This is a genomic window from Enterobacter sp. PP-008-ECC_S150 (assembly GCF_045257065.1).
In the GTDB taxonomy this organism is placed as follows: Bacteria; Pseudomonadota; Gammaproteobacteria; order Enterobacterales; family Enterobacteriaceae; genus Enterobacter; species Enterobacter chengduensis.
Map to the genome: position 1 here is coordinate 1 of NZ_JBJHHG010000030.1, position 44311 is coordinate 44311.

The 44311-nt window shown below is 53.6% G+C and carries 39 protein-coding genes, 1 other RNA gene, 2 pseudogenes and 1 other annotated feature; of the genes and pseudogenes, 19 read left to right on the forward strand and 23 right to left on the reverse strand.

Annotated features, from left to right (window positions below):
• Positions 1-478: 478 nt before the first annotated feature.
• The 3 genes from clpB to rluD all read right to left on the reverse strand — a co-directional run bounded on the left by clpB (position 479) and on the right by rluD (position 4890).
• Positions 479-3052, reverse strand: a complete 2574-nt coding sequence (gene clpB / locus ACJBF3_RS23350; protein WP_045331416.1) for an ATP-dependent chaperone ClpB — start codon at positions 3050-3052, stop codon at positions 479-481.
• Positions 3053-3181: 129 nt separating this feature from the next.
• Entirely contained in the window at positions 3182-3913 is a 732-nt protein-coding gene (yfiH, locus tag ACJBF3_RS23355; RefSeq protein ID WP_045331413.1) for a purine nucleoside phosphorylase YfiH, read from the reverse strand.
• Positions 3910-4890 (reverse strand): 23S rRNA pseudouridine(1911/1915/1917) synthase RluD, encoded by a 981-nt coding sequence (gene rluD, locus ACJBF3_RS23360; protein ID WP_045331411.1) that lies wholly within the window; start codon positions 4888-4890, stop codon positions 3910-3912. Before rluD ends, yfiH begins: the two co-directional genes overlap by 4 nt.
• A 131-nt stretch (positions 4891-5021) precedes the next feature.
• Between rluD and bamD the strand changes: the two genes are divergently transcribed.
• The 4 genes from bamD (at position 5022) to pheA (ending at position 7796) form a co-directional block, all read left to right on the forward strand.
• On the forward strand, positions 5022-5759 hold the full coding sequence (bamD, locus tag ACJBF3_RS23365) for an outer membrane protein assembly factor BamD (protein ID WP_023308867.1): 738 nt from the start codon (positions 5022-5024) through the stop codon (positions 5757-5759).
• Between the two features lie 268 nt (positions 5760-6027).
• Positions 6028-6369: a ribosome-associated translation inhibitor RaiA gene (gene raiA / locus ACJBF3_RS23370; protein ID WP_003863162.1), complete on the forward strand. Its 342-nt coding sequence runs from the start codon at positions 6028-6030 to the stop codon at positions 6367-6369.
• A 110-nt stretch (positions 6370-6479) separates the two neighbouring features.
• Positions 6480-6605, forward strand: a sequence feature (Phe leader region).
• Positions 6481-6528 carry a pheA operon leader peptide PheL gene (pheL, locus tag ACJBF3_RS23375; RefSeq protein WP_001386991.1) on the forward strand — a complete coding sequence of 16 codons (48 nt, stop codon included), beginning with the start codon at positions 6481-6483 and terminating at the stop codon, positions 6526-6528. (Overlaps the previous feature by 48 nt.)
• Before the next feature lie 30 nt (positions 6606-6635).
• A complete protein-coding gene (pheA, locus tag ACJBF3_RS23380; protein ID WP_045331408.1) occupies positions 6636-7796 on the forward strand; it encodes a bifunctional chorismate mutase/prephenate dehydratase in 1161 nt (386 codons plus the stop codon).
• Here pheA and ACJBF3_RS23385 read toward each other — a convergent pair.
• From ACJBF3_RS23385 to aroF, 3 genes are read right to left on the reverse strand one after another with little or no spacing between them, the layout of a single operon-like run.
• Positions 7793-8665 carry an SMP-30/gluconolactonase/LRE family protein gene (locus ACJBF3_RS23385; protein ID WP_045331405.1) on the reverse strand — a complete coding sequence of 291 codons (873 nt, stop codon included), beginning with the start codon at positions 8663-8665 and terminating at the stop codon, positions 7793-7795. The two genes, pheA and ACJBF3_RS23385, sit on opposite strands and share 4 nt — an antisense overlap.
• A gap of 60 nt (positions 8666-8725) precedes the next feature.
• The gene (gene tyrA, locus ACJBF3_RS23390; protein ID WP_045331402.1) at positions 8726-9847 is read right to left on the reverse strand and encodes a bifunctional chorismate mutase/prephenate dehydrogenase; all 1122 of its coding nucleotides are present in this window, start codon (positions 9845-9847) and stop codon (positions 8726-8728) included.
• Between the two features lie 10 nt (positions 9848-9857).
• On the reverse strand, positions 9858-10928 hold the full coding sequence (gene aroF, locus ACJBF3_RS23395; RefSeq protein ID WP_045331399.1) for a 3-deoxy-7-phosphoheptulonate synthase AroF: 1071 nt from the start codon (positions 10926-10928) through the stop codon (positions 9858-9860).
• Positions 10929-11142: 214 nt separating this feature from the next.
• On the opposite strand from aroF, the gene ACJBF3_RS23400 reads away from it, so the two are divergent.
• The 4 genes from ACJBF3_RS23400 to ACJBF3_RS23415 all read left to right on the forward strand — a co-directional run bounded on the left by ACJBF3_RS23400 (position 11143) and on the right by ACJBF3_RS23415 (position 13918).
• Positions 11143-11517, forward strand: coding sequence for a DUF2799 domain-containing protein (locus ACJBF3_RS23400; RefSeq protein ID WP_045331396.1), 375 nt, complete (start codon positions 11143-11145; stop codon positions 11515-11517).
• 138 nt (positions 11518-11655) lie between these two features.
• Entirely contained in the window at positions 11656-12207 is a 552-nt protein-coding gene (locus tag ACJBF3_RS23405) for a YfiR family protein (RefSeq protein WP_223239913.1), read from the forward strand.
• Positions 12200-13420, forward strand: coding sequence for a diguanylate cyclase DgcN (gene dgcN / locus ACJBF3_RS23410; RefSeq protein WP_045331390.1), 1221 nt, complete (start codon positions 12200-12202; stop codon positions 13418-13420). The genes ACJBF3_RS23405 and dgcN overlap by 8 nt, the downstream gene beginning before the upstream one ends.
• Positions 13421-13432: 12 nt before the next feature.
• Complete coding sequence (locus tag ACJBF3_RS23415) at positions 13433-13918, forward strand: OmpA family protein (RefSeq protein ID WP_045331388.1); 486 nt, start codon at positions 13433-13435, stop codon at positions 13916-13918.
• Between the two features lie 2 nt (positions 13919-13920).
• Here the strand turns inward: ACJBF3_RS23415 and ACJBF3_RS23420 are convergent, their stop codons facing one another.
• From ACJBF3_RS23420 to ffh, 7 genes are all read right to left on the reverse strand, one after another.
• Positions 13921-15291 carry a PepSY domain-containing protein gene (locus tag ACJBF3_RS23420; RefSeq protein WP_047717632.1) on the reverse strand — a complete coding sequence of 457 codons (1371 nt, stop codon included), beginning with the start codon at positions 15289-15291 and terminating at the stop codon, positions 13921-13923.
• A 37-nt stretch (positions 15292-15328) separates the two neighbouring features.
• A complete protein-coding gene (locus tag ACJBF3_RS23425; RefSeq protein ID WP_045331382.1) occupies positions 15329-15736 on the reverse strand; it encodes a DUF2946 domain-containing protein in 408 nt (135 codons plus the stop codon).
• Positions 15737-15868: 132 nt separating this feature from the next.
• A complete protein-coding gene (gene rplS / locus ACJBF3_RS23430; protein WP_002914145.1) occupies positions 15869-16216 on the reverse strand; it encodes a 50S ribosomal protein L19 in 348 nt (115 codons plus the stop codon).
• Between the two features lie 43 nt (positions 16217-16259).
• Entirely contained in the window at positions 16260-17027 is a 768-nt protein-coding gene (gene trmD, locus ACJBF3_RS23435; RefSeq protein WP_045331379.1) for a tRNA (guanosine(37)-N1)-methyltransferase TrmD, read from the reverse strand.
• Positions 17028-17058: 31 nt separating this feature from the next.
• The gene (gene rimM / locus ACJBF3_RS23440; protein WP_045331376.1) at positions 17059-17598 is read right to left on the reverse strand and encodes a ribosome maturation factor RimM; all 540 of its coding nucleotides are present in this window, start codon (positions 17596-17598) and stop codon (positions 17059-17061) included.
• 15 nt (positions 17599-17613) lie between these two features.
• Complete coding sequence (gene rpsP / locus ACJBF3_RS23445; protein ID WP_003863133.1) at positions 17614-17862, reverse strand: 30S ribosomal protein S16; 249 nt, start codon at positions 17860-17862, stop codon at positions 17614-17616.
• Between the two features lie 249 nt (positions 17863-18111).
• Positions 18112-19473: a signal recognition particle protein gene (ffh, locus tag ACJBF3_RS23450; protein ID WP_032642862.1), complete on the reverse strand. Its 1362-nt coding sequence runs from the start codon at positions 19471-19473 to the stop codon at positions 18112-18114.
• A 166-nt stretch (positions 19474-19639) separates the two neighbouring features.
• On the opposite strand from ffh, the gene ACJBF3_RS23455 reads away from it, so the two are divergent.
• Complete coding sequence (locus ACJBF3_RS23455) at positions 19640-20431, forward strand: inner membrane protein YpjD (protein WP_014884879.1); 792 nt, start codon at positions 19640-19642, stop codon at positions 20429-20431.
• Between the two features lie 18 nt (positions 20432-20449).
• On the forward strand, positions 20450-21736 hold the full coding sequence (locus tag ACJBF3_RS23460; RefSeq protein WP_045331372.1) for an HlyC/CorC family transporter: 1287 nt from the start codon (positions 20450-20452) through the stop codon (positions 21734-21736).
• Positions 21737-21788: 52 nt separating this feature from the next.
• On the opposite strand, the gene grpE is transcribed toward ACJBF3_RS23460, so the two are convergent.
• The gene (grpE, locus tag ACJBF3_RS23465; RefSeq protein WP_045331369.1) at positions 21789-22382 is read right to left on the reverse strand and encodes a nucleotide exchange factor GrpE; all 594 of its coding nucleotides are present in this window, start codon (positions 22380-22382) and stop codon (positions 21789-21791) included.
• Between the two features lie 122 nt (positions 22383-22504).
• Between grpE and nadK the strand changes: the two genes are divergently transcribed.
• The 3 genes from nadK to bamE all read left to right on the forward strand — a co-directional run bounded on the left by nadK (position 22505) and on the right by bamE (position 25607).
• Positions 22505-23383: an NAD(+) kinase gene (nadK, locus tag ACJBF3_RS23470; protein WP_008502500.1), complete on the forward strand. Its 879-nt coding sequence runs from the start codon at positions 22505-22507 to the stop codon at positions 23381-23383.
• 85 nt (positions 23384-23468) lie between these two features.
• A complete protein-coding gene (gene recN, locus ACJBF3_RS23475) occupies positions 23469-25130 on the forward strand; it encodes a DNA repair protein RecN (protein WP_045331364.1) in 1662 nt (553 codons plus the stop codon).
• 138 nt (positions 25131-25268) lie between these two features.
• Positions 25269-25607, forward strand: coding sequence for an outer membrane protein assembly factor BamE (bamE, locus tag ACJBF3_RS23480; RefSeq protein ID WP_008502502.1), 339 nt, complete (start codon positions 25269-25271; stop codon positions 25605-25607).
• A 108-nt stretch (positions 25608-25715) separates the two neighbouring features.
• Here bamE and ACJBF3_RS23485 read toward each other — a convergent pair whose 3' ends face one another.
• On the reverse strand, positions 25716-26003 hold the full coding sequence (locus ACJBF3_RS23485) for an RnfH family protein (RefSeq protein ID WP_023333124.1): 288 nt from the start codon (positions 26001-26003) through the stop codon (positions 25716-25718).
• Positions 25993-26430, reverse strand: a complete 438-nt coding sequence (locus ACJBF3_RS23490; RefSeq protein ID WP_195757742.1) for a type II toxin-antitoxin system RatA family toxin — start codon at positions 26428-26430, stop codon at positions 25993-25995. The genes ACJBF3_RS23485 and ACJBF3_RS23490 overlap by 11 nt, the downstream gene beginning before the upstream one ends.
• 156 nt (positions 26431-26586) lie before the next feature.
• On the opposite strand from ACJBF3_RS23490, the gene smpB reads away from it, so the two are divergent.
• The 3 genes and pseudogenes from smpB to ACJBF3_RS23505 form a co-directional block, all read left to right on the forward strand.
• A complete protein-coding gene (gene smpB / locus ACJBF3_RS23495) occupies positions 26587-27069 on the forward strand; it encodes an SsrA-binding protein SmpB (protein ID WP_008502505.1) in 483 nt (160 codons plus the stop codon).
• An 89-nt stretch (positions 27070-27158) separates the two neighbouring features.
• Positions 27159-27522: a transfer-messenger RNA gene (gene ssrA / locus ACJBF3_RS23500) on the forward strand.
• A 297-nt stretch (positions 27523-27819) separates the two neighbouring features.
• Positions 27820-28166: pseudogene (locus ACJBF3_RS23505) on the forward strand (tyrosine-type recombinase/integrase); the annotation flags it as partial.
• A gap of 51 nt (positions 28167-28217) precedes the next feature.
• Here ACJBF3_RS23505 and ACJBF3_RS23510 read toward each other — a convergent pair.
• Both ACJBF3_RS23510 and ACJBF3_RS23515 read right to left on the reverse strand, forming a co-directional pair.
• Complete coding sequence (locus tag ACJBF3_RS23510) at positions 28218-30347, reverse strand: DEAD/DEAH box helicase (RefSeq protein WP_047723553.1); 2130 nt, start codon at positions 30345-30347, stop codon at positions 28218-28220.
• A complete protein-coding gene (locus tag ACJBF3_RS23515) occupies positions 30344-31984 on the reverse strand; it encodes a dsDNA nuclease domain-containing protein (protein ID WP_047723555.1) in 1641 nt (546 codons plus the stop codon). The genes ACJBF3_RS23510 and ACJBF3_RS23515 overlap by 4 nt, the downstream gene beginning before the upstream one ends.
• 827 nt (positions 31985-32811) lie before the next feature.
• Between ACJBF3_RS23515 and ACJBF3_RS23520 the strand changes: the two genes are divergently transcribed.
• The gene (locus ACJBF3_RS23520; RefSeq protein WP_045331127.1) at positions 32812-33168 is read left to right on the forward strand and encodes a hypothetical protein; all 357 of its coding nucleotides are present in this window, start codon (positions 32812-32814) and stop codon (positions 33166-33168) included.
• A 105-nt stretch (positions 33169-33273) separates the two neighbouring features.
• The gene (locus tag ACJBF3_RS23525) at positions 33274-33834 is read left to right on the forward strand and encodes a YceI family protein (protein ID WP_045331124.1); all 561 of its coding nucleotides are present in this window, start codon (positions 33274-33276) and stop codon (positions 33832-33834) included.
• Here ACJBF3_RS23525 and ACJBF3_RS23530 read toward each other — a convergent pair.
• Genes ACJBF3_RS23530 through ACJBF3_RS23540 form a run of 3 tightly spaced genes read right to left on the reverse strand, consistent with a single transcriptional unit; the run spans position 33826 to position 35679 of the window.
• Complete coding sequence (locus ACJBF3_RS23530; RefSeq protein WP_045331122.1) at positions 33826-34617, reverse strand: anti-sigma factor; 792 nt, start codon at positions 34615-34617, stop codon at positions 33826-33828. The two genes, ACJBF3_RS23525 and ACJBF3_RS23530, sit on opposite strands and share 9 nt — an antisense overlap.
• Positions 34614-35144, reverse strand: coding sequence for a sigma-70 family RNA polymerase sigma factor (locus tag ACJBF3_RS23535; protein ID WP_045331120.1), 531 nt, complete (start codon positions 35142-35144; stop codon positions 34614-34616). The genes ACJBF3_RS23530 and ACJBF3_RS23535 overlap by 4 nt, the downstream gene beginning before the upstream one ends.
• 7 nt (positions 35145-35151) lie before the next feature.
• Positions 35152-35679, reverse strand: coding sequence for a tetratricopeptide repeat protein (locus ACJBF3_RS23540; protein ID WP_023294382.1), 528 nt, complete (start codon positions 35677-35679; stop codon positions 35152-35154).
• Between the two features lie 759 nt (positions 35680-36438).
• Here ACJBF3_RS23540 and ACJBF3_RS23545 point away from each other — a divergent pair.
• Positions 36439-43431: pseudogene (locus ACJBF3_RS23545) on the forward strand (Ig-like domain-containing protein); the annotation flags it as partial.
• 91 nt (positions 43432-43522) lie between these two features.
• Here the strand turns inward: ACJBF3_RS23545 and ACJBF3_RS23550 are convergent.
• Both ACJBF3_RS23550 and ACJBF3_RS23555 read right to left on the reverse strand, forming a co-directional pair.
• Complete coding sequence (locus ACJBF3_RS23550) at positions 43523-44083, reverse strand: recombinase family protein (protein WP_016236592.1); 561 nt, start codon at positions 44081-44083, stop codon at positions 43523-43525.
• 110 nt (positions 44084-44193) lie between these two features.
• Positions 44194-44298 carry a tail fiber assembly protein gene (locus tag ACJBF3_RS23555; RefSeq protein WP_406545230.1) on the reverse strand — a complete coding sequence of 35 codons (105 nt, stop codon included), beginning with the start codon at positions 44296-44298 and terminating at the stop codon, positions 44194-44196.
• Positions 44299-44311: the final 13 nt, after the last annotated feature.

A 44311-nucleotide genomic window follows, 5' to 3' on the forward strand; every position in this document is an offset into this window, starting at 1 on the left:
GGCCTGCCGCCAGCGTTCAATCTGAGCCATGATCAAACTCTTCAATTTAAGTTTGATGCTCGTGAATTAAACTTCGTAATGAATTACGTATGTTCACTCAGAGACTTGGTATTCATTTTTCATCTTGCGACGTTAAGAATCCATGTCACTTTGAGTGCCCACACAGATTGTCTGATAAATTGTTAAAGAGCAGTGCAACGCGGCTTTCGCTCACCGTTGCGAGGTGGCGTATATTACGCTTTCCTCTTTCAGAGTCAAGCGTTTGTTTTCGCTTTTCTCTGCTGACACGGCGGCTTGCGTGCCGTTGTTCCGTGTCAGTGGAGGCGCATTATAGGGAGTAATTCCGAACCTGCAAGGATAAAGTGAAAATTATTTACTAACTGCTCACTTTCCAGGCAAATGATACTCCAGACCTCTATTCTTGCCTGGTTTTTAAACAAAAACGAGCCGCGAACGGCTCGTTTTTGCATTTTGTGACTTACTGCACTGCCACAATGCGATCGTCGTTGGCTTCCAGACGGATAACTTTGCCCGGAACCAGCTCCCCGGAGAGGATCTGCTGCGCCAGCGGGTTTTCGATCTGCTGCTGGATAGCGCGTTTCAATGGCCGCGCACCGTACACCGGATCGTAACCGTTCTCACTCAGCAGCTTCAGCGCCTCATCGGAGATGTGAATTTCATATCCACGTTCTTCCAGACGTTTGTACAGACGCTGCAGCTGGATCTGCGCAATCGACGCAATGTGTTTCTCACCCAGAGGGTGGAAGACCACCACTTCATCAATACGGTTGATGAACTCTGGACGGAAGTTATGGCTTACGACACCCAGCACCAGATCCTTCATATGGCTATAGTCCAGCTCACCGAAACGTTCCTGAATCAAGTCGGAACCCAGGTTGGAGGTCATAATGACCACCGTATTCCGGAAGTCGACCGTTCTCCCCTGCCCGTCGGTCAGACGGCCATCGTCCAATACCTGAAGCAGGATGTTGAACACGTCAGGGTGCGCTTTTTCCACCTCATCCAGCAGGATGACGGAATAAGGACGACGGCGCACCGCTTCCGTCAGATACCCACCTTCTTCATAACCCACGTATCCTGGAGGTGCCCCGACCAGACGTGAGACGGAGTGTTTCTCCATAAACTCGGACATGTCGATACGCACCATCGCATCGTCGCTGTCGAACATAAAGTTAGCCAGCGCTTTACAGAGCTCGGTTTTACCGACACCGGTCGGCCCCAGGAACAGGAACGAACCAATAGGACGGTTTGGATCAGAAAGCCCCGCACGACTACGACGAATAGCGTTTGAAACCGCCTCAACCGCTTCGTTCTGGCCAATCACCCGATTGTGGAGATCCTGCTCCATGCGCAGCAGTTTTTCACGCTCACCTTCCAGCATGCGCGCCACCGGAATACCGGTCCAGCGGGCAAGCACTTCCGCGATTTCGGCATCCGTCACTTTATTACGCAACAGACGCATCGTTTTACCTTCTGACTGCGTCGCTATCTCAAGCTGTTTTTCCAGCTCGGGTATTTTGCCATATTGCAGCTCTGACATACGCGCCAGGTCGCCCACGCGTCGCGCCTGCTCAATGGCAATTTTTGCCTGCTCGAGTTCAGCTTTAATGGTCTGGGTTCCGGAAAGTGAGGCTTTCTCGGCTTTCCACTCTTCTTCCAGCTCAGAATACTGGCGCTCTTTATCGTCCAGCTCTTCATTGAGCATATCGAGGCGTTTTTTACTGGCTTCATCAGACTCTTTCTTCAGCGCCTGCTGTTCCAGCTTGAGCTGAATAATGCGTCGATCGAGTCGATCCAGCTCTTCCGGCTTCGAGTCAATCTGCATACGAATGCTCGACGCCGCTTCATCAATCAGGTCGATTGCTTTGTCCGGCAGCTGGCGATCGGCGATGTAACGATGCGAAAGCGTCGCCGCCGCAACGATAGCCGGGTCGGTGATCTGCACATGGTGGTGCAGTTCATAGCGTTCTTTCAGACCACGCAGTATCGCGATCGTATCTTCAACGCTTGGCTCGGCTACAAACACTTTCTGGAAACGACGTTCAAGCGCAGCATCTTTCTCAATGTACTGGCGATACTCGTCCAGCGTAGTGGCGCCAACGCAGTGAAGTTCACCGCGCGCCAGCGCAGGTTTCAGCATGTTCCCGGCATCCATCGCGCCGTCTGCCTTACCGGCACCCACCATAGTGTGCAGCTCGTCGATAAACAGGATAACGTTGCCTTCCTGCTTCGCCAGGTCGTTAAGCACCCCTTTAAGACGCTCTTCGAACTCGCCGCGGTATTTCGCACCGGCCACCAGCGCGCCCATATCCAGCGCCAGTACGCGGCGGCCTTTCAGGCCTTCCGGCACTTCACCGTTCACAATACGCTGCGCCAGCCCTTCGACAATGGCGGTTTTACCGACACCCGGTTCACCAATCAGCACCGGGTTATTCTTGGTACGGCGTTGCAGTACCTGAATCGTACGGCGAATTTCTTCATCACGGCCGATCACCGGGTCAAGTTTGCCCTGTTCAGCACGCTCGGTCAGATCGACCGTAAATTTCTTCAAAGCCTGACGTTGGTCTTCGGCTCCCTGATCGTTCACGCTTTCACCTCCGCGCATTTTCTCAATCGCCTGAGTCACATTGGCGGTGGTCGCACCGGCAGATTTCAGCAGGTCGGTCAAGGTACCGCGTGATTCAAGCGCCGCCAGCACAAACAGCTCTGACGAAATAAAGTTGTCCCCACGTTTTTGCGCCAGCTTGTCGCAAAGGTTCAGGACGCGCACCAGATCCTGTGACGGCTGAACGTCGCCGCCGGTCCCTTCGACCTGCGGTAAACGGCTCAGCGCCTGCTCGATAGCGGTGCGTAACTGGCCAGCATTAATGCCAGCGGACGTTAATAAAGGACGTACCGATCCCCCTTCCTGATTCAGCAAGGCGCTCATTAAATGAAGAGGTTCGATAAATTGGTTGTCGTGCCCCAGTGCAAGGGACTGGGCATCGGCGAGAGCAAGCTGGAATTTATTGGTAAGACGATCCAGACGCATAACTCCTCCCATAACAGGTCAAATTTGCTACTGGAGATTAAATGAGGTCATCCCTCAATTATTCAAGGTTAATGACCTGAATTATGTGAAAAGAAAACGGCACGTGCCGGATCGTCTTGATTCTTTAGGTTATATCAGCCAAATGAAACTTGCCATACGCCCCGTGGTCTTGTCGCGACGATAGGAGAAAAAATCACCCTTTTCGGTGAATGTGCAGCGATCGCCGCCGAAGATCTGCGTTACGCCGACGTTATTCAAACGCTGACGAGCAAGCTGGTAGATATCGGCCAGATATTTATCTCCTGAAGGCAGGAAGGCTTTCGTCGCTTGCGCATCTTTTTCCATAAAGGCGTCGCGGACCTCTGGGCCCACTTCAAACGCGCGAGGACCAATAGCCGGGCCAAGCCAGGCCATGATATTGGCTGGCTGATCGTTAAAGCAGGCGACAGTTTCTTCCAGCACGCCTTCACAAAGCCCACGCCAGCCCGCGTGGGCTGCTGCCACCTCGGTACCGGCACGGTTACAGAACAGAACCGGTAGACAATCGGCGGTCATCACGGCACAAACGGTTCCCGGAGTATTGCTGTAAGAGGCATCAGCGCGTTTAGAAGCATAGGGTTCCCCCGTCAACTTCAGCACCGCGTTACCATGAACCTGTTCCAGCCAGACGGGTTTCGACGGCAGATTCCCCGCGGCAAACAGACGCCTGCGGTTCTCTTCCACGTGTTCAAGGTTATCGCCACAGTGGGCGCCGAGATTCAACGACTCCCACGCGCCCTGGCTCACGCCGCCAATACGGGTTGAACTGCAGGCGGCCACGCCAGCAGGCAATGGCCACTCCGGGACAATCAGTTTGGTCATAGCCAGTCCACTTGATCCTTATGTTCTTCGAAATCAGCGCGCATGGCGTCAATAAGATCCATCATATCCTGCGGGATAGGCGCGTGCCACTCCATCTGAATGCCGGTGATAGGGTGGTAAAGGCGCAGCATGGTCGCGTGCAGCGCCTGACGATCGAATTTACGCAATACGCTGATGAACTCATCCGACGCGCCTTTAGGCGGACGCGGACGGCCACCGTAGACCTGATCCCCCACCAGCGGATGGGTAATGTGGGCCATGTGTACGCGGATCTGGTGGGTGCGTCCGGTCTCCAGACGCAGACGCAGACGCGTATGAATGCGGAAGTGCTCCATAATGCGATAGTGCGTCACCGCCGGTTTACCCATCGGATGCACAGACATGTGGGTACGCTTGGTGGGGTGACGGCTGATGGGCTCTTCAACCGTTCCGCCAGAAGTCATATGCCCAATGGCGACCGCTTCATACTCGCGGGTGATTTCGCGCAGCTGCAGCGATTCCACCAGACGGGTCTGAGCGGGAACGGTCTTCGCGACCACCATCAAACCGGTGGTGTCTTTATCCAGACGGTGCACGATGCCCGCGCGCGGAACATCCGCAATCGGCGGATAATAATGGAGAAGTGCGTTAAGCACCGTTCCGTCAGGATTTCCCGCGCCCGGATGAACAACCAGGTCGCGTGGCTTGTTGATCACCAGAATGTCGTCATCTTCATAGACGATATCCAGTGGGATATCCTGCGGCTCGAAGCGGATTTCCTCTTCGATTTCAGCATTGATGGCGACAGCTTCCCCACCTAACACTTTCTCTTTTGGTTTGTCCCAGATCTTGCCGTTTACCAGCACGCGCTGGTCAAGGATCCATTCTTTTATACGTGAACGCGAATAATCAGGGAACAATTCGGCCAAAGCCTGATCTAAGCGTTGACCGAGCTGATTTTCGGAGACTGTTGCGGTGAGTTCTACTCGTTGTGCCATAAACTGCTTCTTCGTTTAACGTTGGGTTTTACGGCTTTGCCGTTTAATATAGTGTGCTATTGTAGCTGGTCTTAATCGGGAGCAGGAACAGAGTTTCTCCCGGACAAACATTTGAGGAAAGTCAAAACGTCATGACGCGCATGAAATATCTGGTGGCAGCGGCCACGTTGAGCCTGGCTTTGGTGGGCTGCTCCGGTTCAAATGAACAGGTCCCTGACAATCCGCCGAATGAAATCTATGCGACTGCACAACAAAAGTTGCAGGACGGTAACTGGAAACAGGCGATAACGCAACTGGAAGCGTTGGATAATCGCTATCCATTTGGTCCGTATTCGCAGCAGGTACAGTTAGATCTCATCTACGCATACTATAAAAATGCCGATCTGCCGCTGGCTCAGGCAACCATCGATCGTTTCATGCGTCTGAACCCGACTCATCCTAACATCGACTATGTGATGTACATGCGCGGCCTCACCAATATGGCGCTGGACGACAGTGCGCTGCAGGGCTTCTTTGGCGTGGATCGTTCGGACCGTGACCCGCAGCATGCGCGTGATGCCTTCAATGACTTCTCCAAGCTGGTACGCGGCTATCCGAACAGCCAGTACGTGACCGACGCGACCAAACGTCTGGTGTTCCTGAAAGATCGTCTGGCGAAATATGAATACTCCGTGGCGGAATATTATACCCGTCGTGGCGCATGGGTTGCCGTGGTTAACCGCGTAGAAGGTATGCTGCGTGATTATCCGGATACTCAGGCAACGCGCGATGGCCTGAAGCTGATGGAAAATGCCTACCGCCAGATGCAGATGACCGCTCAGGCTGAAAAAGTGGCGAAAATCATCGCCGCGAACAGCAGCAATACCTGATTTTGCCTCAATGCAAAACGGCAGCCCGAAGGCTGCCGTTTTTATATTCATTTTAGCGCGTCGCTGAAGCGCGTTAGACTCAACACATCCAGTCAACTATGGCCCCAATTTTTGCCTTCGACAAGGTAAATCTCACCTCTTCCTGCCCTGCCTCACAAAAAAGATTCCCTGACAAAAACCGACAAAATAACGTGATCTAAATCACACATTTTGACATTAGGTCGGGTATGCTGGAATCACCAAGACGGAAAGACAAGAGGTAAAATTTATGACAATGAACATTACCAGTAAACAAATGGAAATTACTCCGGCAATCCGCCAGCACGTCGCAGACCGTCTCGCCAAACTGGATAAATGGCAAACTCATTTGATTAATCCACATATCATCCTGTCCAAGGAGCCGCAGGGTTTCATCGCTGACGCAACTATCAATACTCCAAACGGCCATCTGGTCGCCAGCGCAAAACACGAGGATATGTACACCGCTATTAACGATTTGATCAACAAGCTGGAACGGCAGCTCAATAAAGTGCAACACAAAGGTGAAGCCCGTCGTGCCGCAACCTCGGTGAAAGACGCCAGCTTCGCGGAAGAAGTTGAAGAAGAGTAATCCTTTAAATTGAGTGTACCGCCAACGCGCCTTCGGGCGCGTTTTTTGTTTTTTATTGACAGGGTGAAAACAGTACAGGTACTTTAACCGTATCAATCACAGGATGACTTTATGAAACACACGCCGTTCTTCTTCGCATTCTTTTTTACCTTCCCCTGACTGGGAGGCGTTTCGTCGTGTGATAAAGAATGCGAAGACGAACAACAAGGCCTCCCACACCGGGGGGCCTTTTTTATTGATAACGATAAAATGAGACAGGCAACACTATGACACCGGAAAACCCGTTACTGGATCTGCGCGTAAAAATCAGCGCGCTGGACGAAAAATTACTGGCGCTGCTGGCCGAACGCCGCGCGCTCGCCATCGAAGTGGGCAAAGCCAAGCTGGACTCCCATCGCCCGGTCCGTGATATCGACCGCGAGCGCGATCTGCTGGAGCGTCTGATCCAGCTCGGCAAAGCGCATCATCTCGATGCCCACTACATCACCCGGTTGTTCCAGCTCATCATCGAAGACTCCGTTCTCACCCAGCAAGCGTTACTCCAGCAGCATCTGAACAAAACCAATCCGCACTCTGCGCGAATCGCTTTCCTCGGGCCAAAGGGCTCGTATTCTCACCTGGCCGCTCGTCAGTATGCCGCACGCCATTTCGAAGAGTTTATTGAAAGCGGCTGCGCGAAGTTTGCCGACATTTTTAACCAGGTCGAGACCGGCCAGGCGGATTACGCCGTGGTGCCGATTGAAAACACCAGCTCCGGCGCCATCAACGACGTCTACGATTTGCTGCAGCATACCAGCCTGTCGCTGGTCGGCGAGCTGACGATCCCTATCGATCACTGCGTGCTGGTCTCCGGCTCAACCGATCTGAACAAGATCGAAACCGTCTACAGTCACCCACAGCCTTTCCAGCAGTGCAGCCAGTTCCTGAACCGCTATCCGAACTGGAAAATTGAGTACACCGAAAGCACCTCGGCGGCGATGGAAAAAGTGGCGCAGGCTAACTCCCCAACCGTCGCCGCGCTCGGCAGCGAAGCGGGCGGCGCGCTGTATGGTTTACAGGTACTGGAACGCAACCTGGCAAACCAGACGCAAAACATTACCCGCTTCGTAGTGCTGGCACGCAAGTCCATCAATGTATCAGACCAGGTACCGGCCAAAACCACGCTGCTGATGGCGACCGGCCAGCAGGCCGGTGCGCTTGTTGAAGCCCTGCTGGTGCTGCGTAATCACAACCTGATCATGACGAAGCTGGAATCACGCCCGATCCACGGTAACCCGTGGGAAGAGATGTTCTACCTTGATATCCAGGCCAACCTGGAGTCTGCTTCCATGCAGAAGGCCCTGCGTGAACTTGGCGAAATTACCCGTTCCATGAAAGTGCTGGGCTGCTATCCGAGCGAAAACGTCGTCCCGGTCGATCCGAGCTAGCGCTCGATAAAGCGGCTTTTCTTCATCCCTGCCACGCTAACCGGCAGGGTGAAGATGGCGCCGGAGAGCGGAAACTTCGCCACCTCCTCGGCATCCATATTTTCCCGCGTGGTGGTAATAAATAGCGTTTTCATGTCATCGCCGCCAAAGCAGACCATTGTCGGGCAACGTACCGGCATGCGGTATTCTTCCAGCTGTTCCCCTTGCGGAGAAAAACGCGCGATACGCCAGCCGTCAAACAGCGCGCTCCAGTAGCAGCCTTCCACATCCATGGCCGCGCCGTCCGGTATCCCTTCGCCCTCGTTAAGCTGACGAAACACCTCACGTCTGCCGGGTTCACCCTGCTCATCAAGCGGCGTGCGGTAAATCACGCCGTTTGGCGTGTCTGAGGTAAACATCCACTGACGATCCGGGCTAAACGCTAAACCGTTATGTCCGTGAATGTCGCACTGGATCACCTTCGGCGTCAGGTCGTTGTCGATGCGCATCAGCAGGGCGCCGTTGTAATCTCCCGGCCCCCAAAACGTGCCCGCGTAGAATCGCCCTGAGGAATCGGTCCCGCCATCATTAAAACGTGCAAGCTGAGGGTTAGAGGGGTTATCGCACACCTTGCGTTGCAGAAGTCCATGCCTGTCGGCAAGCCAGATGCCAGTGCGCATGGCGACGATAAACCCGCCGCGCTCGCGGAGCGCAAAACAGCCCACCTCTTCATGGAAAGAGAGCACGGTGTGTTCCGCCGTCGGCAGATGATAGCGGTGGATCTCCCCTTCCAGAATATCGGCCCAGTAGAGCGCTTGCTCTTCTGCGCTCCACGTCGGGCATTCAGGCAGGTGCCCGGTGTAATTTAACAGCAGCTGCGGTTCGGACATGACGGTTCCCCAAAATAAAAAAAGCCAGCATTGCTGGCTTTCAGTATATACATCATCGCATTACTGGCGACTGTCATTTGCCTGGCGCAACAGCGTCCGGCTCTCGCTCTGGAAACGCTGCGCGTAATCGCCAAACCAGTGCTCGACCTTGCGGAAGCTGTCAATAAACGCCTGCTTGTCTCCGTGTTCCAGCAGCGTAATGGCTTCACCAAAGCGCTGGTAGTAGCGCTTGATGAGCGCCAGGTTGTTCTCGGAGGACATAATAATGTCGGCGTACAGCTGCGGATCCTGCGCGAACAGACGCCCGACCATAGCCAGTTCCAGACGGTAGATCGGGGAAGAGAGCGCCAGCAGCTGTTCCAGCTGCACGTTCTCTTCCGCCAGATGCAGACCGTAGGCAAAGGTCGCAAAGTGGCGCAGCGCCTGAATGAACGCCATGTTCTGGTCGTGCTCGACCGCGCTGATGCGGTGCAGTCGTGCCCCCCAGACCTGAATCTGTTCCAGGAACCACTGATAGGCTTCCGGCTGACGACCGTCGCAGTAAACCACCACCTGCTTCGCCAGGCTGCCGCTGTCCGGGCCGAACATGGGGTGCAGGCCCAACACCGGTCCCGTATGCGCCGCCAGCATCGCCTGCAGCGGACCATTTTTAACGGAGGCCAGATCCACAAGGATGCAATCCTTCGGTAAAGGCGGAAGTTTCCCGACGATCTGCTCCGTCACGTGGATTGGCACGCTGACGATAACCATTCCGGCGTCGCTCATCAGTTCCGGTGCCCGTGCCCAGTCTTCTTTCTCCAGAATACGCACCTGATAGCCAGATAGCGTCAGCATTTTTTCAAACAGACGTCCCATCTGCCCCGCCCCGCCGACAATCACTACCGGCCGCAGAGACGGGCAAAGGGTTTTAAAACCTTTGTCGTTCTCGCTGGAATAGGATTCGCGCATCACCCGACGCAGCACATCCTCAATCAAATCCGGCGAAACGCCCAGCGCCTGAGCCTCTTTACGACGGGAGGCAAGCATGGAGGCTTCGCGCTCCGGGACGTAAATCGGCAGGCCGTATTTGCTTTTCACCTCGCCGACTTCGGCAACCAGCGCCATACGGCGCGCCAGCAGGTCCAGCAGCGCCTTATCCACTTCATCAATTTGATCGCGCAGTGCGGTCAATTCAGCAACCATAACTACCCTCTTAAGCCAGACGCGTCGCCAGCTGGCCGTTTAAATCTTTATGGATCTCGCGCAGCAGCGCATCGGTGGTCTCCCAACTGATGCAGGCATCCGTAACCGAGACGCCGTACTTCATTGCGCTGCGCGGTTGTTCAGATGATTGATTGCCTTCATGAATATTGCTCTCAATCATCAGACCGATAATCGAACGGTTGCCATCTTTGATCTGTGCGATCACGGATTCCGCAACCGCAGGCTGGCGACGGTAATCTTTATTCGAATTACCATGACTGCAATCTACCATCAGAGCCGGGCGCAGTCCCGCCTGCTCCATCTCTTTTTCACACTGCGCCACGTCCGCCGGGCTGTAGTTAGGTGCTTTCCCGCCGCGCAGGATCACATGGCCGTCCGGGTTTCCCTGGGTTTGCAGGAGGCACACCTGGCCCGCCTGGTTGATACCGACGAAGCGGTGCGGCATAGCGGCAGCACGCATGGCGTTGATCGCCGTCGCCAGGCTGCCGTCGGTACCGTTTTTAAAGCCAACCGGCATCGACAGGCCAGACGCCATCTCGCGGTGAGTTTGCGATTCCGTCGTACGCGCACCAATCGCCGACCAGCTGAACAGGTCGCCCAGGTACTGCGGGCTGTTCGGATCCAGCGCTTCGGTTGCCAGCGGCAGCCCCATGCTGACCAGCTCCACCAGCAGGCGACGCGCAATCTTGAGCCCTGCTTCCACATCAAACGAGCCATCCATGTGCGGATCGTTAATCAACCCTTTCCAGCCGACGGTGGTACGTGGCTTTTCAAAATAGACGCGCATCACCAGATAGAGGCTATCGCTGACCTCCTCCGCTAATGCTTTAAATCGACGAGCATAATCAATGGCGGTTTCAGGATCGTGAATGGAGCAAGGACCGCATACCACCAGCAGGCGCGGATCGCGGCCGGCGATAATGTCAGAAATGGTCTGGCGAGAGTGCTCGATCTGAGCCTCCTGCGCGACGCTCAGCGGGAATTCCGCTTTCAGTTGATCCGGAGTGATTAAAACCTGTTCGTCAGTGATATGTACGTTGTTCAGCGCGTCTTTTTGCATGATGGCGATCCTGTAAAGCTCGTTTGCGATAGTTGTTTTCCTCGATGAGGTGAAACCACGATACCATAAAAAGTAAACATTTCAATCCAAAATACGTACACATTAATTTACACCAGCCAATTTATTGCAAAAAGAAGCCGATAAAATCGTAAAGATTAAATCACACACGGTTTCACTTCAGCCAGGCTATGCTGAAGAAAAAAGGAGAATGGCTATGCGTTCAATTGCTCCCGCGCTGTTGGCGCTGTTTTTAACGGGCTGCCAAATCAATCCTTACACCTTCCAGCCCGACTGGACCAGCCCATCCTGGTTTGATGCTGGTAAAGAAGACGCCATGAATGGCCTGCCGGTTAAAGATAATCAGACCCTGGCCGATAGTTTTAACGACACACACGTTGATCGTAGTGAATATCTTCGTGGCTATGCCGATGGTCAGAAGAAGGTCTGCGAAGAAGGGTTTATTCACGCCTGGGGGCTCGCGGGTAAATCTTTCCCTGCCAGCTGCGATACAGCTGAAAATGCGGCAAAACTGCGTACGTCCTGGCAAAAAGGAATGGATGAAAGTCTGCGTTCCAGCAGGTTGAATTAAGCTACTTTTTATTCACCGGAAAACACACAACTGTAGGATTTAGCTTAGGTCGGCCAGAGGCTATTTCTGACATAATGACGGCTCTGATAAACAATGGTATTCTGCCCACAACTCTTAAGGACAACTATATCCGGAGCGATGTGGCGGATTCTGGTGAGAAATTTATTCTTGATCTCTTTTTTCCGACTCACTCTGGTGCTAATGCTGTTCCTTATCGTGGGCCCTACGACGGCAGGCACGCTTACGGAAACGGATAAATCGGTACGCTCGATAGTCTCAGGCATTGTGAGCTATACGCGATGGCCAACGCTTTCCGGGCATCCTAAACTCTGCGTCTACGCCACTTCGCACTATACGCACGCGCTCATCGAGGATGAGGGGCATAGCGAGTTACCTTATACTCCCGTTATTGTACGTAACGATCGGGAAGCCCTGGCCGCGACGTGCGACGCTATTTATTTCGGGTCGGAATCACCGGCAAAGCAACTTGAATTAATAAGTCAATATCAGGGCAGAGCGTTGCTATTAATCTCAGAGCAAAATCCGGAATGTGTAATTGGTAGTGCCTTTTGCCTGATAATCGATGGCGGCCAGGTACGGTTCTCCGTCAACCTGGATGCATTGACGCGCAGTGGCGTAAGGGTCAATCCGGATGTATTAATGCTGGCACGGAATAAGCAGCATGGATAAAGATTTCAGTTCAACGCCACGTCCGACGTTTAAAAGAACGTTGAGGCGAAACAGCATGATAAGCGTCATTATCACAATGACGTTAATATGGCTGTTGCTCTGTTTTGCTTCCGTCGTGACGTTAAAACAATACGCCCAAAAGAATCTCGAATTAACCGGCGCCACAATGAGCCACAGCCTGGAAGCCTCGCTGGTGTTCAACGACTCGCTGGCGGCCAACGAAACGCTTGCCGCTCTGGGCAAGCAGGGCCAGTTTGCCGTGGCCGAGGTCATTAACGCGCACCAAAAACGCTTTGCCTACTGGTCCTGGAACCCGGAAGACAACAACGACACGCTGGGTGCGCTGGTCAGCCGCTGGCTTTTCCCCGTACCGATTGCGCAGCCCATCATGCATAACGGCACGAAGATCGGCGAAATCCGCCTTACCGCTCGCGACAGCCTGATTGGCCACTTCATCTGGATGTCGTTTGCTGTTCTGACTGGCTGCATTCTTTTTGCAGCCGTCGTCGCGCTCACCATCACCCAGTCTTTGCACCATGGGATGGTCACAGCCCTGCAAAATATTACCGACGTCGTGCATGACGTACGCACGAACCGCAACTTTTCCCGCAGGGTGAAAGGCGGTCGTATTGAAGAATTTCACCAGTTTGGCGAAGATTTCAACAGCCTGCTGGATGAGATGGAGGAGTGGCAGCTGAAGCTGCAGGCGAAAAACGCCCAGCTGTTGCGGACCGCCATGCACGACCCGCTCACCGGTCTTGCGAACCGCGCCGCGTTTCGTAACAGCATTGCGGCCTTAATGAACGACCCTTCTGCTAAAACAAAATCGGCCCTGCTCTTCCTTGACGGTGATAACTTTAAGTTTATCAATGACACCTGGGGACACGCGGCAGGAGACTGCGTGCTGATAGAAGTCGCCAGCAGGATGATGGAGTTTGGCGATAAACGGCATCAGTCTTACCGCCTTGGCGGTGACGAGTTTGCCATGGTGCTCTACGGCGTGCACTCTGAGCCCGAGGTTCAACACATTTGTGCTGCGCTCTCGCAGCAGTTTATTCGTCCGTTTGATCTTCATAACGGACAGCAAGCATCGATGTCACTCAGCATTGGCTTTGCTCTGGCGTGGGAAAATGCTTCCGTGGAAGCATTACTGGAGAAGGCTGACCGCAACATGTACCAGGTTAAAAACCAGCGTACAAAAACAATAAGTTAGAAAGGATACACTATGTTAAAACGTTACTTCGCGCCGATAGTACTGGCCTCACTGGTTCTGGCAGGCTGTCAGTCACCGCCGCAAGGCAAATTCACGCCAGAGCAAATTGCGGCGATGAAGTCTTACGGTTTTAACGAACTGAACGGTGACTGGTCGCTTGGCATGTCGGACACCATCCTGTTTGATAAAAATGACGCCAGACTACGCCCGGAAAGTGAAACGCAGATCCAATCCATGGCCTCTCGCCTGGCGGAAACCGGTTTGAACCACGCGCGAATGGACGGTCACACGGATAATTACGGTGAAGCAAGCTACAACGAAGCGCTGTCGTTAAAACGCGCCAATGCCGTGGCCGATGCCTGGGCGAAGGGTGCAAATATTCCGCGCAGCAATCTCACCACGCGGGGATTAGGTCAAAAATACCCGGTTGCGAGCAACAGTACCCCGAAAGGGCGCGCTGAAAACCGCCGCGTCGCGGTGGTGATCAGCACGCCATAGGGTTATTTAGCGGATGATTCGGCGAGCGTCACCCTGGTTGCCGCTCGCCAGCGCAGCCAGTCCACCAGAACAAACAGCGCCAGACTCGCGCCCATGACCGGCAGGGCCAGCCCCAGCAGTACGCTGATTATCGCCGTAACCGCCCTTCCCCACCCGGAGAGCGCCAGCCAGCTCTGGCAAAGCGTCTGTACCGGACTCACTGCCGATTGTGCCGGACGACGCATCCACCACATCCGATACCCCCAGATAATGAGCACGCACAGGGCAAGGCCGAACGCCACGAGCAGCAGTTGATTCACCAGCCCGAATAAGATCCCCATATGGAAATCCACGCCCCAGCGGGTCAGTTTTGCCATTAGCGGGAAATCCTCGAATCGGGTTCTGTCCAGAACCTGCAGCGTTGCAGGATCAATCGCCACGGCGTCCACCTGCGTCGGCCAGCTGCGGTCGATTTCGGTTACGGTCCAGGCGCGATCCATCGTTTTCGCCGGGCGGATCTCCAGCCTGTTGGCGTCAATCCCTGCTTTGCGGGCAGCGCTTAAGACCCCGTCAAACTGCGTTAAATCCATCGCCATGTCCGGCATCGTCATTGCGCCGTGATGACCACGGTGTTCGGCATGTTCATCCACGACCTCATGCTGGCCGGATAATGTCGTGTTCACCTGCGGGGTAAGCCAGTTCATCTCTGCCCGCAGCTTATCAACGTTACCTCCTGCCCACTGGGACCAGGTCAGGCCGGTTGCGGAGAACAGCAGCATCCCGCCCAGCAGGCTCCAGCCCAGCGTCACGTGCACCCGACGCCGGTTCTGGAAGCGATTGTTGATACGCCGCTTGGGTCGGGTATAAAACCACAGCGCAATACCGCCCAGCGCGGCAACCCACATCCAGGAGGCCGCAAGCTCGCTGTAGAGTCGCCCAACGTCGCCCAGCATCAGAGACGTATGCAGATAATCTATGGTCTGACGCAGCGGTAAAATCCCGCTGGTGCCGTATACCGTCATATCACCCAGCACCGCCAGGCTTACCGGATCGACGAAGATAGCCCGGTTCTCCGAGGGGCCAAGCGCCGGATCAGCAAACATCACGCGGGTGGTTTCACCTTCAGCCAGCCCCGGACGCACGGCGTGCAAACGCAAATCCGATCCAACGATTTTTTCCGCTACGGCAATTTGTTCCGCCAGCGGCTGCGGCTCGCCCGCAGAATCCGCGTGGAGAGCGTGCCGGTAGAGGGCGTTTTCCAGCTGTGGCGTCGCCACATACAGCGTACCGGTCAGCGCGGCGAAGAAGATAAACGGGCCGACAAACAGCCCAACGTAAAAATGAAGGCGACGCAGCAGGTTTCCCCATGCCGCGCGCGAGGTGCAGGTAGTCATACTTTTCCTTTTTAAGGCAGTAAGTTAGCGATATTTTTTAAAGGGAAAAAGCAGACTGCCGCGGCGGCGCGCGGGTATCAGGGTATAGCCAGGGGAAAAAGTGCCAGTGGCTGACCACCTGGCGCGGCGGCTTAAGGCGAAGCCTCTGCAGCACCACGATGAGCAGGACAATCAGCGCCAGCATCACGCCCGGGACATGCGCTAACAGCACGCAGTAGCCGCACGCTTCCGCATGGTCGACGGGCATCGTGTGCGACGGCATATCGCCATGATGCGCGTCCATCGACATCATGCTCATGTCATGGTGCATGCCCGGCATAGCGCTCATGGGATCTTTCTGCAGCGAGACGGAGATAAGGGGGGCTACCACGATCAGCAGGATCGCAAACAGCGCGGTCAATGCCGCTGTGCGTTTCCGGTCAGGCTGATGCAGTACGTTATCCACGTCCCCTCCATTCAAGAGGCAAGCATTGTAAATGATTTATGACGAAAGGGTTAACACGAGAGGTGCGATGGGATAAAAAAAGGGCCAGCCTTTCGGCCAGCCCTTTCTAACAGGATGTCGCTTAAGCGAATCTTAGTTCAGACGCTCTTTAATACGAGCAGACTTACCAGTACGCTCACGCAGGTAGTACAGTTTAGCTTTACGTACAGCACCACGACGTTTAACAGCAATGCTGTCAACTACCGGAGAGTGAGTCTGGAAGACACGCTCAACGCCTTCGCCGTTGGAAATTTTACGAACAGTGAATGCAGAGTGCAGACCGCGGTTACGAATAGCGATAACCACGCCCTCGAATGCCTGCAGACGTTTTTTGGAACCTTCAACAACCCATACTTTCACTTCCACGGTGTCACCTGGACGGAAGGAAGGTACGTCCTGCTTCATCTGCTCTTGTTCAAGTTGCTTAATAATGTTGCTCATAATTTAATCTCTTATCCTGGGTAAACTGATATTCGGGAGCGTATTACGCATTCCCATCATGTTCATGCTGCTGGTACGCGTGTTCAGTTTTGAACTCGGCCAGCAACTTTGCTTGCTCTTCAGTCAGAGCCAGGTTTTCCAGAAGTTCAGGTCTTCTAAGCCAGGTTCGGCCCAGCGACTGCTTCAAACGCCAGCGACGTATCTCGGCATGGTTTCCAGACAGTAACACCGCCGGTACTTCCATCCCTTCTAACACTTCAGGACGAGTATAGTGTGGACAGTCCAGCAACCCGTCGGCAAAGGAATCTTCCGTTGCCGAAGCTTCATGGCCCAGAACCCCCGGAATAAACCGGGCGACGGAGTCAATCAGCGTCATTGCCGGTAACTCACCACCGCTGAGTACGTAATCGCCGATAGACCATTCTTCGTCAATCTCGGTTTGAATTACGCGCTCATCTATCCCTTCGTAGCGACCACAGACCAGAATCAGCTTTTGATTCGTCGCCAGTTCGCTCACGCCCGCTTGATCAAGCTTGCGTCCCTGAGGTGACAGATAAATCACCTTTGCGCCTTCACCTGCCGCGGCTTTTGCTGTGTGAATAGCGTCCCGTAAGGGTTGCACCATCATCAACATCCCCGGTCCGCCGCCGTAAGGACGATCGTCCACGGTACGGTGCCGGTCATGCGTGAAGTCACGAGGACTCCAGCTCTGGATGCTCAGCAGGCCATTCTTTACTGCCCGGCCAGTTACCCCGTAATCGGTAATCGCGCGGAACATTTCAGGAAACAGGCTAATTATGCCAATCCACATAGCGCCGTCTTTTACCGTTTATCCGGAGAATTTAAAAACCAGGATCCCAATCTACTTCAATGGTTTGAGTAGTGAGATCGACTTTCTTGATAACCTGTCCATCGAGGAACGGGACCAACCGCTCCTTGATGCCAAATGCATCTTTCAGGTTTGCCTTAATGACGAGAACGTCATTTGACCCGGTTTCCATCATATCGATGACTTTCCCCAGGCTGTAGCCTTCGGTAGTGACTACCTGGCAACCCATAAGGTCTTTCCAGTAGTAGTCGCCCTCTTCCAGCTTTGGCAACTGCGACGAATCCACGACAATTTCACAATTAGTCAGCGCATTCGCGGCATCACGATCGTCAACGCCTTTCAGCTTGATGATGATGTCCTGATTGTGGTGACGCCAGCTTTCCAGCTCGACCTCTTCCCACTTACCGCCTTTCTGGATAAACCAGGGCTGGTAATCAAAAATGCTATCAGCGTCTTCAGTGGAGGAAAACACTCTGAGCCAACCACGGATACCGTAGCAAGAACCCATTTTTCCCAATACGATCGGTTCAACAGGTGCTTTATTGCTCATCATGACCACCGTGACAGATTAAGCTGCTTTGTTTGCTGCTTTGATCAGCGTAGCAACGCGATCGGAAACAGTAGCGCCCTGGCCAACCCAGTGAGCGATACGATCCAGATCCAGACGAGTTTCTTCTTCTGCGCCAGCGGCCAGTGGGTTGAAGAAACCAACGCGCTCGATGAAGCGACCGTTGCGTGCATTACGGCTGTCAGTCACAACAACCTGGTAGAACGGACGCTTTTTAGCGCCGTGACGTGCTAAACGAATAGTTACCATAACATCCTCTTGTGTGAATAAAACAACCGGGCCCCATCGAGGAACGGAGCCCGGGTGTCATATTAAAAGCCCGAAAATTTTACTGATTTTTGGGGGAAATGCAATCAGCAGTTGATAAGTCTGCTGTAAAAGGCCGTCGGCGGTGCAGCCAGTTTGGCGTCGGCGAGCGCGCAGAAAGCGGAGCGTACACGTAGTACGTGAGCATTTCGAGCACTCCCCGGCGTCAAAATGGCAAACAAGCCAGGCCGATCAACGGCCGGGGAATCCGGGAGGCATCATGCCTTTCATCCCGCGCATCATCTTCGCCATGCCGCCTTTCTTCATTTTCTTCATCATGCGCTGCATGTCGTCGAACTGTTTCAGAAGGCGGTTAACGTCCTGCACCTGCATGCCGCAACCGGCTGCGATACGGCGTTTACGGGAGCCTTTGATGATGTCCGGGTTAGCGCGCTCTTTCAGCGTCATCGAGTTGATGATCGCCTCCATACGCACCAGCACCTTGTCATCCATCTGCGCTTTCACGTTGTCAGGGATCTGGCCCATGCCCGGCAGTTTGCCCATCAGGCTGGCCATGCCGCCCATGTTTTTCATCTGGCGCAGCTGTTCAAGGAAGTCGGTGAGATCGAAACCGTCGCCTTTTTTCAGCTTGCTGGCCAGCTTCTCGGCCTGGGCGCGGTCAACCTTGCTTTCGATATCTTCAATCAGCGACAGCACATCGCCCATGCCGAGAATACGGGAGGCAATGCGGTCCGGGTGGAACGGCTCCAGCGCTTCGGTTTTTTCGCCCACGCCGAGGAACTTGATCGGCTTACCGGTGATGTGGCGAATCGAGAGGGCCGCACCGCCGCGGGCGTCACCGTCCACCTTGGTCAGCACCACGCCGGTTAACGGCAGCGCTTCGTTAAACGCTTTCGCGGTATTCGCCGCATCCTGACCGGTCATGGCGTCGACAACAAACAGGGTCTCTACCGGGTTGATAGAGGCATGCACCTGCTTGATCTCGTCCATCATCGCTTCGTCAACGTGCAGACGACCGGCGGTATCCACCAGCAGCACGTCGTAGAACTTCAGCTTCGCCTCTTTCAGCGCCGCGTTAACGATGTCGACAGGCTTCTGCGCCACGTCGGACGGGAAGAAATCCACGCCAACCTGCTCAGCCAGAGTTTCCAGCTGCTTGATCGCCGCCGGGCGATAGACGTCCGCAGAGACCACCAGCACTTTCTTCTTGTGCTTTTCGCGCAGGAACTTACCCAGCTTGCCGACGCTGGTGGTTTTACCCGCACCCTGCAGGCCCGCCATCAGCACCACGGCCGGTGGCTGAGCGGCCAGGTTAAGCACCTGGTTCTCTTCGCCCATCGCCGAAACCAGTTCCTGGCGAACGATTTTGACGAACTCCTGACCCGGAGTCAGGCTCTTGTTAACTTCATGACCAACCGCCTTCTCTTTCACGCGGTTGATAAAATCACGAACGACCGGCAACGCGACGTCTGCTTCCAGCAGCGCCATGCGCACTTCGCGCAGCGTTTCCTTGATGTTCTCTTCAGTAAGGCGTCCGCGGCCGCTGATGTTGCGCAGCGTGCGCGACAAACGATCGGTTAAATTATCAAACATTGTCTCTCGCCTGAGTAGAAACGTTGGGCCGCCATGGGCGACACATACACAGAATTTTGCCGGAGTATAACATGAAGGCGCCTTTGTTGTTATGCAACGGTTGGAGCAGGCGTCACGTAACGTTATACTGCTTCTCTTTCTTATTAAGACAACTGTCGATGCCTATATGCCTGTTTTCGCACTGATCGCCCTTGTTGCCTACTCTGTCAGCCTCGCGCTGATCGTTCCTGGACTGCTGCAAAAAAACAGCGGCTGGCGGCGCATGGCCATTCTTTCCGCGGTGATCGCACTGATTAGCCACGCCTTTGCGCTGGAATCACGCATCATCCCCGGCGACGGCAGCGTGCAAAACCTGAGCGTCCTCAACGTCGGCTCGCTGGTCAGCCTGATGATCTGTACGGTAATGACCATCGTCGCGTCTAAAAATCGCGGCTGGCTGCTGCTGCCGATTGTCTACACCTTTGCGCTGATCAATCTGGCTTTAGCCACCTTTATGCCTAATGAGTTCATTACGCATCTGGAGGCGACGCCGGGGATGCTGGTGCATATCGGCCTGTCGCTGTTTGCCTACGCGACGCTGATCATCGCCGCGCTTTACGCCATGCAGCTCGCCTGGATTGACTACCAGCTCAAAAACAAAAAGCTGGCGTTTAACCACGAGATGCCGCCGCTGATGGTCATTGAGCGTAAGATGTTCCACATCACCCAGGTGGGCGTAGTGCTGCTGACGCTGACGCTCTGCACGGGGCTGTTCTACATGAAGAACCTGTTCAGCGTGGAGAATATCGACAAAGCGGTGCTCTCCATCATCGCGTGGTTTGTCTATATTGTCCTGTTATGGGGCCATTACCATGAAGGCTGGCGCGGACGTCGCGTGGTCTGGTTCAACGTCGCGGGTGCGGGCATTCTCACCCTTGCCTATTTTGGCAGCCGCTTCATACAGCAATTTGCTGGCTAAGAAACAAAGGAGTTCCCCCTGGAACACATTTCTACCACCACGCTGATCGTTACGCTGATCGTCATGGTGGTCATCTCCGCCTATTTCTCCGGCTCGGAAACCGGCATGATGACCTTAAACCGCTACCGGTTACGGCATCGCGCTAAGCAGGGTAACCGTGCCGCCCGTCGCGTTGAAAAACTGCTCCGCAAGCCGGATCGCCTGATAAGCCTGGTGCTCATCGGCAACAACCTCGTCAATATTCTGGCTTCCGCCCTCGGCACCATCGTCGGGATGCGCCTGTACGGTAACGCCGGGGTGGCGATAGCCACCGGCGTGCTGACCTTCGTGGTGCTGGTGTTTGCCGAAGTGCTGCCGAAAACCATCGCCGCGCTTTACCCTGAGAAAGTTGCCTACCCGAGCAGCTTCCTGCTGGCACCGCTGCTGATCCTGATGATGCCGCTGGTCTGGCTGCTGAACATGGTGACGCGCATACTGATGCGGATGGTGGGGATCAAAGCCGATGTGACCATCAGCAGCGCACTCAGCAAAGAAGAGTTACGCACCATCGTGCATGAATCCCGCTCGCAGATCTCCCGGCGCAATCAGGACATGCTTCTGTCGGTGCTGGATCTGGAAAAGGTGAGCGTGAACGACATCATGGTGCCGCGTAACGAAATCGTCGGTATCGACATCAATGACGACTGGAAAGCCATCGTCCGCCAGCTGACGCACTCCCCACACGGGCGCATTGTGCTTTACCGCGACTCGCTGGACGACGCCATCAGCATGCTGCGCGTGCGCGAAGCCTACCGCCTGATGACCGAGAAAAAAGAGTTCACCAAAGAGGTGATGCTGCGCGCCGCCGACGAGATTTACTACGTGCCGGAAGGAACGCCGCTCAGCACGCAGCTGGTGAAATTCCAGCGCAACAAGAAAAAAGTCGGCCTGGTGGTCAATGAGTACGGCGATATTCAGGGACTGGTGACGGTCGAAGATATTCTGGAGGAGATTGTCGGGGACTTTACTACGTCAATGTCGCCTTCCCTCGCGGAAGAGGTCACTCCGCAAAACGACGGCTCGGTGCTGATTGACGGTAGCGCGAACATTCGTGAACTCAACAAAGCCTTTAACTGGCATTTGCCGGAAGATGAGGCCCGGACCATTAACGGGATGATTCTGGAAGCGCTGGAAGAGATCCCGGCCGCGGGCACGCGGGTGCGCATTGAGCAATACGATATTGATATCCTGGACGTGCAGGACAATATGATCAAGCAGGTGAAAGTCCTGCCCGTTAAGCCACTGCGCGAAAGTATCGCGGAGTAAGGTTGTAGGCCGGGTAAGGCGAACGCCGCCACCCGGCGCTACAGGTGGCAAATTACGCTTTCGCTTTCGCCACGGTCACCATCGCCGCGCGAATGGTACGGCCGTTCAGGGTGTAACCTTTCTGCATTACGCCCAGCACCTTACCGGCTTCCACTTCTTCTGACTCCACCATCGCAATTGCCTGGTGAACGTTTGGATCCAGCGGAACGTTAGTATCGGCAATCACTTCCACGCCAAACTTGCGCACCACGTCGAGCATGGATTTCAGCGTCAGTTCGATACCTTCAATCATCGCCGCGTTGTCCGGATTCGCTTTGTCAGCCACTTCCAGGGCGCGATCGAGGCTGTCGATGACCGGCAGCAGTTCGTTGACGAATTTCTCCAGCGCAAATTTATGCGCCTTCTCAACGTCCTGCTCGGTACGGCGACGCAGGTTTTCCATTTCCGCCTTGATGCGCAGAATACCATCGCGTTCGCGATTCTGTGCTTCTACCAGCTGGGCTTCCAGATTCGCAATTTTTTCATCGCGCGGGTCCACCTGCTCAGCAGATGCGTCTGGCTCTACAGCCTCAACTTCATCGTGCTGTTCCGTGATAATTTCTTCAGGGGCTTGCCCCTCAGGCGTTTTCTGTTCTTTACTACTCATGAATTTCTCCGCGTTTTTCTGCATTCATCTCGCTAACTTGGCTTATTATGGGGATCAGTTTCCGGGATTCAAGGGAACAAGACAGATTGTCATCATTCATCAGGCACAAGGACCTCCAGAAAATGAATAATCATTTCAGGTGTATTGGGATCGTCGGGCATCCGCGTCACCCTACCGCACTAACGACACATGAAATGTTGTATCGCTGGTTGTGTAGCAAAGGCTATGAAGTGATGGTCGAGCAGCAGATTGCGCAGGAGCTGCAGCTGAAGAGCGTCAAAACCGGCACGCTGGCGGAAATTGGCCAACAGGCCGATCTCGCCGTGGTGGTGGGCGGCGACGGCAACATGCTCGGTGCCGCACGCACGCTGGCGCGTTATGATATTAAGGTCATCGGCATCAACCGCGGCAATCTCGGTTTTTTAACCGACCTCGACCCGGACAATGCGCAGCAGCAGCTGGCCGACGTGCTGGAAGGCCACTATATCAGCGAGAAACGTTTTTTACTGGAAGCGCAGGTGTGCCAGCAGGACTGCCAGAAGCGCATCAGCACCGCGATTAACGAGGTGGTGCTTCACCCCGGTAAAGTGGCGCACATGATCGAGTTCGAAGTGTACATCGACGAAATCTTTGCCTTCTCCCAGCGTTCTGACGGGCTGATTATCTCGACACCGACCGGCTCAACCGCCTACTCCCTTTCTGCCGGCGGCCCGATCCTGACGCCCTCTTTGGATGCCATTACCCTGGTGCCGATGTTCCCGCATACGCTCTCTGCCCGCCCGCTGGTTATCAACGGCGACAGCACGATCCGTCTGCGCTTCTCGCACCGGCGTAACGACCTGGAGATTAGCTGCGACAGCCAGATAGCGCTGCCTATCCAGGAAGGTGAAGATGTCCTTATTCGCCGCTGTGACTACCATCTGAATCTTATCCATCCGAAAGATTACAGCTATTTCAACACATTAAGCTCGAAGCTTGGCTGGTCAAAAAAATTGTTCTAATTTTGCATCCAGGTCTTTACTGTATAAAAAACCAGTTTATACTGTATGAAAACACAGTTATGGTTTTTCATACAGGAAAACAATTATGCTGGCACAACTGACCATCAGCAACTTTGCCATTGTTCGTGAGCTTGAGATCGATTTCCACAGCGGCATGACGGCGATCACCGGCGAAACCGGTGCGGGTAAATCCATTGCCATTGATGCCCTCGGCTTGTGCCTTGGCGGCCGCGCTGAGGGCGACATGGTGCGTATGGGCGCTAACCGTGCAGACCTGTGCGCCCGCTTCTCTCTGAAGGACACCCCTGCCGCCCAGCGCTGGCTGGAACAGAACCAGTTTGAAGATGGACGTGAGTGTTTACTTCGGCGCGTCATCAGCAGCGACGGCCGCTCACGCGGCTTTATCAACGGCACGGCGGTTCCGCTCTCCCAGCTTCGTGAACTCGGCCAGCTGCTTATCCAGATCCACGGCCAGCACGCCCATCAGCAGCTCGTCAAACCCGAACAGCAGAAAGCGCTGCTGGATGGCTATGCGGGTGAGTACGCGCTTACTCAGCTTATGGCAGAACACTATCGCCAGTGGCATCAGAGCTGCCGCGAGCTCGCCCAGCACCAGCAGCAAAGCCAGGAGCGCGCCGCCCGTGCGGAGCTGCTGGCGTACCAGCTTAAAGAGCTGAACGAATTCAACCCGCAGCCGGGTGAATTTGAGCAAATCGACGAAGAGTACAAGCGCCTGGCTAACAGCGGGCAACTGCTCTCAACCAGTCAGAATGCGCTCAACCTGCTGGCGGATGGCGAAGACGTGAACCTGCAGAGTCAGCTGTACAACGTCCGCCAGCTGATTACCGAACTGGTCGGTATGGACAGCAAGCTTTCTGGCGTCCTGGATATGCTGGAAGAAGCGGCGATTCAGATCTCCGAAGCCGGTGACGAACTGCGCCACTACTGTGAACGCCTGGATCTCGATCCGAACCGTCTGTTTGAGCTGGAACAGCGTATTTCCCGTCAGATTTCACTGGCGCGCAAGCACCACGTCACGCCAGAAGAGCTGCCGGGCTACTATCAGTCTCTGCTGGAAGAACAGCAGCAGCTTGACGATCAGGCTGACTCGCAGGAAACCCTCTCTCTGGCGGTGAACCTGCACCATGAACAGGCGCTGGAGACGGCACAAAAGCTGCATGAAATCCGTCAGTATTACGCTCAGGAGCTCAGCCAGCATATTACCGACAGCATGCACACGCTGGCGATGCCGCACGGGGTCTTCACCATTGATGTTCGCTTTGAAGAGAACCACCTGACGGCGGAAGGTGCGGACCGCATCGAGTTCCGCGTTACCACCAACCCGGGGCAGCCGCTGCAGGCGATCTCCAAAGTGGCTTCCGGCGGTGAGCTGTCGCGTATCGCACTGGCGATTCAGGTGATTACCGCGCGTAAAATGGAAACCCCGGCGCTGATTTTCGATGAGGTGGATGTCGGTATCAGCGGCCCGACGGCAGCGGTGGTGGGTAAACTGCTGCGCCAGCTAGGTGAATCCACGCAGGTAATGTGTGTCACCCACCTTCCGCAGGTCGCGGGCTGTGGACATCATCACTTTATCGTCAGCAAAGAAACCGACGGCGAAATGACCGAAACGCACATGAAGCCGCTGGATAAACGCGCGCGTCTGCAAGAGCTGGCACGCCTGCTCGGCGGTAGCGAAGTCACCCGCAACACGCTCGCGAACGCGAAAGAACTGCTGGCGGCATAAACTTTTTCGGGATCTCAGGGTCATACAGAACAACAAAAACGCCGCCAGACCGGTTTCAAAGTGGGGCAAGGTCTATTATCATCGGCATATTACATATGAGCCGCGTTCTGCTCGGGCCCGAAAAGGAATCAAATCACTATGCGTTGTAAAATGCTGACCGCTGCCGCAGCGGTTCTTCTGATGTTGACCGCAGGCTGTTCCACTCTGGAGAAAGTGGTTTACCGTCCTGACATCAACCAGGGGAACTACCTTACCCCTAACGATGTGTCCAAAATCCGCGTGGGGATGACACAACAGCAGGTCGCTTATGCACTGGGAACCCCGATGATGTCCGATCCGTTCGGCACTAACACCTGGTTCTATGTATTCCGTCAGAAGCCGGGCCATGAAGATGCGACCCAGCAGACCCTGACGCTGACCTTCAGCAGCGCCGGTGTGTTGACCAACATCGACAACAAGCCAGCCCTGACCAAATAATCAGGCGTCAGAAATGCAAAAAGGTGCTCAATGAGCACCTTTTTTGTATCTGAGTTCTTACGAAGAATCGTAGCCCCGGTAAGCGCAGCGCCACCGGGGAAGAAAGCGCTACTTAGCCGATTTCTCCGCACGCTGGCGACGCAGCTCTTTCGGGTCGGCAATCAGCGGACGATAAATCTCAACCCGATCGCCCTCTTTCAGCACGTCACCCAGCTTCACCGGGCGGCTGTAAATACCGACCTTATTTTTCGCCAGATCGATATCGCTGCGAAGCTCAAGGATGCCGGAAGCGCGGATAGCCGCCTCAACTGTCGCCCCCTCTTCCAGCGTCACGCGCTGCAGATACTGCTTCTCCGGCAGCGCGTAAACCACCTCTACAGCAATCTTATGCGACACTGTAAACCTCTTTGGCGCGAGTGGTGAACGCCTGAACCATATTCGAAGCCAGCTCTTTAAAAATGCGGCCAAACGCCAGCTCAATCAGCTTGTTGGTAAACTCAAAATCCAGCTGGAACTCTATGCGGCAGGCGTCTGCGCTCAGCGGCGTAAACTTCCAGCCCCCGATCAGGCTTTTAAACGGACCATCCACCAGATGCATCAAAATACTCTGATTGCTGGTCAGCGTATTGCGGGTGGTGAACGTCTTGCTGATCCCCGCTTTGGAAACATCCACCGCCGCGGTCATCTGCGTCGGGCCGGACTCCAGAACGCGGCTCCCGGTACATCCCGGAATAAACTCTGGATAAGACTGAACATCGTTCACTAACTGATACATTTGTTCCGCGCTGTAAGGCACAAGCGCAGTACGGCTAATCTGAGGCATAGCATTTCCCATGGTCACACAACGGACAAATAATAACATTTATCACCTGTTAAAAAAACGCTAAGCCTCATCTCGTGCTAAGATAGCGCGTTAGACCTCACAGGACGCAATGAGGTGACTTTTTGAAATCAGATTACCGACGGCTTTACGACACTTATGACGAAGAAAAAAGCACATAAACCAGGCTCGGCGACCATTGCGCTCAACAAGCGTGCTCGCCACGAGTATTTCATTGAAGAAGAATTCGAAGCTGGCCTTGCGTTGCAGGGCTGGGAAGTAAAATCGCTGCGCGCCGGGAAAGCCAACATCGGCGATAGCTACGTGATCCTGAAAGATGGCGAAGCCTTCCTGTTCGGCGCGAACTTTACGCCGTTGACCGTCGCCTCGTCGCACTACGTGTGTGACCCAACGCGCACGCGTAAACTGCTGCTGAACAAGCGTGAGCTGGAATCCCTTTACGGGCGCATTAACCGTGAAGGTTTCACCGTGGTTGCCCTGTCGCTGTACTGGAAAAACGCCTGGTGCAAAGTGAAAGTTGGCGTCGCGAAAGGTAAAAAACAGCACGACAAACGTACTGACCTGAAAGAGCGCGAGTGGCAGCTTGATAAAGCGCGCATCATGAAAAACGCAGGACGTTGATTCTGCGCACTTATTGTACAATTCAATAAGTTAGCGTTCCGGGCTGGTATCCAGGAAGTGAAATCTGGTATACTCAGTTCAACACTATTGGGGCTGATTCTGGATTCGACGGGATTTGCGAAACCCAAGGTGCATGCCGAGGGGCGGTTTGCCTCGTTAAAAGCCGCAAAAAAATAGTCGCAAACGACGAAAACTACGCTTTAGCAGCTTAATAACCTGCTCTGAGCCCTCTCTCCCTAGCTTCCGCTCTTAAGACGGGGATTAAAGAGAGGTCAAACCCAAAAGAGATCGCGTGGAAGCCCTGCCTGGGGTTGAAGCGTTAAAACTAATCAGGCTAGTTCGTTAGTGGCGTGTCTGTCCGCAGCTGGCGTGCGAATGTAAAGACAAACTAAGCATGTAGTACCGAGGATGTAGAAATTTCGGACGCGGGTTCAACTCCCGCCAGCTCCACCAAAATTCTCCATCGGTGATTACCAGAGTCATCCGATGAAGTCCTAAGAGCCCGCACGGCGCAAGCCCTGCGGGCTTTTTTGTGCCTGTCGTTGTCTAGGGTAATCCGGCTAAATATGATGTTTATTGGAATACGTTTAGGTATACCGCACGATGTATTCTTAAAGCGTTTACCACTTCATGAAGGTGCGGTCATAGTGGTACGCCCGTGACCAATACCATAGTTCTGCGCGCTTAACCGTTAGAGAAGGATCTAACGCTGCATGATGACGATGGGTTTTTCCTGATAGTGAAAACTGGCGTATTGTTCCCCTTTCGCCGCAGGCATTAGATATTTTGGAAGTGATGAAGCCAATAAGCGCTCATCGTGAACATATTTTCCCAAGCAGGAATGATCCAAAACAGTCCATGAATAGTCAAACTGCTAATGCCGCTTTAAAAAGGATTGGCTATGGCGGAAAATTGGTTGCTCATGGTCTACGTTCTATAGCAAGTACAGCACTCAATGGGCAGGGATTCAATGCAGATGTTATTGAAGCAGCATTGGCCCATTCTGATAAAATGAAGTCCGAAGAGCATATAACCGCTCCATATATTTAAATCAACGTTTTGATTTGATGGATTGGTGGGGCTATTCCTTCAAATAAAAAAAATTAAAATTATAAAGGAGGGTAGTAAAGCCTCCTTTACAAATAAATTCAATCAATTAAAGCTCTTCTTACAAAGTACGATTCCAGCTCAGAAAAATATGTTCCCTCGCTATAAAAAACCTTTACCTTTTCGATCAAATCTTCCAACTCCAATGATTCCTTAATATCGAAACTTAGTCTTTCTAGTAATGGAACCGGAATGCCCATCTCTTCGAGTACTGCAAAGCTCGGATTTAGATGATAGTTTTCTATTTGGGATGCTAAGAAACCATAATCTGCACTAAAGTCATATTTATTATCGTAATTTATTGTATTGATAATGTCCTGTGCAAGATTTAAAAATTTCGGTAAAGAGTACCCGTAAATATTTTTAATAAACTTCAACTCGGAATTTAGTGCTTTAGATATATCATCTCTATTTTCTTTTATCCATTTTATTTCACTCTTTAGATATTCCTGAAAAGTATTAGCATTTACATATGAGAAAAATTTAGCTGATATAACTTCTTCATCAATTTTAAAACCAGCATTTCTAACAGCCCCCTGCTCCATGTACAAAAAAAGAGAACTTAGCAACCACATTGCTTTTGAAGTCGGTAAATGTTTAAAGCTCAGTTCTTTTAATACATCGTATTGACACTCATCCAAAGATTCATATAAATACTGGATTTTATCAAAACTATATTCGGGATGAGCTTTTAGTAAATCAATAGGAGCCTTGCAGCTATTATAATAATCATCAAGCCTTTTATATGATTCATCCTTTAAGTGCACTTCTTGAACCCCCGCCAATAAATTTATGGGCGTAGAGTTTTCTTGCATTCCCAGAGGAATCTCAACAATAGATGATGAGTAATCTGATAAAGGTGGAGCTTCTAGGCAAAATACATTTCCTACGAAATGTTTGCCCATTCTACCTGCGCGCCCTTTAATATTACTATGTGTGAATCTGTCAATTGATCCAACACCATTTCTATTATCAAAAATAATTATATTTTCTGCAGATGTATTCACACCTTCTATAATTGTTGATGTACATATTAGTATTTTGATAAGTGCATTATTGAAAAGATCTACTGTAGTTTGCTGCAAAGCCCTCGGTAGATTGCCATGATGAATACCAATCCCATGCTCAATTGCTTGGGCGTAATCCCATTCAGGGGTAAAGCTATCCTTTACCCAAGATACATATTCACTGGAGAATGTACCCGTAACTTCTTCAGAAATTAATCTTTTAACGATTTCGGATGCCGAGTTAGGAGAGCGACAATATATGATAGTTTGTCCATCATATTTTTTTAATATCTCTATCGTTTTATCTCCTTTAGCATTGACATCATTAGCTGCTAAATTGAACTCATATATATTTACAGCTACTGTGTTGAAATTCGTATTTACATAATAAAAATCAGGGGCCACATCTGATAGCCATCTAATATCTTCGATGAATGGGCCGATCAAATAAAACTGCTTGGATATTGAAAGTAACTTACTTAAGGCAATATTCAATGATATAACTCTTTCATCCTCTAAGTCTTTTTTAAATGACAACTTATAAAATTCATCCATAACGAATAAATCAACAACTTCAATGTCATTTCTTTCATTAAATCGTTCTTGCGTTAATACAAATATGTTTTTGTTTTTTTTTACCGTTTGTATACTGTGATGGATAATATCATAATCAGATCTAAATTTTGTAGTAAGTCTTTTCCTTGTTTCATCAATTAGTGCAATTGTTGGGACAATTATCACTATAACATCATATTTACCGCTTTCGATTAAGGTATCAACTACAGCACTTTTCCCCATGCTAGTCGGAGCGCTAAGTACAACATTTGTCCCTTCAATTAATATATTATATATTTTCAATTGCATCGAATGAAGTGTGAAATCACTATCCTTTACTGGCGTAAACAAATCGATGGCCATTCTTTCTTCATAGTTGAGATCATGAAACTCACTTCGAAGATATGGTAAGAGCCCAGACTTCCTGACAAGCCTCTTTAATATATCCCTATACTTACCAAACATATCCATATCATTCAAGGCTCGAATCACCATTTCCCTACCATCGACTTCGGTGAGTTTGTTATCCATTTTTTCATTAGCTATCTTAAGAAATTCAAAAGGATTGAAATCTGATTCGAAAAACAAACGTTCACTTTGATCATTCATTGGTTAATTCTCTTTTCAAACTCTTTAACTAAAGTTTCAACACATGGGATTGGATATAAGTAAAAATGTAGATTTATCTTTTTGTATATTTTTTCAGTTACTATCTCAGACACTAACATTTCAAAATGCTTTCTTACTTCAGCTAGTAAATAAGGTAAGTATGCTTCATCTTCACTTTCATCATACTCTAAGGGCTGGCTGTTAGTTTTATAACCGATAAAAATAACAAAATGAATCATATTAAACAAATTATCTATAGAGGATGTTCCTTTTAAGTATGGATCAACATCATGCTTGAACAGAAAATTATCTCTTTTAACATCCAATATAACTTTTTTATGATTCTGAAAATTATTTAGGAAATTATCTATAAAATCACATTTTAATTTTGATATCGTTGTTGAAAAATTATCGCCATCTAATATTTCACTAAAACCAACCCATAGTTCATCGGGGTCATCATTATTAATTACAATGTGCACGTTATCATATATAGTAACACGGTCCTTATTGCTATCTACGTATAAATTTGCTGAATAGATTGGTTGACTTAAATTATTTTTCCTAATGATAGAGTGAAGCGTAACTCTTGGAAGCAAACTTGGCACTTCCTTTTCCTTTAAGGCCATTCTTGTTTTTAATAGATCAATTTTCTCTTGGAAGTTTGTGCCATTGATATTACTAAGCTCCTCAGGTGAAAGTAATACTTCTGGCAACCAATTATAAACCCCTTCAACAATATATCCAAACCGATATCGAAATAATTCGTAATCTTGATAAAACAACTTCCCAATGAGATTCTTGTAATTATCATCTTCAAAACATGGATTATATTCTTGAAGTATATAATCAACTTTATCTAGTTTTTGAGGGTATACTTTTAGGGAATATGTATCATCTTTTGATGCATACTCGACCTCATCCCAAAACCATAATATGAAGTCCTTTCTTAAGTAGGATTTATCTTCACTAACATTTATCTTTCTTGATAGAGCACTTTTATCTGTCAACACATATACTATTGACTGTAAAATTGCCCTCTCATGCCTATCCTTTAGAAAAATATCCTTCTCTTGTGCCGCGACTCGAATATTCCTGAGAATCATCAACTCAAGCTCATTTTTGGACGGAATCACTTCCCACCAAGTATTATCTATCCAATAAGCAATGTCATTTCCTAGCAGGCTTTTACTTTTAACCTTAGGTGACAATGATTTCAACAACCCAACGCGACCATCTTTATTATCTCTTTTGTTTAAAGGGATTCTTAAGTATTGAAGATATGAATTCACTTCCCTTGGTGAGAGTATTTTAAATTTCGCCATATAGCTAGGATTGTTGTCGCAGGATAGTGATTTATGAATTATTGAGTCATTTTTAGCATCGTTCTTCGTTTTACATAACTCGGTAACAGTCCATTTCGAGTTACTATCAGTTGTTTTAACCTGAATATATTCTATATGCTCTTCGTAAACCAAATCAATGTCATCGGTGACTTCACACCTAACATATTTAAGTGTTTTATCAATTAACATTTGTGTTAAATAGAATGCTGCTGAGAGGTCTTGATAGAAAAATCCTTTCTTAGCCCCAACTCCACCACTATCACTTTGATCCATAGTATCCAATGAACTCATAACCATTCCTTATAACACTGTATTTATATACAGGAAAATCAATCCAATTTAATATCCACTAAAACTCAACAGGACTTTTCTCATTATTAATACCTATCTACATCTTTTGCAATCTTTGTTTCTAGCTATTCCTCGCGCAGCCCCACCCGCCTGACAATAGCGTGAATTTCAGGTTTATCGGGGACAATATCTGGACACTGAAAGTATCAGATTAACCTCGCTTGCAACTTCCTTTTGTTTCCGAACCAAAAGGTGTTAATCGGGAGCCTAGTCTGAAAAAGTACATAACGATTTCTGCCACACCGGCGTCGAATAACGTAAGCTGAAGTTATTATTTAACAGAATGAAAAGGCTTTCTGTTGAGCGGGATAAATGCTCCTGAGAATTATGCAGACTGAGATGGCCAACCAGAATCGCCATCGGTAATAACTCTATTCATCTGATGAAACCTAAAAGCCTGCACGGTCCAACACCTGAGGGCTTTTCAGTACCATCACCCTACCGTCCCCCCTTTCCTTTTGACAAACATCAACGACACCTTCCCTTCCTCTATGCGGAATAATAAAACACCCCCCCAGCGCTACGGATTAGCCGCCCAAATCCGGAAGGAACCCTACCCTGTACAAACCCATAACCGTCATAATCTTCATTCTCCTGACGCTTGCCGCCCTCGCGGAAACAGGCATTTTATCCTTTGGATAATCCTCAGGCAAAATCTCCTTCATCAGGCCACATTGATCTCATTACAGTTTTTTCCTAAAGCCATCCCGCTTCGCCTGTGCCATGCTGAATCACGCTCATAACCGATAACGTTAAATGAGGATATTATGAAAAAAACAATTATCGCATTATCTGCCGTTCTGCTGGCTTCCCCAGTATTTGCTGCGACCACACATGCAACTGACGATACCGTCGCTGCGGCGAAAGCAAACGCCAACGAGGCGAAGCAAAAACTGCACGAAGAGCAGAACAAAGGTGAAGAGCTGAAGCTGAAACAGAAACACGCTGCGGAAGGTAAAAGCGAGAGCATGGGCAGCAAGGTAAGCGAAGACTCCCAGAAGGCCTGGCATAAAACCAAAGAAGGCACCGAGAAAGGGTGGGATGCCACTAAAGAAGGCGCTGAGAAAGGCTGGAACAAAACCAAACAAGGTGCCAGCGAGCTGGAAAAGAAAGTCACTGAGTAATAATTTGTACTCACGAAAGGGCCGCGCTTGCGGCCTTTTTTATTTCTTCGAATATAATTAGCACTTCAGGCGTTTACGCAGTGCGCGCTTATTGGAGAAACCACTATGTATCGCCTTTTCGCCTTTCTGACCGCCCTGCTGTTATGCCCGTCCCTGCACGCCGCCCCAAAAAGCTACCTTATCGACACCGATAACACCGCCATTCGGCTCTCCTGGCATGCCTTCGGCGGCATCCTCTCCTGGGCGACGTTCAGCGGCGTGACGGGAGCCGTCACGCTCAACCCGGAAAACGACGTCGACGACCATATCCACGTCACCATTCCCGTGGCGACGCTGGTGGCCTCAAACAAGCTGCTCACCTGGCAGCTGAAAAGCGACATGTTTTTTGAATCCGAGCGCTACCCGACCATCGAGTTTATCAGCTCTCGGGTGGTCGCCCTGGGCGCCGGACGGTTCAGAGTGTTCGGCACGCTGACCGTACGAAGCATAGCCCGACCGGTGATCCTGGAGGCCGTGGTGAAAGACCCACATGCGCAGGCCCCTACGCTTGATGCCACTACGGCTATCTCGCGCGCGTCCTACGGGATGGATAAGTTTGCGTTGGTCGTGGACGATCGTATTGCCATCGCCATTGCGATCCAGACGAGCAAGGTGCCGTCATCCTGAGATCTGCCGCTGAAGCTGTTCCGCGTTTGCCCGCAGGTGGGCCAGCGGATTGCGGCCAATCAGGACAAACTGGTAGCCCCCATCCTGCCACCACGCCAGGTTCATGCTATGCCGCTGCTCCTGGCGGAGCGAGGCCGTCGTCTTCTCATCTACGGGAGAGATACAGAGCGCCATCGGGCCGTAGTCGGCGTCGAGCCAGGCAATCTGCGCGATAGAGGTGGTTTCATAGCGCAGCATGCGCACCATTTTAAGCTCTGCCCCGTGTAGAATAAGCTGCGACATGTTGAGCTTCATGCCGATATCCTGCGCCGCCCGTGCCAGCCCGCGCTGCAGCACCGGCGCTGCGCTGTCCATATCCAGCAGCGTCTCAACGCTGTACAGGGACATATATTGTGCTTCAAGATCGCGAATATGGGCGTTCTCATCCGCCGGCGCGGAAGCGGGCCGCAGCAGGTAGCCCATCCCGGAGCCAACCAGCAGAAAGCTGACCGACGCGGCAATCAGCGCCCGCCTGCTGACGCCAACCGGCATGGAGGAGTGTGGATCGGGAAGTGCTGCCAGGCGCGTCTGCATCGACTCTAAAGGCGCATCATCCAGCAGGGAGGCAAACGCCCCGGCGTAATCCTGGCTGCTTTTCATCAGGTCGGCAGTTCGCCCGGAAAGGCGTTCGTCACGCTTCAACTGCGCTTCAAATCGCTGCGCGTCGGCGCGGCACATCTCGCCGTCTATCCATGCCACGATAGCGTCGTCATTATAGGGCGGTGCAAAACGGTGCGCGTTCAAGAACGTTTCTCCTTTACCGGAGGCAGTGCGTCAGCGGACCTGGCGAGCCGGGCCCGAGCCGTGGCCAGCCGGCTCATCACGGTACCGATCGGCACTGCCAGCGTGTCCGCCGCCTCCTGGTAGGTAAAGCCTTCGACATAAACCAAAAATACCGCGTTGCGCTGGGCTTCGGGCAGGGCGTTAACGCGCTGCATCACCTTGAGATAATGCAGGCGCGTCTCATCCTGTTCCCGGGTATCCGTCGCGAGAAGTTCGTCGCTGGTAACAAATCCCTGCCCCTGACGCACGTATCGCGCCCGAAGTTCAGAGATCCAGATGGAGTGCAGGATCGCGAACAGCCACCTGTCGATGCGTGTGCCCGGCGTATACTGGCTGCTTCTTTCAAGCGCACGCACGCAGGTGGACTGAACCAGCTCTTCGGCGATATCCCTGTTTCGCGACAGCACCAGACCATAGCGCCAGAGACGCGACAGGTGTGCGGCTAGCTGTTGACGAACCTCACTGGCTGCGATGGGTTTTCCCTCCACGAGATAATCAGGATTCCGGGTGCCCGTTGATGGCGGCCTGCAGGTCGCGATACTCCTCGCAGGACTGGCCACAAATACCGGCTATCACCTTCAGCTGTTCTTTCGCGAGGTCAGGACGTCCTTTTACCATCCACGCTTCACCGAGATACTCCCGGGCTTTGGCATAATCCGGCGCGATTGCCAGGGCGCGCTGGTAGTAACCAATGCCTTCATCCGTACGGCCAAGCTTGCGCGTGGCGAACCCGCGATAGTTCCACGCTTCAGCAGTATTGCCATTTTTCAGTGAGTCAAGCAGGTTCAGCGCCGCCTGGTACTCTCCTTTCTTCGCGAGATGGTACGCATAGTTGGTTTTGTCCTGGTCGCTGAGGCTGCTGCTCTTGTCCGGCACGCATTTCTGGGTGGCGCTGTCATACACCTGTCCGGAAGGACAGTCGGGCGTTTTGCTCTCGGTACTATTATTGCCCATCGCCAGCGCCAGGGGGGACAGCAGGGAAAAAATCAGCACCGGAATCAAACGAAACGAGGTCGTGTTCATATAAAGCTCCAGGGGATGAAGGGAGTGACGTCAGTAAACGCCCGACTGACGATTTTTATTCACTCCTCCCGTGAGTTTTTTTTGCTATCTCAAACATGCTGACGTCGTTGCACCAACAGAAATGAAATAGGGTATTTCATCGTTGATTAAACGATATTATTTCCGCGTGATAGCAGAGTTTTAACTCCGCACAAAAATATATTTCATTCTTTAAGTCACATAATATATCTTATATCAAAAACGTTACCCTAACTTAAATGCATATTAAGCACACTTAAACAACAACGCTTTTTATTATATTTAAAACCCTTCCTACCAATTATCATACTGTGTAAAACCCATTCAAAAAAAGCATTGCCATACAAAATACATATCATTTAAAAACAATGCATTACGCGAAGTAAATTATTAACAAACCCAATATATCAATACCTCCAACATGGTTCACCTCTATATTTACGAAAGCTTAAGTTGCACAACGCGTGTTTTCTGTCTATATCATTTTTATATTCTCAAAAACAATTCCTCTATTAATTACAGGGTTATATAAGACACTAAACACCCATAAAATCGGTTTTTTTATAAGTCATTAGATTCGCTCTGATGTTGCCACTCTGAATACTGGCGGGCATCGTGCGCGCTAAAAACGACGGTCAGCGCTGCGTATAACAGCGGCTGCGCCGGGGGCGCCCTTTACCTTCTATAGAGATGGCTCATCTTACTCGCCGTTCATGACACACCTGCTGGAGTAATAACTAAATGAGCCAAATCTCTGTTATTTCAAAACTTACTGGCGTGGAAACAACCACGGAAGGCACACAGGTTACGCTGAGCCATTCCTCGATCGTGGAGCTTCATGTCGAGCGAGCGAGCATCTCCCACTTCGCGCGAAACGGTAGCGATCTGCTGGTGACGTTAAACTCCGGAGAGGTGATCACCCTTAAAAACTTCTACGTTGCGGACGCGCAGGGGGTAAGCCAGCTGGTTCTGCAGGATGGCACCGGCGCGCTGTGGTGGATTGAAGATCCGGCCGGGGCCGCCACGTACGAATCTATCGCCTCTACGGACGTGCTGCTTGCGGCGTCGGGAAGCGACGCCGGTGGCGCCGCCATCTGGCCATGGGCGCTGGGCGGCATTGTCGCTGCGGGCGGCATCGCGGCGATAGCAAGCGGTAGCGGCGGTGGTGGCGTTGGCGGAGATGGCGGAAATAACAGCGGCACCAACCCCACCACTCCCGTCGATCCTGGCAACCCTGCCGATCCAGATACCACACCGCCGAACGCGCCTTCCGGCCTTAAGTTCTCTGCGGATGGCAAAACCGTCACCGGTAGCGCCGAACCCGGCAGTACCGTCACGCTAAAAGACGCAAACGGCAACGTTATTGGCACAGGAAAAACGGGCAGCGACGGCAACTTTAGCGTCACCCTCGGCACACCGCTGATCAACGGCGAGCAGGTCACCGCCACCGCAACGGACAGCGCCGGGAATACCAGCCTGGGTACAACAATCACCGCTCCGGATCTCACCGCACCCGATGCGCCAACGATTGGCAGCGTGATCGACGATATCGCCCCTCAAACGGGAACGGTCGCCAACGGCGGCAGCACTAACGATCGGCAACCACAGCTCACCGGCACTGCCGAACCGGGCTCCACCGTGACGATTTATGACGGCGGAGTCGCCATCGGCACGGCGGTCGTCGCCAGCAACGGTACATGGACATTCACTCCGTCAGTCGACCTGAGCGAAAGCACCCACCAGATTACCGTCCGGGCAACCGACGCCGCGGGCAACACCGGGCCAGCCTCACCGGTATTCACCTTCACCGTCGACGTTACCCCTCCGGCAGCACCAACCGCGATTGTGCTGACCGATGATACGGGCATCATCAAAGGGACCATTACCTCAGGCGTGCCCACCGATGCGTCAAAACCGATCCTGACGGGAACGGGCGAGCCCGGTGGAACCATCACCATTTACGATAACGGCGTGGTCGTCGGCACCACGACGGTGCAGCCCAACGGCACCTGGAGCGTGACGCCAAACGCCCCGCTCCCGGACGGAACGCACTCCATCACCGTCACGGAAACCGATGCCGCCGGAAACCAAAGCGCGGCATCCGCGCCTATAACCTTCACCGTAGACACCACCCCGCCGCCAGCCCCTGGAAACCTTGTGGTATCAAATGATGGCGGCACCATCAGCGGCATCGCGGAGGCAGGCAGCACGGTGACCGTCCGTGAAGGCGACGTGACCCTTGGCACAGCGGTTGCCGATAGCCAGGGCAACTTCAGCCTGACGCTGACCCCGCCGAAGCTCAACGGCGAAATCCTGACCGCAGACGCCACCGACGCGGCAGGCAACACGAGTCTTACCACCTCCGCGGCGGCACCGGATATTGTCCCGCCGCAGACGCCAGTCATCGTTTCAGTCATTGATGACGTGGAGGCCACCACCGGCCCCGTGGGCCCGAACGGTCTCACCAACGACAGGGCTCCGACCGTGAACGGAACGGGCGAGGCGGGCTCGACCATCACGATTTCTAACGGCAGCGTTATCCTCGGCACGGTGGTGGTTCCCTCCTCCGGCCTGTGGAGCTTTACGCCGTCCTCCCCGCTGGCCGACGGCACGTACGTGCTCACGGCAAAGGCGACGGATGCCGCCGGTAACCAGAGCGGAATCTCAGCCGAGTGGATAATTAACGTCGACGGGACGGCACCTGACGCCCCGGTGATTTCCCTGGTCGTGGACGATGTATCCGGGGGAATTGTTGGCCCTCTCGGCCAAAATGCTACGACCAATGACGCCACCCCAACGCTCAGCGGCACCGCCGAAGCCAATGCCACGATCACCCTGCGCGTGGACGGTGTGGCTATCGGTACGACCGTGGCCAATGGCCTCGGTGAATGGATCTTTACGCCTTCCTCGCCGATTGGTGAGGGACCTCACGCGCTGACCGCCGTCGCGACCGACGCGGCGGGTAACAGCAGCGGCGTCTCCAACACCTGGACTCTGACGATCGACAGCGTTGCGCCTGCCGCTCCGGTGATTACCCATGCGATAGATGATGTGCCCGAAGTCACTGGTGCGCTCAATTCCAACGACAGCACCAACGACACCACGCCGACGCTCAACGGCACCGCGGAACCGGGCTCGACGGTCACCGTCCGCCTGGATGGCGCCGATCTTGCCACGGTCCAGGTCGACAGCAGCGGCGCGTGGGCCTATACCCCTACCGTGCCGCTTGGGGAGGGGCCTCACACCTTTACCGTCGTCGCCACCGATGCGGCGGGCAACACCAGCCAGCCGTCAAGCGCCTTCAATGTTATCGTCGATACTACACCGCCTGGGGCGGTGACCATCACGGCCGCGGTTGATGACGTCGGCAGCGTGCAGGGAACCCTCAACAGCGGCGATACCACGGATGATACCAAACCGCTGCTGCAGGGCTCCGCGCCGGCGGATGCGGTCATCACCGTCTATGACGGCACCACGCTGCTCGGCACCGCCACCCTCGATGGCAGCGGAGGCTGGAGCTTTACGCCGGTCACCCCGCTCACCGACGGCCCGCACTCGCTGACGGTTCACGCCACGGATGCCGCAGGCAATACCACCGTCTCCAGCCCGTTTGTCCTGACGGTGGATACCGTCGCGCCTGCCACGCCGGGTATCCCGGCCATTACCGTCAATCCTGACGGAACAGTAACGCCGCTGAACCCGGGCGAAATCACCCGCGACACCACGCCGACTCTGAGCGGGACCGGCACGGTGGGCGATACCGTGACAATCTACAACGGCGGCGTCAAAATAGGTGACGCCGTCGTAGACGGCAGCGGCAACTGGTCCTGGACGCCGCCATCCCCACTGCCCGGCGGCACCTATAACATCACCCTGACCGTCACCAATACGGACGGCGCGGGCAACGAAAGCGCTCCGTCGCAGCCGGTCACCATCACCATTGATACCGACCCGCCGGCTACGCCTGCGGCACCGATCGTCACCGACAGCGTCACCCAGATCACAGGTCCCGTTCCCGATGGCGGCACCACCAACGATCCGCGCCCGGTGCTGAGCGGCACCGGCACGCCGAACGACGTTATCAACATCACTGACACCGTCAATGGCACGTCGACCATCGTGGGCACCGTCACGGTCGACAGCAACGGTAACTGGAGCTGGCGTCCGGGAAGCAATATTACGGAGGGCAGCCACGCCTATACCGCCACCGCCACCGACGAGGCGGGCAACGTCTCTGCTGCTTCGCCAGCGATTACCATCACCGTGGATACCATCGCGCCGGATACGCCGGTGATTAGCGCCGTAGGCGGTGCGCCCAATGGTGGCTTGACCACAGATTCAACGCCAACGATTGGCGGTACCGGCGTCAACGGCGAGACGGTGATCGTCTACAACAACGGCGTCGAACTGGGCCGTGTCGCGGTAGCTAACGGAGAGTGGAACCTGACGCTTCCAACGCAAACGGACGGCCCGCTAAACATCACCGTGGCGGGCGTCGACGCGGCGGGTAACCTCAGCGCGCCGAGCCCAGTCTTTACCGTCACCCTGGATACCGTTGCGCCTGCGATCCCGCAGATTGATGCCGTCTCAGACAGCCAGCTCACCAACGCTGTCCTCTACACGCGCGATGGTGTTCCTACGCTCACCGGGACCGGTGAAGCGGGATCCACGGTTATCGTCTCCGTGAACGGCACGCCTTCTGGAGTAGCGGTAACGGTCCTCGCGAACGGCACATGGAGCTGGACCGCCGACAGCACGCTGACGGATGGAACCTATACCTTCACCGTATCGGCCCGCGACCCGGCCGGTAACATCTCAGGCAGCTCTGCGCCGCTTAACGTCACCGTTGACACCGTCGACCCAGGCATTCCCGGCAACCTGAATCTGGCGCCCGAAGGCACGCCGCTGACCGGCACCGCAGAAGCGGGAAGCACCGTCACCGTGAAAAACGGTGCCACCGTCATTGGTACTGGCGTTGCCGCCAGCGACGGCAGCTTCTCCATCGCGGTCAGCCCAGCACCACAGGATGGCGCATCGCTGACCGTGAGCGCCACAGATGCTGCCGGGCGAACCGGCCCCGAAGCCACCTACACCGTTATCGGTACGCTGCCGAATCTTCCTGACGTTCCCGTTATTACGGCGATCGTCGACGATACTGCCCCGATCACCGGCGACGTGAAAGGCCAGACCACCAACGATACCACCCCAACGCTGACCGGCACGGCTCAGGCGGGGAGCCTGATTAGCATCTACCTGGACGGTGGCGTAACGCCCGTGTCGACGGTGACCGCCGACGGCAGCGGCAACTGGAGCTATACGCCAGCCGCGCTTGGCGAGGGTCTGCATACCTTTGAGGTCACTGCGACGCTCAATGGCCTGACCAGCGGGCGCTCTCCGGCCGCTGGCGTCACCGTCGACCTGACCGCACCGGGCACGCCGACCATCGGCGCGGTGATTGACGACGTGGGCCCCGGTACCGGTCCGTTGACCAGCGGTCAGTCCACCAACGATAACCAGCCGACGCTGACCGGCACCGGCGCGGTGGGCGACACCATCTCCGTCTACAACAACGGAACGCTGCTGGGCAGCGTGGTGGTCGGCAATACCGGCACCTGGAGCTTTACCACGCCGGTACTGACGGACGGCGCTAATGTTCTCACCATCCGCGAGACCGATCCGGCGGGGAATCAGAGCGCGCCTTCGGCGGGCTTCACCGTTGTGGTGGATACCCTTTCCACCACGCCGGTCATCACTAACGTGACGGACAACGTGGGGAATACCGCCACGACCATTGTCAGCGGCAGCCCAACGAACGACGCCACGCCAACCCTTTCAGGCACGGCGGAAGCCAACAGCGTGGTGACGATTTTCGACGGCGGCACCCAGATTGCCGTGGTGACGGCGGACGCCTCCGGCGCATGGACGTTTACCCCGGACACCGCGCTCGGCGAAGGTTCGCACAGCTTTACCGTTCGGGCGACCGACCCGCTGGGCAACGTCAGCGCGGTCTCGGCCCCGTGGAGCGTGGTGGTTGACCTGACGGCACCGACGGTGCCAACGCTGGATACGGTCAATGACAACGTCCCCGGCGGCGTCACGGGCAACCTCACCAGCGGTCAGGTCACCAACGACAATACCCCAACGATCGGCGGCACCGGACAGGCTGGCAGCACCATTCACATCCTGAATAACGGTACGGAGATCGGGACGACAACCGTAGACGGAAGCGGGAACTGGTCCTTCACCCCAACCACGCCGCTGGGCGACGGCAGCTACGCTCTCCGCGCGTACGCAACGGATGCCGCGGGCAACGCCTCGGCTAACTCGTCGGTCTTCTCCTTTACCGTGGATACCACAGGCCCGGTCGCGCCGGTCGTCACCAGCGTCATCGACGATATCGCCCCGGTCACCGGAACGCTCACCTCAGGCGCTGCCACCAACGACGCGCGCCCGACCTTCAACGGCACGGGCGAAGTGGGTGCCACGGTGCATGTCATTGTAGACGGCAACGAAATCGGCACTGCGGTCGTGAATGCCCTTGGCAGCTGGACCTTCACCCCGGGAAGCAATCTGAGCGACGGTCAGCACGCGATCGTCTTCAACGCCACCGACCCGGCAGGCAACGTCAGCAGCACAACCGCGCCGTTTAACCTGACGGTGGATACGATCGTGCCGTCTGCGCCGGTCATTGCAACCGCGGCAGACAACGTGGGCAGCATTCAAACCCCGCTCTCTTCCGGGCAGAGCACCGACGACACCACGCCGACGCTGAACGGCACCGCGGAGGCCAACGCCACGATCACCGTGTATGAGAACGGGTTGCCGGTCGGCACCGCGCAGGCGGACGGTACCGGCGCATGGAGCTTCACGCCGTCAACGCCGCTGTCCAGCGGCAGCCATACCTGGACCGCCACGGCCACCGATGCCGCAGGTAACGTCGGCCCGGCTTCGCCAGGCTTTACCCTGATTGTCGATACCACAGCACCGAACGCGCCGGTTATCAGCCAGGCAATAGACGACGTGGGAAGCATCACCGGTCCGCTCACGTCCGGGCAAACAACCGACGATGCCGTACCGCGCCTTGTCGGTACCAGCGAACCGTTTGCTATCGTGAAGATCTACGAGGGAACAACGCTTGTCGGCACGGGGACTGCGGACGCCAGCGGCAGCTGGAGCATCCTGCTCAGCACCACGCTGACGGCGGGCGCGCACAGCTTTACCGCGCAGGCGACGGACGCGGCAGGCAACACCAGCGCGTCGTCCACCAGCTTTAGTCTCACCGTCGATATCACGCCGCCTGCGCTGCCGGTGCTGACCAGCATTGTGGATGACGTGGGCAATGCGCCAACGCCGGTGGCCAACGGCGGGTTCACCAACGACGCCCAGCCGACAATCACCGGCACGGCGGAAGCCGGATCGACGGTGAAAATCTTTGATAACGGCGTACAGATCGGCAGCGTGACGGCGACCGGCGGGGCGTGGAGCTATACGCCATCTCCGGCGCTGAGCAACGGTCCGCACACGTTAACCTTTACCGCTACCGATGCGATAGGTAACGCCAGCGCCCCTACCGCCGGGTATGTGATTAACGTTGATACCGTTGCGCCGGGCGCGCCGGTCATTACGTCGGTAATCGACGATGTCGGCAGCGTCACCGGTCCGGTGACCGGTACGAATCCGACTAACGACACGCGTCCAACGCTGAACGGGACAGCAGAATGTAGCGCGGCGATTTTTTTTGCACCAAAACGCGATAAATTTTGCACTGCCAGAAGGTGCCAAAAAGACACATTCTGCACAGTGCAAAAATGAACGCAAAGAGTGTTTACTGATGCTCTTGCTGAGCCGGATAACGTTTGTAGAGAGTCGACAGGCCGACCCCATATTTGAGAGCTATATCACGATGTGAGCAGCCGGACTTAATTTCCCGTTCAAACGCATCCCAGTGCTCATCAGTAAACTTAGGCTTACGTCCGCCAATCCTCCCCTTAGCGCGGGCAACCGCTAACCCTGCCAGAGTGCGTTCACTATTGAGATCAGACTCATATTGTGCCGCAGAGAGAATATTACGGAAGTTATAGCGCCCACTAGCGGTGCTCAGGTCAACGCCATCCGTAATAGAACGGATATTAACATTGCGTTCTGCGAGGCTCTGAAAGGTCAATAATGCGTGCAGTACATTGCGACCGATACGATCCAACTTCCAGATGACCAGTTCGTCACCGGGTTCAAGCATCTCAACCACTTTCTTCAAGATTGGTCGATTTGTCTTACGGCCAGAAGCCTTTTCCTCAAAAATTAACTTACAGCCAGCAGCTCTGAGCGCCTGCATCTGAAGCTCGGTGTCCTGATGGTTACTTGATACTCGTGCATACCCAATAATCATAAAGCGATCTCCTGCTCATCCTTCTGTTCGTCAGTAGAACCAGGTTATCAGAGTTTCACTTTTGACGAAGAGCTTCGCCGACATTAAAAATCTCAATCCACAAAAGGTTCCTATATTGGCATCTCAGGCCAGACAGGCTTTGCGGGGTCAACCTTTGTCAGCGCATAGCGATATTTCTGCCACGCAGCGAGTTTTGGTTTATCTGCATCATCAATATAACCACCGTCA

Coding starts and splice junctions, on each gene's coding strand:
- clpB (WP_045331416.1), bottom strand. CDS start 3,052: ATGCGTCTGGATCGTCTTACCAATAAATTCCAGCTTGCTCTCGCCGAT.
- yfiH (WP_045331413.1), bottom strand. CDS start 3,913: ATGACCAAACTGATTGTCCCGGAGTGGCCATTGCCTGCTGGCGTGGCC.
- rluD (WP_045331411.1), bottom strand. CDS start 4,890: ATGGCACAACGAGTAGAACTCACCGCAACAGTCTCCGAAAATCAGCTC.
- bamD (WP_023308867.1), top strand. CDS start 5,022: ATGACGCGCATGAAATATCTGGTGGCAGCGGCCACGTTGAGCCTGGCT.
- raiA (WP_003863162.1), top strand. CDS start 6,028: ATGACAATGAACATTACCAGTAAACAAATGGAAATTACTCCGGCAATC.
- pheA (WP_045331408.1), top strand. CDS start 6,636: ATGACACCGGAAAACCCGTTACTGGATCTGCGCGTAAAAATCAGCGCG.
- ACJBF3_RS23385 (WP_045331405.1), bottom strand. CDS start 8,665: ATGTCCGAACCGCAGCTGCTGTTAAATTACACCGGGCACCTGCCTGAA.
- tyrA (WP_045331402.1), bottom strand. CDS start 9,847: ATGGTTGCTGAATTGACCGCACTGCGCGATCAAATTGATGAAGTGGAT.
- aroF (WP_045331399.1), bottom strand. CDS start 10,928: ATGCAAAAAGACGCGCTGAACAACGTACATATCACTGACGAACAGGTT.
- ACJBF3_RS23400 (WP_045331396.1), top strand. CDS start 11,143: ATGCGTTCAATTGCTCCCGCGCTGTTGGCGCTGTTTTTAACGGGCTGC.
- ACJBF3_RS23405 (WP_223239913.1), top strand. CDS start 11,656: ATGTGGCGGATTCTGGTGAGAAATTTATTCTTGATCTCTTTTTTCCGA.
- dgcN (WP_045331390.1), top strand. CDS start 12,200: ATGGATAAAGATTTCAGTTCAACGCCACGTCCGACGTTTAAAAGAACG.
- ACJBF3_RS23415 (WP_045331388.1), top strand. CDS start 13,433: ATGTTAAAACGTTACTTCGCGCCGATAGTACTGGCCTCACTGGTTCTG.
- ACJBF3_RS23420 (WP_047717632.1), bottom strand. CDS start 15,291: ATGACTACCTGCACCTCGCGCGCGGCATGGGGAAACCTGCTGCGTCGC.
- rplS (WP_002914145.1), bottom strand. CDS start 16,216: ATGAGCAACATTATTAAGCAACTTGAACAAGAGCAGATGAAGCAGGAC.
- trmD (WP_045331379.1), bottom strand. CDS start 17,027: ATGTGGATTGGCATAATTAGCCTGTTTCCTGAAATGTTCCGCGCGATT.
- rimM (WP_045331376.1), bottom strand. CDS start 17,598: ATGATGAGCAATAAAGCACCTGTTGAACCGATCGTATTGGGAAAAATG.
- rpsP (WP_003863133.1), bottom strand. CDS start 17,862: ATGGTAACTATTCGTTTAGCACGTCACGGCGCTAAAAAGCGTCCGTTC.
- ffh (WP_032642862.1), bottom strand. CDS start 19,473: ATGTTTGATAATTTAACCGATCGTTTGTCGCGCACGCTGCGCAACATC.
- ACJBF3_RS23455 (WP_014884879.1), top strand. CDS start 19,640: ATGCCTGTTTTCGCACTGATCGCCCTTGTTGCCTACTCTGTCAGCCTC.
- grpE (WP_045331369.1), bottom strand. CDS start 22,382: ATGAGTAGTAAAGAACAGAAAACGCCTGAGGGGCAAGCCCCTGAAGAA.
- nadK (WP_008502500.1), top strand. CDS start 22,505: ATGAATAATCATTTCAGGTGTATTGGGATCGTCGGGCATCCGCGTCAC.
- recN (WP_045331364.1), top strand. CDS start 23,469: ATGCTGGCACAACTGACCATCAGCAACTTTGCCATTGTTCGTGAGCTT.
- bamE (WP_008502502.1), top strand. CDS start 25,269: ATGCGTTGTAAAATGCTGACCGCTGCCGCAGCGGTTCTTCTGATGTTG.
- ACJBF3_RS23490 (WP_195757742.1), bottom strand. CDS start 26,430: ATGCCTCAGATTAGCCGTACTGCGCTTGTGCCTTACAGCGCGGAACAA.
- smpB (WP_008502505.1), top strand. CDS start 26,587: ATGACGAAGAAAAAAGCACATAAACCAGGCTCGGCGACCATTGCGCTC.
- ACJBF3_RS23510 (WP_047723553.1), bottom strand. CDS start 30,347: ATGAATGATCAAAGTGAACGTTTGTTTTTCGAATCAGATTTCAATCCT.
- ACJBF3_RS23515 (WP_047723555.1), bottom strand. CDS start 31,984: ATGAGTTCATTGGATACTATGGATCAAAGTGATAGTGGTGGAGTTGGG.
- ACJBF3_RS23520 (WP_045331127.1), top strand. CDS start 32,812: ATGAAAAAAACAATTATCGCATTATCTGCCGTTCTGCTGGCTTCCCCA.
- ACJBF3_RS23525 (WP_045331124.1), top strand. CDS start 33,274: ATGTATCGCCTTTTCGCCTTTCTGACCGCCCTGCTGTTATGCCCGTCC.
- ACJBF3_RS23540 (WP_023294382.1), bottom strand. CDS start 35,679: ATGAACACGACCTCGTTTCGTTTGATTCCGGTGCTGATTTTTTCCCTG.
- ACJBF3_RS23550 (WP_016236592.1), bottom strand. CDS start 44,083: ATGATTATTGGGTATGCACGAGTATCAAGTAACCATCAGGACACCGAG.